Source organism: Pseudomonas sp. GM30 (genome assembly GCF_000282275.2).
Taxonomy (GTDB): domain Bacteria; phylum Pseudomonadota; class Gammaproteobacteria; order Pseudomonadales; family Pseudomonadaceae; genus Aquipseudomonas.
In genome coordinates this window covers 113,399-162,306 of sequence record NZ_AKJP02000006.1, presented here as the reverse complement: position 1 = coordinate 162,306, position 48,908 = coordinate 113,399, and the positions used below count along the sequence as shown (strand labels likewise).

Genomic DNA, 48,908 nt, shown 5'->3' with positions numbered 1-48,908 from the left:
GTGGGAGATTCTATGTTGCTCAGCAACCCTAGAATCTCAAACTGATCGGTATTCGCCCTGATTCTTCATCAGGGTGAATGCCACTCGGCAGAGCTTGCGAGCAAGAGCTACCAATGCCTGTGTTTTCGAGAAGCCTCTGGCCAGGTAAGACTCGTAAAAAGGCTTCCACTTGGTTGAGCGACACGCCGCCATTGCGGCGTTGTAGGCTAATCGACGGATCTCCGGATCTCCTTTTTTGCTCAGGAACCTCGGGCCGTTCTTTTTCCCCGAATCGTCCACCGTCAGATCCATACCCAAAAACGCGATGAACGCGTCGCTGTTGGCAAAGTCACCGCGCATATAGGTCGTTGCCAATCCAGTCGCAGTCAGCTCTCCCACGCCCTCGATTGCTTTGCAGCGGCCAATATTGTCATCAATACCGGCCTCTTTGCTGACTTTGCGCAGCAGGTTTTGAATGACCTTGTCGGATCGCTCGAATGCCTTTTGCTGAGCCGTACGTTCTTTCTTCAGCAAGGGTTCATCGGCCCAGCTCAACATCAGACCCGTATGGTTCTGAATCAGCGTCGCGCGTCTGTGCAGCAAGCTTTTCAGTACGGTGTAGGCTTTAGGAGGCGGGTTCCAAAGCCGCAGTTTGCTTTGTTCATTCGTCAGATAGCGTGCGAGCACGCGTGCATCGCATGGATCATTTTTGGCTCGCTGACCGACACCGCGACGATAGTGGCTGACTCGATAAGCATCCACCACATAGACCTGATGTCCCATCGCATGAGCCAGATCAACAGTCTCCAAATGGTAGATATTGGTGGCTTCGACAGCGATAGCGCTTTGCGCGGGCAGAGTTTTGAGCCAACGTTTGAGGGCGGCACGATCATTCTTGACCGCTTCAATGGTTTCCAGGTCGGCGCGATAGACAACGATTTCGGTCTTGGCGATATCGATACCAACAACCGTCTGCGAAGTAAGGATTGTCATGACGAATCCTCGGAGCTAGGGTTTAAGAGCTTGTTGGGGTCTACCGTTGCGCTGGCTTGTCTCTGTCGTCGGTTTACCGATGAATTCCTTATTGGCGCTTTGGGTAGAAGGGGCGGGACGAGAAGTCTCCCACGGTCTGTACTGGTCAGAGTCAGAATCGAGTCTGTAGTCCCGCCCACCCCTTCAAGTCTAAACATACAAGCGAGCTTGCTCGCGAAGAGGCCGGTACAAGCACCCCATAACTGCGGCACACCGACGCAGATCAATGCGGCCCCCGCCACCCTCGGCGTATAATCGCCCAGCCCTTTCAGCCCTGTGCGCGCCGGAGATGCCCGATGGATCCTGCAGTATTCGAAGAGTGGATGATGACTGGCCTGGTCAGCATCCTGATCATTTTCATGGGTTTCATCGTCTGGGATCTGGCGAAGAAGTCCAAGGCCGGGCGTTTCGGCTCGTTCATTCTATTCTTCGTGCTGGGCCTGGGCGTGGCCGCGTTCATCATCAAGAGTGTGGTGATCGGCCTGATCGAATCCGGCGCTCTATAGCCGCGCCGGCACTTCCTTCCACTGGCCCTGATCCAGCCCTTCGAGCGTCCAGTCGCCAATCCGTACCCGCACCAGCCGCAACGTCGGCAGCCCCACCGCCGCAGTCATCCGCCGTACCTGACGGTTGCGCCCTTCACGAATCACCAGCTCCAGCCAACTGGTCGGCACGCTTTTGCGAAAGCGAACCGGCGGATTGCGCGGCCACAGTTGCGGCTCGTCCAGTTGCCACGCCTCGGCGGGCAGGGTCATGCCGTCATTCAGCTCGACGCCCTCGCGCAGTCGCTGCAATTGTTCAGCACTCGGCTCGCCCTCGACCTGCACCCAGTAAGTCTTCGGCAACTTGTGTTTCGGGTCGGCAATCCGCGCCTGCAACTGGCCGTCGTTGGTGAGCAGCAGCAAACCTTCGCTGTCGCGATCAAGGCGTCCGGCCGGGTAGATACCGGGCACGTCAATGTAATCCTTGAGCGTCGCCCGCCCGCCTTCGTCGCTGAACTGCGTCAGCACATCGAATGGCTTGTTGAACAGGATCAGCTTCGGCTCAGCCGGCGGCGCCTTGGCGACACGACGTGGAGCTGAGGGGGAAGGCTTCGCGCCAGGGCGGCGGGAAGGAGGACGCGGGGGACGGGACATGGCGAAAAGAACATCTAACGGTCAGGGCTGCTAATGCTAGTGCCCTGACCGCCAAATGACCACGACTAACCGTTAGCGGAACGGCGGCTCGTCGAAGCTGCGCAGTTTGCGCGAGTGCAGCGAGTTGAGTTCGGTGCGCAGCAGGTCCACCGCCGCGATGCCGATCTTCAAGTGCTGACTGACCGCACGCTCATAGAACGCGTTGGCCGAGCCCGGCAGCTTGATTTCACTGTGCAGCGGTTTGTCCGAGACGCACAGCAACGTGCCGTACGGCACCCGCAGGCGATACCCCTGGGCGGCGATGGTGCCGCTTTCCATGTCCACCGCCACGGCGCGGGACAGGTTGATCAGCGGACGTTCCTGCGCCCAGCGCAGTTCCCAGTTGCGGTCGTCGTAAGTCAGCACGGTGCCGGTGCGCAGACGCTTTTTCAGCTCTTCGCCCTTCTCGCCAGTGATATTGGCCGCGGCTTGTTGCAGCGCCAGTTGCACTTCGGCCAGCGCCGGGATCGGAATATTCGGCGGCACCACGCGGTCGAGAATCCCGTCGCGACGCATGTAGGCGTGAGCCAGCACGTAGTCGCCGATGGTCTGCGACTGCCGCAGACCGCCACAGTGGCCGATCATCAGCCAGCAATGCGGACGCAGCACTGCCAGGTGGTCGGTGATGTTCTTGGCGTTGGACGGGCCGACACCGATGTTGACCAGGGTCACACCGTGGCCGTCATTGGCGATCAGGTGATAGGCCGGCATTTGGTAGCGGTGCCAGACCACGCCAGCGGCAATCGCCGAGGCTTCGCCGTGATCCATGCCCTTCTCGATGATCACGTTACCCGGCAGGACCATGCGCACGAAACGCGGGTCATTGCGCAGTTGCTCCAGGCCATGAACGATGAACTGGTCGACGTAGCGGTGATAGTTGGTCAGCAGGATCCACGGCTGCACATGGCGCCAGTCGCTGCCGGTGTAATGCACCAGACGACGCAGGGAGAAGTCGACCCGTGCGGCGTCGAACAGCGCCAGTGGCAGCGGGTCGGTGTTTTCCCAATCGTAGAGACCGTCGGCAATGCCATCGGTGGCAGCGGACAGGTCGGTACTCGGGAACACCCGCGCCAGCACCGCAGCGGTAACGCCGGAGCCGGCCAGTTCATCGCCCTGCTCGACCACGTACGGATATGGAATGTTCTGCTGACTGACGCCGACTTCCACGGTCACCGTGAAGTCGTGCATCAACGGCACCAGCTGTTCCAGCAAGTATTTGCGAAACGCCTTGGGATGGGTGACGGTGACGCTGTAGGTGCCCGGCAGTTGCACCTTGGCGTAGGCGCGGGTGGTCTGCGGGACCTCGCCCTGACACAGGTAGGTCAGACGCAGTTCGGGATAACGAAACAGGGCACGCTGTTCGGCGTCAGGCTCGACGCGATCCTTGAGATACCGCTTGAGCGCCGAGTTCAGCGCAGTGGTGGCCCGCTCATGCAGCTCGGCCAGACGATCCACGGCTTGTTCGGCGGTTTGAACGACAATAAACGCTTCGGTCACGATCAGCTTCCTGTGTTCTGACTTGCAGAGCTTCATCTTGCCTGCATCGTGGTCTCACGGGAACAGTGGCATGTTGGCAACCGCACAATATGTCGGTCACTTTCGATCCGTGTAGGAGCTGCCGCAGGCTGCGATCTTTTGATCTTATAAACAGCAAGATCAAAAGATCGCAGCCTTCGGCAGCTCCTACAGGGGATTTGTGTGAAATCAGAAACCCTGGGGGGTTGAGCGGGTGACGATGGCTTCGACGTCCAGGCCGCGCGGCAATGCGCCGTAGACCCGGCCGCCACCGCTCAGACGGCTGGCAATGAACGCATCGCTGACCGCCGAATTACCGGCCTCCAGCAATAGCTTGGCCTGCAAACCGAGCGCGATGTCTTCGGTGAGTTGCCGCGCCCGATACTGAATGTCGCTGGTGTCCTTGAACTGCGCCTGCAACTGCTGGATATGCGCGGCCAGGCGTTTGTCGCCATGGCCGTCGCCCAACTCGCTGAACAACACATCGAGCACGCCCGGCTCTTTCGACAGCGCACGCAACACGTCCAGGCACTGCACGTTGCCCGAGCCTTCCCACGTCGAGTTGACCGGCGCCTCGCGATACAGCCGTGGCAGGATGCTCTCCTCGACATACCCGGCGCCACCCATGCACTCGGCGGCTTCGTTGATCATTCCGGGGGCACGTTTGCAGATCCAGTATTTGCCCACCGCGGTCACCAGCCGGGCGAATTTCGCTTCCTGCGAATCCTGCAGATGATCCAGCGCCTTGCCCATGCGCAAGCTCAGCGCCAGCGCGGCCTCGCTTTCCAGCGCCAGATCGGCCAGCACGTTCTGCATCAACGGTTGCTCGCTGAGCAGCTTGCCGCCGACCGAACGATGCGCGCAGTGATGGCTGGCCTGGGTCAGCGCCTGACGCATCAATGAACTGGAGCCGACCATGCAATCGAAACGGGTCATCGCCACCATCTCGATGATGGTCGGTACACCGCGCCCCTCTTCGCCGACCATCCACGCCAAAGCGCCACGGAACTCCACTTCACTGGAGGCGTTGGACTGGTTGCCGAGTTTGTTTTTCAGGCGCTGAATGTAGAACTGATTGCGCGTGTCGTCCGGGCGGTGGCGCGGCAGCAGGAAGCAGGTCAGGCCCTTGTCGGTCTGCGCCAGGGTCAGAAACGCATCGCACATCGGCGCCGAGCAGAACCACTTGTGCCCGACCAGTTCATAGGCCTGGCCCGGCCCACTGGCGCCGACCGGATAAGCCTTGGTGGTGTTGGCCCGCACATCGGTGCCGCCCTGCTTCTCGGTCATGGCCATGCCGATGGTCACGCCGGCCTTGTGCGCCATGCCGACGTTGCGCGGGTCGTATTCGGTTGCGAGGATTTTCGGCAGCCACTGCTCGGCCAGATCCGGTTGCAAACGCATGGCCGGAACGCTGGCGAAGGTCATGGTCAACGGGCAGCCGCTGCCGGCCTCGGCCTGGCTGTGCAGATAGCTCATCGAGGCGCGGGCAACATGGGCGCCGTCCTGCGGATGCGCCCATGGCAATGAAGTCAGGCCATGTTCAATCGCGGTGCGCATCAGCTCGTGATAGGCCGGATGGAATTCCACCAGATCGATGCGATGACCGTAGCGGTCGTGGCTGTTGAACAGCGGTTTGTTCTGATTGGCAAGGAACCCGGCCTCCATCAACGGCCCGCCGGCCAGCGCACCGTAGGCATCGATCCGCGACTCGGCCCAACCGGCGCCAAAGCGGCGCGACCACTCCTGCAATGGCAGGTCGATGCGGTACAGGTTGGCACCGTCCAGCGACGGTGGCTGGTTGGTGACTTCGTGGGTTTCGGCGAACTGATGCAGGTTCATGACGGGGCTCCTTTGGTCAGCCAAGGGATTCAGTTAAGCACCGGCCCGTGGCTGATCAAAGTGTCATATGCGCCGAACTGTCGGCGCTTTCACCCTGTCAGGCGCTAAGTACCCGACGCTCCAGCGCCGTCTGCAGGTCTTCGAATTTCACCGGTTTGTTCAGGTAATCGATGCGCGTACCCGGCGCGCAGTGCTCGCGATCCGTGCCCAGCGCCAGCATGAACACCGGCAGATTGGCGCAGCCCGGCAGCGCATGGATCTGGCAGCACAAGGACGCCCCTTCGTGAGAGGGCAACTGGCAATCGATCAGCACCGCGTCGAAGGTTTCCCGTTGCAGGCAATCGAGTGCCGCCGCGCCGTTGTCCGCCGTGCGCACGCGGAAACCGAGCTTGAGCAGCATGCCGCGCATCACCAGTTGGTTGACGCTGTTGTCGTCTACCAGCAGCACTGTGCAGTCCTGCGGTGCGCGTGCGCTGTCTCGCGAAGATTCAAGGATTGGCGCAGGCTCGACCGCTGGCAATTCGAACTCGACGTCCAGCTGAAAACGGCTGCCGCGCCCCGGTTCGGAGCGGTGCGTCAGCTTGCCGCCGAGCAGTTCGACCAGTTGCCGACAGATCGCCAGCCCCACGCCCAGGCCGCCGTATTCGCGGGTCATCGAGCCGTCAAGCTGGAAGAAGCGCTGATACATCGTCGCCTCGCCCAGATCGGTGAAGCCGATACCGGTGTCGATCACCGCAAACGACAACGCCAAGCGGTTATCCGCTGCTGGCTTGCCCGTCACCCGCAGCGCCAGACCGCCGACCCGGGTGAACTTGATCGCGTTGTCCAGCAGGCACTCCAGGCACTGCGCCAGTTTGGCGCTGTCGCCGTGCAAGCGATCCGGCAGGGTCGGCAGCACCTCGACCTTGAAGTCCAGCGATTTGCTCGCCGCGTTGCCGTCGAACTGCACGCGCAAGGCCTCGACCACCGCGCGCAGGCTGAAGCTGCCCTGCGTCGCCTTGAGCTTGCCGGCCTGCAATTCGGTAAGGGTGAGGATGCCGTTGACCATGCGCATCATGTCCCGGGCGGAACCGGCGGCGGTTTGCTGGTATTGCTCCAGCTCAGGCTCCAGCTCGACGGTCTGCATCAGCTCCAGCGAACCGATCACCCCGTTCATCGGCGTGCGCAATTCGTGGGTCAGGGTCGCGAGGAATTCATCCTTGAGCTTGTTGCTGTGGGCCAGTTGCTGGTTGAGCACTTCGAGCTTCTGCCCGGCGTCGAACAGGGTTTGCGCCTGCTGCTCGCGCATCGCGTTGATGCGGTCGGCCAGCGCCAGCGACAGCAGCGCGACTTCGATGGCCGAACCGATCTGGCTGGCGTACATGGTCAGGAACACGTTCGGCAGCAGGCCCAACACCATCAGGGTATTGACGATGCCACCGAGCAGGAACGCCGACCAGGCAATGATGAAATAACGCGCCACCCGCAAGCCGCGCCACCAGGCGAGGATCCCGGCAGCGAAAATCACCACGGTAAACACCAGCGCCAACAGGGTCGCCAGGCGCAGCGACAACGCGTAACTGGTCATCAGCGACAGCCCGACCACCAGTGCGCCGAACGCGATCAGGGCAATCAGCAGGTAGTCGAGCCAGCGGCTGTGGGTTCGTGTCTGCAGGAAACTGCGGGCGAACTGGCTGCCGAACAACCCGGCGCAACCGATGAAAAACGGTGTGGCGGCGTTGGCCCACCACGGATTGTCCGGCCAGAAATACTCGACTGCCGCGCCGTTCACCGACAGTTGATAGAGGCCGAACGAGGCGATGTAGAAGATGTAATAGAGGTAGCTGGTATCGCGCACGCTCAGGTAGATGAACAGGTTGTAGACCAGCATCCCCAGCAGCACGCCATAGATGATCCCCAGCACATACAGGCGCACCGGCTGGTCTTCGAGGTACGCGGTGCTCGACCATAACGTCACCGGCGCCTGGATCGAACCCTCACTGGCCAGGCGCAGGAACACGGTTTTTTGCTGGTCAGGGGCGAAGGTCAGGTCGAACAGATAATTGTTCTGGCGGATCTCGCGGCTGGCGAAGGGCAAGGCGTCGCCGGTCTGCCGGATCAGCCGATAGTCACCACTGGCATCGGCCATATAAAGGTCGAGGTGATCGAGCGGCGGATACGCCAGTTCCAGCAGCCAGGTACGTTGCGCGGCCGGGTTGTTCGGACGGTAATGCAGATCGATCTTCAGCCAGAACGCCGAGCGCGAGTAACCGGCATTGAGCGTGGCTTTGTCGTGGGGTTTGAAATTGCCTGCCGCCGCTTGAGCGCGGACGTCGGCGATGTTCGCCTGACCGCTCGGGTCTTCGAACACTTGCAGGGAGCGACCCAGGGGAAGGCTCTGGGTATTTTCGTCGAACTCGACGGCGCTTGCGAGGAGGGGCAAGCAGAACAGCAACATCAGCAAATAGCGCATTGAAGCCCCAGCGTGGCTCGTCCGGTTGTGTCAGGAAGCCCCCCATTCCCTTTGAGTAGACGTAAAACCGGTATTACCTGTTATTGGTTTGGATCCAGACTAGCATAGCCGTTGATGGCCATTAAGCACCATCGAAATTTTTCCCACAAAGGCTCTAGAACGGGCGTTTCAGAGCAAAGCTGCGGGCTAGAGCTGTTGAGTTGGTCAGCTTAATCATTGCGATCCTCTTTTGTGGCGAGGGAGCTTGCTCCCGCTCGGCTGCGCAGCAGTCGTAAAACCTGTAAATGCGTTGTGCCTGAATAAATGCAGGGGGCTGCTTCGCAACCCAGCGGGAGCAAGCTACCTCGCCACAATGGTAGCTGCAGTGTTGTCGGACAATCTGCTCGCAAACACCGTCAGGACTGAACCCCAAAATCAGGTTTGGTGGTAAGCTCGCGCACCATGAATATCTACAGCTCCCGCCCCGTTGTCCTCTGTCTCTCCGGCCACGACCCCAGTGGTGGCGCCGGCTTGCAGGCAGATATCGAAGCCTTGCTCGCGCAGGGTTGCCATGCGGCTCCGGCCGTCACCGCCCTGACCGTGCAAGACACCGTCAACGTCACTGACTTCCGCGTCCTCGACCGTGAGTGGGTACTGGCCCAGGCCAATGCCGTGCTCAACGACTCCGAAGTCGCTGCGGTCAAACTGGGCATGCTCGGTTCGCTGGAAATGGTCGACACCGTTGTCGAACTGCTTTCGGCGCACCCGCACCTGCCAGTGGTCTGCGACCCGGTGCTGCGTGCCGGCGGCGGCGGACGCCTGGGCAAGGACGAAGTCGGTTATGCGATGCGCGAGCGTCTGCTGCCGCTGTCGATCATTGCCACCCCCAACCTGCCCGAAGCGCGGATTCTCGCCGAACTGCCCGAAGGCACTGCGGACGAGTGCGCGGAAAAACTCCTGCCGTTCGTCAAAAACCTGCTGATCACCGGCGGTCATGGCGACGAAACTGAAATCCACAATCGCCTGTACAGCCGTGACGGCCTGCGTGAAACCTTCTATTGCCAGCGTTTGCCGGGCAGTTACCACGGTTCCGGCTGCACCTTGGCCAGCGCCCTCGCCGGTCGGCTGGCCCAGGGTGAAAACCTCGCCAGCGCCGTGCGCACTGCACTGGATTACACCTGGCGCACCCTGCGCGATGCCGAACAACTGGGCAAAGGCCAGTTCGTGCCACGTCGCCTGCCGCTGGATTTTTGCTCGTAACGTCGTGAGGTCTGCCTGATGAAACTCCGTGGCCTGTACGCCATCACCGACAGCCAATTACTGGCGGGCAAGTTTCTGTCGTACGTGGAGGCGGCGCTGGAAGGCGGCGTCACCCTGCTGCAATACCGCGACAAAAGCAGCGACGAGGCCCGCCGCCTGCGCGAGGCCGAAGCCCTGCGTGACCTGTGCGAGCGCTACAAGACGCAGTTGATCATCAATGATGACGCCGAACTGGCCGCGCGCCTCAACGTCGGCGTGCACCTGGGCCAGACCGACGGCCCGCTGTCGCCGACCCGCGCCCTGCTCGGCTCCAAAGCCATCATCGGGTCGACCTGCCATGCGCAGCTCGAACTGGCTGAACAGGCCGCCAAAGAAGGCGCGAGCTATGTCGCCTTCGGTCGCTTCTTCAACTCCAACACCAAACCCGGCGCACCGAGCTGCAGCCTCGATCTGCTCGACGAGGCCAAACGCAAGCTGCACCTGCCGGTCTGCGCGATTGGCGGCATCACCCTCGACAACGCCGCGCCGCTGGTGGCCCATGGGGTCGACCTGCTGGCGGTGGTCCACGGTTTATTCGGTGCCGAAAGCACCGCCGAAGTGACCCGCCGCGCCCGCGCCTTCAACGAACTTCTGAAAATCTGATTTGAGAGCCCGATCATGTCTCGTTCCGAAACCCTGTTTGCCAATGCCCAGAAACACATTCCCGGTGGCGTGAACTCGCCGGTTCGCGCGTTCAAGAGCGTGGGCGGCACACCGCTGTTTTTCAAGCATGCCGAAGGCGCCTACGTCACTGACGAAGACGACAAGCGCTATGTGGATTACGTCGGTTCGTGGGGTCCGATGATCCTCGGCCACAGCCACCCGGACGTGCTCGACGCGGTCCGCAATCAACTGCAACACGGTCTGTCCTACGGCGCGCCGACCGCAATGGAAACCGAGATGGCCGACCTGGTCTGCTCGCTGGTGCCGTCGATGGACATGGTGCGCATGGTCAGCTCCGGCACCGAAGCGACCATGAGCGCGATTCGTCTGGCCCGTGGCTACACCGGTCGTGACAGCATCATCAAGTTCGAAGGCTGTTACCACGGTCATTCCGACAGCCTGCTGGTCAAGGCCGGTTCCGGCGCGCTGACCCAGGGCGTGCCAAGCTCCGCCGGTGTACCGGCAGCATTCGCCAAACACACCCTGACCCTGCCGTTCAACGACATCGACGCGGTGGAGAAGATGCTCGCCGAAGTCGGTCAGGACGTCGCCTGCATCATCGTCGAGCCAGTCGCGGGCAACATGAACTGCGTTCCACCAGCCTCCGGTTTCCTCGAAGGCCTGCGCGCGCTGTGCGACAAGCACGGCGTGGTGCTGATTTTCGACGAAGTGATGACCGGTTTCCGTGTGGCGCTTGGTGGCGCTCAGGCCTACTACGGCGTAACCCCGGACCTGACCACCTTCGGCAAGATCATCGGCGGCGGCATGCCGGTCGGCTGCTTCGGCGGCAAGCGCGAAATCATGGAACGCATCGCGCCGCTGGGCCCGGTGTATCAGGCGGGCACCCTGTCGGGTAACCCGCTGGCGATGGCCGCCGGTCTGACCACCCTGCGTCTGATCAGCCGTCCGGGTTTCCATGCCGAGCTGACCGACTACACCACGCGCCTGCTCGACGGTCTGCAACAACGCGCCGATGCGGCGGGTATTCCGTTCGTGACCACTCAGGCCGGCGGCATGTTCGGTCTGTACTTCAGCGGTGCCGACGACATCGTCACCTTCGAAGACGTGATGGCCAGCGACGCAGCACTGTTTGGTCGCTTCTTCCACCTGATGCTGGAAGGCGGCGTTTATCTGGCGCCGAGTGCATTCGAAGCCGGTTTCACCTCGATCGCCCACGGCGAAGCCGAGCTGAAAATCACCCTGGACGCTGCCGAACGTGCCTTCGCTGCACTGAAGTAATCGCCGTAGCGCTGACGTTGGCCATGGCCAGCGTCAGCTTTCACCTACACCTACGCACTTTTTCCCACGCCTCTGCTAAAAATCCGCCGGAAAGTGGCCGATATATTCCCCGCGCAGCAGAAAAACGAGTAAAGACTTTGTAAGGTTGGCCCTGCTTATTTCATAATGCGCGCTTATTGGATCCCTCGATGGGTCCGCGTGCCCTTCAGAGGTAAGTCGATTCCCATGAACCGCACCGGCCGCACCCTTGCCTTGGGCTGCCTGTTGCTCCTTCAGCCCCTGCTCGCGCATGCACAAGCAGGCGGCAACTCGTTGTTGATCCCGGCGATGGGTCGTTGCACCCTCAACACTCAGCCGCAAGACGTCACGCAGGCACTGGCCGCCTGCCAGAAAGCGGCGGACGAAGGGGATGCGCAAGCGCAATACGAGTTGGGTGAGTTCTACTACGACGGCAAGAATGCGCCACGCGACCTCAATCAAGCCCTGAGCTATTTCGAAAAGGCCTCGCTGCAAGGCCACGCTCAGGCGCAGTTCAAGCTCGGCACCATGTTCTTTCACGGTGAAGGCGTGCAGGCCAACAACATTCAGGCGTACATCGTGCTGAAGATGGCCGCGGTCAACGGCGCCGAAGATGCGCTGGACACCGCTGACGAAGTCTCCGAAAAAATGTCCCGCGAAGACCTCGAAACCGCGACTCAGGTGCTCGGGCAAATTTTCCGTAAATACTTGATGGAACTGCAGAGCGCCGATGGGCGTACGCCGTTTTCGCCTTTGCCATAAGGGCTTTTGTGGCGAGGGGATTTATCCCCGATGGGTTGCGAAGCAGCCCCAAAACCCTGAAATCAAGCTCCTTCTGACATACCTTGCTGAATGGACTTGCGACTGCTTCGCGGTCGATCGGGGATAAATCCCCTCGCCACACATCATTTCAAATCCAGATCAGGGCTTACTTCTCAGGCATCGGCATCGGAAACGGCATCACATTGCCGACCGCGCCGCGGGCTTCGCTGATTTTCGGGGTGCCCAGACGCTCCACCTCGTCGATGCGCACGATCGAATGCATCGGCACAAAGCTGCGCACCACACCTTCGAACTGCGCCTTGAGCTTCTCTTCGCTCGGATCGACCACCACTTGCGTGCGCTCACCAAAGACGAACTCTTCCACTTCCAGAAAGCCCCACAGATCACTTTGATAGATCTGCTTGGCGTACATTTCGAACACCTGGCCCTGGTTGAGGAAAATCACCTTATAGATTGGAGCTTCGCGTTTGGTCATGGCGGGGGGATAACATCGGGGATAAAAATGAGGGCGCAAACTATAGCATAGCCGCCGGACGCACAGCGGTAGGAACCTGAGGGCTTGTTCCCTATAATGCGCGGTTCTTTGAATCAGGTGACGACCTTACTCCATGGCCAAGAAGCTTTACATCGAAACCCACGGTTGCCAGATGAACGAGTACGACAGCTCGCGCATGGTCGATCTGCTGGGCGAACATCAGGCCCTGGAAGTCACCGCCCGCGCCGAAGACGCCGACGTGATTCTGCTCAACACCTGCTCGATCCGCGAACGCGCTCAGGACCGGGTGTACTCGCAGCTCGGCCGCTGGCGCGAACTGAAACTGGCCAACCCGGACATGGTGATCGCCGTCGGCGGTTGCGTGGCCAGCCAGGAAGGCGCGGCGATCCGTGATCGCGCGCCGTACGTCGATGTGGTCTTCGGGCCGCAAACCCTGCACCGCCTGCCGGAAATGATCGACGCCGCACGCAGCAGCAAGCTGCCGCAAGTCGACGTCTCATTCCCGGAAATCGAAAAATTCGACCATTTGCCCGAGCCGCGCATCGATGGCCCGAGCGCCTACGTGTCGGTGATGGAAGGTTGCAGCAAGTACTGCACGTTCTGCGTAGTGCCTTACACCCGTGGCGAAGAAGTCAGCCGGCCGTTCGATGACGTGATCGCCGAGATCATCCACCTCGCCGAGAACGGCGTGCGTGAAGTGACCTTGCTCGGGCAGAACGTCAACGGCTATCGCGGCCTGACCCACGATGGACGTCTGGCCGATCTGGCCGAGCTGATCCGCGTGGTCGCCGCCGTCGATGGCATCGACCGCATCCGCTACACCACTTCGCACCCGCTGGAGTTCTCCGACAGCCTGATCCAGGCCCACGCCGAAGTGCCGGAGCTGGTCAAACACCTGCACTTGCCGGTGCAGTCGGGTTCCGACCGGATCCTCGCGGCGATGAAGCGCAACCACACCGCGCTGGAGTACAAATCCAAGCTGCGTAAACTGCGCGCTGCCGTGCCGGGCATCTGCATCAGTTCGGACTTCATCGTCGGCTTTCCCGGCGAGACCGAGAAAGACTTCGAGCAGACCATGAAGCTGATTGCCGATGTCGGCTTCGACTTCTCCTACTCGTTCGTCTATAGCCAGCGCCCGGGCACCCCGGCGGCCGATCTGGCCGACGACACCCCGGAAGAGCTGAAAAAAGAACGCCTGAACGCCTTGCAGCATCGTTTAAATCAGCAAGGATTCGAGATCAGCCGACAAATGGTCGGTTCGATCCAGCGCATTCTGGTCACCGACTACTCGAAGAAAGACCCGGGCGAGCTGCAAGGGCGCACCGAGAATAATCGTATCGTCAACTTCCGCTGCGATAATCCGACCCTGATCGGCCAGTTCGCTGACGTGCACATCGACGCGGCGCAACCGCATTCGCTGCGCGGCTCGTTGATCCAGTAAACGCAAGGCGTCAGAGTGCCGCTGTGGCGAGGGAGCTTGCTCCCGCTCGGTTGCGAAGCAGCCGCAAACCAGACACCTCGATCATCCTGAATGATCGAGGCTGGAGGATTTGGGAGCGCTTCGCACTCCAGCGGGAGCAAGCTCCCTCGCCACAGTTATCCAGTGAGACTGTTTTAAGAGCTTTCGCACCCACGCCACTGGCGTTATCCTTGATTTCATCTTAATTGCCCCAGGGCGGCTAAATACGACCTTGAACGCACCCATAGAACCACATCGTTTTATCCTCGAGCCCTTTGAGGCTCGCCGCTTCGCCAATCTGTGCGGGCAATTCGACGAGCATCTGCGCTTGATCGAACAGCGCCTGGCCATCGAGATCCGCAACCGCGGAAACCAGTTCGAACTGATCGGCGACCCCAAGCACACCACGTCTGCGGAAAACCTGCTGCGCCGCCTGTACCGGGAAACCAAGGGTACCGAGCTGTCGCCGGACATGGTGCACCTGTTCCTCCAGGAATCGGCCGTCGTCGAACTGGACAACCACGCCCCCGCCGAAGCCTCCGTCGCTCTGCGCACCAAGAAAGGCATGATTCGCCCACGCGGCCTGAATCAGCTGCGCTACGTGAAGGAAATCCTTGGTAACGACATCAACTTCGGCATTGGTCCGGCCGGTACCGGCAAGACCTATCTGGCCGTGGCTTGCGCCGTCGATGCCCTGGAACGCGAGCAGATCCGCCGCATCCTGCTGGTGCGTCCGGCGGTCGAAGCGGGTGAAAAACTCGGCTTCCTGCCCGGCGACCTGAGCCAGAAGATCGATCCGTACCTGCGCCCGCTGTACGACGCCCTCTACGAAATGCTCGGCTTCGAATACGTGGCCAAGCTGATCGAGCGCCAGGTAATCGAAGTCGCGCCGCTGGCCTACATGCGCGGTCGGACGCTGAACAACAGCTTCATCATTCTCGACGAAAGCCAGAACACCACCGTTGAGCAGATGAAGATGTTCCTGACCCGGATCGGCTTCGGCTCCACCGCCGTCATCACTGGCGACATCACCCAGGTCGACCTGCCGCGCGGCACCAAGTCCGGCCTGCATCATGTGATCGAAGTGCTCAAGGACGTTCCGGGTATCAGCTTCACCCATTTCCAGCCCAAAGACGTTGTGCGTCACCCGTTGGTGCAACGGATCGTCGAGGCCTACGAGCGCTTCGAGACCCGTGCCGAAGCTGCCAGGGAAACCTCGCGCGATGCTTGAGCTGGATCTGCAAATCGCTACCGAAGCGAACGCCCCGAGTGAAGTCGACTTCCGCCAATGGTGCGAACTGGCCCTGCGCCAGCGCAGCGCCGACTCGGAAATGACCATTCGCCTGGTCGACGAGGAAGAAGGTCGCGAACTCAATCACACCTGGCGCCACAAGGATTACGCGACCAACGTCCTGTCGTTCCCGGCGGAAGTCCCGGACGAGTTTCTCGACATCCCGCTGCTCGGCGATCTGGTGATCTGCGTCGCGGTGGTCGAGCGCGAAGCTGCCGAACAAGGCAAGGAACTCCAGGCCCATTGGGCACATCTAGTCATTCACGGCTGCTTGCATCTGCTCGGTTACGACCATATAGATGACGACGAAGCCGAGGAAATGGAAGCGCTGGAACGCGAGTTGCTTGCCGAACTGGGCTACCCCGATCCGTACGCGGACGACGAAACCGAAACATCCCCTATCGTTACAACAAAGGATTCAGAGTAATCGCTATGAGCGAAGATCGATCGAGCAACGGGCAGAAGTCATGGCTGGGTAAACTGACCCAGGCTTTTGCCCACGAGCCGAAGAACCGTCAGGAGCTGCTTGAGCTGCTGCGTGATGCACATCAGAACAAACTGCTGGACAGCGAAGCGCTGGCCATCGTCGAAGGCGCCATTCAGGTGGCTGACCTGCAAGTACGCGACATCATGGTGCCGCGTTCGCAGATGATCAGCATCAAGGCGACCCAGACTCCTCGTGAGTTCCTCCCGGCCGTGCTCGACTCGGCCCACTCGCGCTACCCGGTCATCGGCGAAAGCCACGACGACGTGATGGGCGTGCTGCTGGCCAAGGATCTGCTGCCGCTGATCCTCAAGGAGAACGGCGACAGCTTCAACATCAAGGACCTGCTGCGCCCGGCCACGTTCGTGCCGGAGTCCAAGCGTCTGAACGTGTTGCTGCGTGAATTTCGCGCCAACCACAACCACATGGCCATCGTCATCGACGAGTACGGCGGCGTGGCCGGTCTGGTGACGATCGAAGACGTGCTGGAACAGATCGTCGGCGACATCGAAGACGAGCACGACGTCGAAGAAGACAGCTACATCAAGCCGCTGCCCAGCGGTGATTTCCTGATCAAGGCCCTGACGCCGATCGAGAACTTCAACGAGTTTTTCGACAGCGAATTCTCCGACGACGAGTTCGACACCGTCGGCGGTCTGGTGATGAGCGCGTTCGGGCACTTGCCAAAACGCAACGAAATCACTGAAATCGGCGCCTATCGTTTCCGCATCCTGAACGCCGACAGCCGTCGGATTCATTTGCTGCGACTGACGCCAATCGCTCGTTAAATCTAAGGATTGGGGTATGTCATCAGCTATTTCCTGTATCGCGTTGCGCCTGAAAGCGGGCCAGGCAAGGCGCAGTCCGCAGGGAATGGCATTCCCTTTCCAAGGACTGCAACGCAGCATGGCCCGCTTTCAGGCGTAACCCGGAGGGCCGGGCCTGCTGTTACGCAGGGCTGCGTTGCTCGTCGTTCATTTGAAAAACCAAACTTCACTCCTCGCGCCTTGCCCTGCGTAACAGCAGACCCGGCGCGATACAGGAAATAGCTGATGACATACCCCCTGCGCTGGACAACCCGCCCCGGCTGGCCCGGTAACCTGCTGGCCGTGGCGGCCGGTGCAATCACCACCTTCGCCCTCGCCCCGTTCAACATCTGGCCGCTGGCCTTGCTCGCGGTCGGCCTGTTCTACGCCGGCCTGCGCGAGCTGAAACCGCGTCAGGCGCTGGGCCGTGGCTGGTGTTTCGGTTTTGGCCTGTTCGGCGCCGGCACCAGCTGGATCTACTACAGCATCCATCATTTCGGTGGCGCCTCGGTGCTGCTGGCCGGGTTCCTGATGCTGCTGTTTACCGCTGCGATCGCGTTTTTCTTTGCCCTGCCCGCCTGGGTCTGGGCGCGCTGGTTGCGCCGCAATGAAGCACCGCTGGCCGATGCCTTGGCGTTTGCTGCGTTGTGGGTCGGTCAGGAAGCGTTTCGCGGCTGGTTCCTCACCGGTTTCCCGTGGCTCTACTCCGGCTACAGCCAGCTCGACGGCCCATTGGCCGGGCTCGCGCCAGTGGGTGGCATGTGGTTGGTGTCGTTCGTTCTGGCGCTGACTGCGGCACTGATCTATAACGCGCCGCGCCTGCTGCAATCCGGTCGCAAGGGCTTTATCGCGGCCGGTTTGGTGTTACTGGTCGGGCCTTGGGTAGCCGGTATTGCGCTCAAGGGCCACGCCTGGACCAGTCCGTCCGGCCCGGCACTGAGCGTCGCCGCGATTCAGGGCAACGTCGAACAGAGCATGAAGTGGGATCCGGCGCAGCTCAATGTGCAACTGGCGCTGTATCGCGATCTGAGTTTTCGCTCCAAGCCGGTGGATCTGCTGATCTGGCCGGAAACCGCCGTGCCGGTGCTCAAAGAGTCCGCTGAGGGCTACCTGAACATGATGGGCAACTTCGCCGCCGAGCGTAAATCGGCGCTGATCACCGGCGTGCCGATCCGCGAGACGGTCCGCCATGAAAAACGCTTCTTCAACGGCATCACCGTGGTCGGCGAAGGCGATGGCACCTACCTCAAGCAGAAATTGGTGCCGTTCGGTGAGTACGTGCCTTTGCAGGATCTGTTGCGCGGCTTGATCGCGTTCTTTGACTTGCCGATGTCCGACTTCGCTCGTGGGCCGGCGGATCAAGCGTTGCTGCAGGCCAAGGGTTATCAGATCGCGCCGTTCATATGCTACGAAGTGGTGTACCCGGAGTTCGCTGCCAGTCTGTCGGCACGCAGCGATCTTCTGCTGACCATCAGCAACGACACCTGGTTCGGCACCTCGATCGGCCCGTTGCAACACCTGCAAATGGCGCAGATGCGCGCGCTTGAAGCGGGCCGCTGGATGATCCGCGCCACCAACAACGGCGTGACCGGACTGATCAACCCGTTCGGGCAGATCACCGAGCAGATTCCGCAGTTCGAGCAAGGCATCCTGTATGGCGAAGTGGTGCCGATGCACAACCTGACGCCTTATCTTGAATGGCGTTCGTGGCCGCTGATCATCGTTTGCGTGCTGCTGTTTGGCTGGGCGCTGATGGCGAGCCGGATGTCGAAAACCCTTTAAAAGCGATCCATAAACACTGTGGTGAGGGGATTTATCCCCGATCGATGACGCAGTCATCGCAAATCCATTGCACTCGATTACCTGAAAGGCCGAGATGCAGGTTTTGGGGCGGCTTCGCCACCCATCGGGGATAAATCCCCTCGCCACACAAGTCCTCTCAAAACAGTGCTCTTAGCGGTAAAACAACGAATACCCCACCTGCCCCACCGCCTCATTCAGCAACTGCCCGCTCTGCCAGATCGATTTGAATTCCGGCAGCCAGCCACCAAACGGGCGCGCATTGTCGGTCCCGAGAAAACCCACGGGCGCCGGCACCACTTCAAACCCTGCCTGCTCGAAACACCACACGGCACGCGGCATGTGCCAGGCCTGCGTCACCACCACGACGCGCTTGATGCCCTGGGGCAACAAAATGTCGGCGCTGAGTTTGGCGTTTTCCCAGGTGGTACGGCTTTCACCTTCCTGCCAGCGCGTGGCCACGCCGAAATCATCGCGCAGTGAATCAGCCATCAGCTTCGCTTCCGTCGGCGGTGTGCCGTAATGCAAGCCGCCGCTGGTCAGGATCGGCAACCCTGAGGCCTTGGCCAGCCGCGCGGCATAGCGCTGACGCTCCAGCCCCACACCAGTCGGCTGATCCTCGCCCCAGGCCAGATCGCCGCGCTCGCGCCCGGAACCCAGCACCACAATGGCATCGGCGCGCTGCGCCAACATCGACCACGCATCACGGGGCAGCGGAGGCTCACGCTCCAGCGCTTTGGCGCCCCACTGCACCACCACCGGCAGGCTCATCAGCCAGAAACCACCCAGACCGAGGGCGAAACACGCAGCAGCCAGCCTCGGCCGGGAGCGGCGCAGCCACCAGGCGACCAGTATCAGCAGTAAAAGAATGCCAGGCGGCAATAGAAGTTGTTTGATGAAGTAACGCAAAGGCATCGGGGCATCTCCAGAGATGCCCGAAGCCTAAGAGTGTTAATAGAGCGTTACAACCGATAGGGTCGGATCCTGTTGAAAAAGATCCGTTTCTTGCCGCCTTGCGCTTATTTGGCCTGCAAAGAGCGGACCTTGACGGTGTCTTTGCCGGGCGCCTTGTCCTTGAGCCAGATGACCTTGGCCGATTGTGGTGCATCGAGCTGCTTCACTGCCTGTGACAAGCTGCCATGCGACTCACGTTCACTACGATCCAGATAGGCCTTGACCAGTTTGAACTCGGCGGGGCTCAAGCCACGCAATTCCAGTTCCACGGGGCGCTCGTCGCGCAGCCGGCCAGCGGTTTTTGCAGCGTCGAGCGCCATGCCCAGACGATCCATCAACCGTTCGTACAACTCGGGTTTCGTCACGTTTTTCTGCCGTTGCTCCACCATCCCTCACCTCATTGAAGATAAGACTCACTCCCCAATAAGAGCTTAGCTTCGCTGCACAAACCGGCTGAACGCCGCGACCAACGGCCCTCGCCACGGGTTTCCGGGGCCAGACAGCTGTAATCAGGGTTTCCCTAGGCCAAGCGCGGTCATGTATGCTACGGCGCTTCCTGTCATTCCACTTCCAGCTTGTCCGGAGCATCCCCGGAAGGCGCGTTGAAGAGGATTAGGCCACCCCTATCCAGTACAAAAGTAGCCATGCACGAACAATATCAGCCCCGTGAAATCGAAGCCGCCGCCCAGTCGTTCTGGGACGAGCAAAAGTCCTTTGAAGTCAGTGAACAGCCAGGCAAGGAAACCTACTACTGCCTGTCGATGTTCCCTTACCCCAGCGGCAAGCTACACATGGGGCACGTGCGCAACTACACCATCGGCGACGTGATCTCCCGCTACCAGCGCATGCAAGGCAAGAACGTTCTGCAACCGATGGGTTGGGACGCCTTCGGCATGCCGGCGGAAAACGCCGCGATGAAGAACAACGTGGCGCCCGCCAAGTGGACCTACGAAAACATCGCCTACATGAAGTCCCAATTGCGCAGCCTGGGCCTGGCGGTGGACTGGTCCCGTGAAGTGACCACCTGCAAGCCGGACTACTACCGTTGGGAACAATGGCTGTTCACTCGCCTGTTCGAAAAAGGCGTGATCTACCGCAAGAACGGCACCGTGAACTGGGACCCGGTCGACCAGACCGTACTGGCCAACGAACAGGTGATCGACGGTCGCGGCTGGCGTTCCGGCGCGCTGATCGAAAAGCGCGAAATCCCGATGTACTACTTCAAGATCACCGCTTACGCGGATGAGCTGCTGGAGAGCCTCGACGAACTGACTGGCTGGCCGGAACAGGTCAAGACCATGCAGCGCAACTGGATCGGCAAATCCCGCGGCATGGAAGTGCAGTTCCCGTACAACGTCGACTCGATCGGTGAAGCAGGCACCCTCAAGGTTTTCACCACCCGTCCGGACACCCTGATGGGCGCGACCTACGTCGCCGTCGCCGCCGAGCACCCGCTCGCCACCCAGGCAGCGCAGAACAACCCCGAGCTGCAGGCGTTCATCGCCGAATGCAAGGGCGGCAGCGTGGCTGAAGCCGACGTCGCCACTCAAGAGAAAAAAGGCCTGCCGACCGGCCTGTTCGTCGAGCACCCGCTAACCGGTGAAAAACTCCCGGTATGGGTCGCCAACTACGTGCTGATGCACTACGGCGACGGCGCCGTAATGGCGGTCCCGGCGCACGACGAGCGCGATTTCGAATTCGCCCACAAGTACGACCTGCCGGTCAAATCCGTGGTGTGCACCAGCTCCGGTGACACCAATCCGGCCCCGTGGCAGGACGCCTACGGCGAGCACGGCACGCTGATCAATTCCGGCGAATTCGACGGTCTGGACTTCAGCGGCGCCTTCGATGCCATGGAAGTCGCCCTGATCAAGAAAAACCTCGGTGCCTCGCGCACCCAGTTCCGCCTGCGCGACTGGGGCATCAGCCGCCAGCGCTACTGGGGCTGCCCGATCCCGATCATCCACTGCGCCACGTGCGGTGACGTGCCGGTGCCGGAAGATCAACTGCCTGTGGTGCTGCCGGAAGACGTGGTGCCGGACGGCGCCGGTTCGCCGCTGGCGCGCATGCCGGAATTCTACGAGTGCAGCTGCCCGAAATGCGGCCAGCCGGCCAAGCGTGAAACCGACACCATGGACACCTTTGTCGAGTCCTCGTGGTACTACGCCCGTTACGCTTCGCCGCACTTCGAAGGCGGCCTGGTGGAAAAATCCGCGGCCGACCACTGGCTGCCGGTGGATCAGTACATCGGCGGTATCGAACACGCCATTCTTCACCTGCTGTACGCGCGCTTCTTCCACAAACTGATGCGTGACGAAGGCCTGGTCAGCTCCAACGAGCCGTTCAAGAACCTGCTGACCCAGGGCATGGTGATCGCCGAGACTTACTATCGTCGCGAAGCCAATGGTGCCTACACCTGGTTCAACCCGGCGGACGTGGAACTGGAGCGTGACAGCAAGGCCAAGGTCATCAGCGCCAAGTTGAAATCCGACGGCTTGCCGGTGGAGATCGGTGGCACCGAGAAAATGGCCAAGTCCAAGAACAACGGCGTCGACCCACAGTCGATGATCGATCAGTTCGGCGCCGACACTTGCCGCCTGTTCATGATGTTCGCTTCGCCGCCTGACATGAGCGCCGAATGGTCGGACTCCGGCGTTGAAGGCTCGCACCGCTTCCTCAAGCGCGTCTGGCGTCTGGCGCAAGCCCACGTCACCCAGGGCCTGCCGGGCAAGCTGGACATCGCCGGCCTGAACGACGAGCAGAAAGCCGTGCGCCGCGCCATCCACCTGGCCATCAAACAGGCCAGCCACGACGTCGGCCAGAACCACAAATTCAACACCGCCATCGCTCAGGTGATGACGCTGATGAACGTGCTGGAAAAAGCTGCGCAAGGTACCGAACAGGACCGCGCGCTGATTCACGAAGGCCTGGAAGCCGTGACGTTGCTGCTGGCTCCGATCACGCCGCACATCAGCCACGAGCTGTGGAATCAGCTGGGTCACGCTGATCCGGTGATCGATGCCGGCTGGCCTGCAGTCGATGAAAGCGCACTGGTGCAGGACAGCCTGCAACTGGTCATTCAAGTGAATGGCAAGCTGCGTGGCCAGATCGAAATGCCGGCCAGCGCCACCCGCGAAGAAGTCGAAGCAGCTGCCCGTGCCAACGAAAACGTGCTGCGTTTCGTCGACGGTCTGACCATTCGCAAAGTGATCGTTGTACCGGGGAAACTGGTCAACATCGTCGCCAGCTAAATTGGATTGGGCGTCAGGTTCGCCTGACGCCCTGTAAAACCTTTCGGGCCGCAGGGTCGGCCCACCTGGTTTCAAGGGGAGCAACACAATGATCAAACGCAATCTGCTGGTGATGGGCCTCGCCGTTCTGCTGAGCGCCTGCGGTTTCCAGCTGCGTGGCACCGGCACCAACGAACTGTCGATCAAGGAGCTCGATTTGAGCGCCCGTAACGCTTATGGCGAGACCGTCACCCAGCTGCGTCAGGTGCTTGAGTCCAGCGGCGTCAAGGTCTACAGCGGCGCACCGTACAAGCTGTATCTGGCTGACGAGCAGGAAAACCAGCGCATCCTCAGCTACGCCGGTGCCGGTCGTACGGGTGAGTACCAAGTGACCACCGTGCTGAACTACGACATCGTAGGCGAACACAATCTGAACCTGTTGAGCGACAAGCTTGAAGTACAGAAAGTGTTCATTCACGACGGCAACAACCTTGTCGGCTCCGACCAGGAAGCCAACGACGCCCGTCGCGAAACCCGTCGCGAACTGGTTCAGCGCATGATGCTGCGCCTGCAACAGCTGACGCCTGGCCAACTGCAACAATTGCAGCAAGCGGCCAATGACCGTGCCCGGGCTGAAGCCGACGCGCTGAAGGCGGCACAGAAGGCTGAAGCGGAAACCCCGCGCCAGTCGCCGCTCGAACTGCCGCAGCAGTAAGACGTACGGGGCGCTCAGGCGCCCCGTTCGCCCTCTCTTATGAAGCTCGCTCCCGCTCAACTCGGCAAACACCTGCAAGGCGCGCTCGCGCCCGTCTATATTATCAGCGGCGATGACCCGCTGTTGTGCCAGGAAGCCGCCGACGCCATCCGCAGCGCTGCCCGCCAGCAAGGTTTCGACGAGCGCCAGGTGTTCGCCGCCGACGCCAATTTCGATTGGGGTACCTTGTTGCAGGCCGGCGCCAGCATGTCGTTGTTCGCTGAAAAGCGCCTGCTGGAACTGCGGTTGCCTTCTGGCAAACCCGGTGACAAGGGCGCTGCCGCGCTGATCGAATACTGCTCGCGTCCCGCTGAAGACACGGTACTGCTGATCAGCTTGCCCAAGCTCGACGGCAGTGCGCAGAAGACCAAGTGGGGCAAGGCGCTGGTCGAAGGCCAGCAGACCCAGTTCATCCAGATCTGGCCGGTGGATGCCAACCAGCTGCCAAGCTGGATTCGTCAGCGTCTGTCACAGGCCGGGCTGTCGGCCAGCCAGGACGCGGTCGAACTGATCGCCGCACGCGTGGAGGGCAACCTGCTCGCCGCCGCGCAGGAAATCGAAAAGCTCAAGCTGATGGCCGAAGGCGGGCAGATCACCGTCGAAACCGTGCAGGCCGCGGTGGCCGACAGTGCGCGCTTCGACGTGTTCGGCCTGACCGACGCCGTACTCAACGGCGAACCGGCCCACGCCTTGCGCATGCTTGAAGGCCTGCGCGGTGAAGGCGTCGAGCCACCGGTGATTCTCTGGGCACTGGCGCGGGAGTTGCGCCTGCTGGCCAACATCTCGCTGCAGTACAGCCAGGGCACACCGCTGGACAAGTGCTTCAGCCAGGCGAAACCGCCGGTCTGGGACAAGCGCAAACCGCTGATGAGCAAAGCCCTGCAACGTTACTCGGCGCAACGCTGGGCGCAGTTGTTGCTCGAAGCCCAGCGCATCGATGCGCAGATCAAAGGCCAGGCCGCCGGTTCGCCGTGGATGAGCCTGAGCCGATTGGCGTTGTTGATGGCTGGGCAGCGACTGACTCTTCCCGCCGAATAAAAGCAAAAGATCGCAGCGTGCCGCAGCTCCTACTCCGATCCTTGTAGGAGCTGCCGAAGGCTGCGATCTTTTGATCTTTTTTCCCACACATCGCCTCGCCATCTGTCCTATAGACAGACGCCTGACATCGGCAGATTATTGCCCCCGCAACACCCACCCACCGAGAGATCCATCATGAGCAAAAAGCCATCGAAACATGGCCCGAACAAGGCCAAATCCATCATCGCCCAACCCCTGTTCCGCAGCCGCCAGGAACAACCAGCCAAGGGCAAAGGCAGCTATCGCCGCGAAGCCTTCCAGTCTAATAGCTGGGAGGCTTCTTACTTTCTGGCTGCCTGAAGCACAGCACCCCTCGGTCATGTTAAGGTCTGCACCTGATTCGTATTCCCTGGAACTGTGCATGCCCTTCAGTCTTTCCCGTGGTTGGCCCGTTCGCCAACTGATCGCTGCCTCCAGCTTCATTCTGCTTGTCGCCTGCGCGGAAAAACCTACCGCCGCCGATGCACAACCTCTGCAAGCCGCCCCGGCCGCCACGGCCCCTGCGATCATCCCGCCGGTAGTGCCGTCCGCCGATTCTCTCGACTTGCAGCCGACCCAGACCTTCGCCGAATGGCAGGCAGGCTTTCGCAAGGACGCCCTCGCCGCCGGTATTCGTGCAGATGTGTTCGACCGCGCTTTCGCCAATGTCAGCTTCGATGACAGCGTGATCCGCGCTGACCGCAGTCAGCCGGAGTTCTCCCGTCCGGTGTGGGAATACCTCGATGGCGCCCTGTCACCGCTGCGGGTGCGCAAAGGTCAGGCGCTGATCAGTCAGTACGCCGACATCCTGCAAAGCATCGAGCAGCGCTATGGCGTTGATCGTCAGGCGCTGGTGTCGGTGTGGGGCATGGAAAGCAACTTCGGTCAGTTCCAGGGCACCAAGTCGGTGATCAACTCATTGGCGACCCTGGCCTACGAAGGCCGGCGTCCGGGCTTTGCCCATGCGCAATTGATCGCGGCGCTGCAGATCCTGCAACAGGGCGACATCACGCCTGAGAAGATGCTGGGCTCGTGGGCCGGCGCGATGGGCCAGACCCAGTTCATTCCGACCACCTACAACACCCATGCCGTGGATTTCGACGGCGACGGTCGCCGTGACATCTGGGGCAGCCCGGCCGACGCCCTGGCCTCCACCGCGCACTACCTGCAAAGCTCCGGCTGGCAGCGTGGTCAACCGTGGGGCTTTGAAGTGCAGCTGCCGAGCGGCTTCAACTACACCCTGGCCGATGGCGCGATGCGCAAGACCGTTGCCGAATGGCGTCAACTGGGGGTGATTCTGCCGAATGGCGGTCAGGCCCCGGTCGGCTCGGATCAACTGTCCGCCGCCCTGCTGCTGCCGGCCGGCTACCGTGGCCCGGCGTTCCTGATCCTCGATAACTTCCGGGCGATCCTCAAGTACAACAACTCGTCGTCCTATGCACTGGCGGTGAGCCTGTTGTCCGAGCGCTTCAACGGCGCAGGCCTGATCAACGGCACCTGGCCGAAAGACGACCTGCCATTGAGCCGCACCGAGCGTATTGAATTGCAGAACCTGCTGAGCGCGCGTAACTACGATGCGGGCACGGCGGACGGGATTATCGGCGCCAATACGCGCAAGGCGATTCGCAGCGCGCAGCAGGCGCTGGGTTGGCCGGCGGATGGTTATCCGACGCATAAGTTGCTTGAGAGCCTGCGTACTCAATAGAAGATAGCCGCATGGCTGATGCCGCCTTCGCGAGCAAGCTCGCTCCCACATTTGATTTGTGTCTTACACAGAACCAGTGTGGGAGCGGGCTTGCTCGCGAAGACTGACTCACTGGCAACCAAACGTTAGGCTTTGATCACCACATCCTGCTCCAGCATCAATTCCTTCTTCCCCGCATCCAGCCTGACCAGCGCGCCCATCGGCAGCGTCAGGTTCGGGTCGCAATGGCCGCTGCGCCATCCCGACAGCACCGGAATCCGTAACGGCTCGAACGTTTGCTTGAGCAAGCGGTTCAACGCCTCGACATCCACTCCGGCGACATCACCGACCAGTACCCCGCGCAATCGGGCCAGTTTGCCGGCCAGTCGCATCTGCGTAAGCAAGCGGTCGATCCGATACAGCGGCTCGTTGACGTCCTCGATCAGCAGAATCACCCCTTCCACGTCGATTTCATAAGGCGTACCCAGCGTCGAGGCAATCATCGCCAGATTACCGCCGAGCAAGCGTCCATGAGCGATGCCCGGTTCGACCGTGGTCAATGGATAAGCCACCGGATGGCTAAGCACGCTGCCGGCCTTCACCTGACCGCGCAGCATGGCGAAGAATGAGCTGACGGTCGGCGGCTCCTTGTCGCCCAGCAAGTCAGCGTTGAGCAGCGGGCCGTGGAAGGTCACGAACCCGGCGTAGCGACTGATCGCCAGATGCAGTGCGGTGATGTCGCTGTAGCCGACAAACGGCTTGGCGTGGCGGCTGAGCAGATCGTAATTAATCCGGTCCAGCAGGCGCGGAGTACCGTAGCCGCCGCGCAGGCAGATGATCGCGTCGACTTCGGGGTCAGCGAACGCGGCGTGCAGGTCGTTGAGGCGCACGTCATCGCTGCCGGCCAGATAGCCGTCCTTCGCGTAGACACCCGGAAACACTTTCAGCGCATAGCCGCGGGCGCGCATCCACTGCACAGCCTTGTCGGTGTCCAGCGCGCCGGGGCCGGCGGGGGCGATCACGCCGATCAGCCCTTCGGACGGCAGCGCCGGCACGGGTTTATGCGGAAAAAGGCTGTGGGTCGGTCGAACGGTCATCCATGGGTCTCCCTGTGTGAAGTCTTGCAGACACAGTAGTCAGGAACAGCAATAAACAAAAGAGCTGAAACTACCCAATAACCCGTGGCGAGGGAGCTTGCTCCCGCTGGGTTGCGCAGCGACCCCAAGTTTTTTGAGACTGCGTCGCACCCTGGCGGAAGCAATCTCCCTCGCCACAGGTTTTCACAGGCCGAAACAAAAATACCCGCCGAAGCGGGTATTTTTTTGCAGACTGTCAGCCCCGGATCAGGAACCGAGCAATTCAGCCTTGACCAGTTTCGCCTGCTCGTCAGCGTGATACGAAGAACGTACCAGCGGGCCGGAAGCGACGTTCTTGAAGCCCATCTTGTAACCTTCCTCGGCGAACCAGGCGAAGGTGTCCGGATGCACGAAACGCTGCACCGGCAAGTGGCTGCGGGACGGTTGCAGGTACTGGCCGAGGGTCAGCATGTCGATGTCGTGTTCGCGCATGCGCTTCATGACTTCGATGACTTCTTCGTCAGTCTCGCCCAACCCCAGCATCAGGCCGGATTTGGTCGGAATGTGCGGCATCATCTGCTTGAAGCGTTGCAGCAGGGTCAGCGACCACTGGTAGTCCGAACCCGGACGCGCAGCCTTGTACAGGCGCGGCACGGTTTCCAGGTTGTGGTTGAACACATCCGGTGGCTCGGCTGCGGTGATTTCCAGGGCGATGTCCATGCGGCCACGGTAGTCCGGGACCAGGGTTTCCAGCTGCACGTTCGGTGACAGCTTGCGGATCTCGCGGATGCAGTCGGCAAAGTGCTGGGCACCACCGTCACGCAGGTCGTCGCGGTCAACCGAAGTGATCACCACGTACTTGAGCTTGAGGTCGGCAATCGCGATCGCCAGGCTTTCCGGCTCGTTGACGTCCAGTGGTTTCGGACGGCCGTGGCCAACGTCGCAGAACGGGCAACGACGGGTGCAGATGTCGCCCATGATCATGAACGTCGCGGTGCCGCCGGAGAAGCACTCGCCCAGGTTCGGGCAGGACGCTTCTTCGCAGACGCTGTGCAGCTTGTGCTTGCGCAGCAGGCTCTTGATCCGGTCGACTTCCGGCGAAACCGGGATGCGCACGCGAATCCAGTCGGGTTTCTTCGGCAGTTCGGTGGTCGGAATGATCTTCACCGGGATGCGTGCAACCTTCTCGGCGCCGCGCAGCTTGACGCCGGCTTCAACCTTGGGACGCGGGGCCGGGCGCTCGGTCACGTCGAGCGTCGGGATCATGGTTTGCACTGCATCAGTAGTCATATCAGTCGATTCCGCCCGTCAGGGTCGTCTGCTCAGCATAGTCGAGGTGTCTGACGAGCTGCGCGCGCAGCCGGGCACTTACCTCGGCAAATTCAATCGATCCTGCGTGATCGCTCAGCTGGGTCATCGCCAGCCCGGCATAGCCGCAGGGATTAATCCGTCGAAACGGCTCCAGGTTCATATCCACGTTCAGGGCCAGGCCATGAAAGGAACAACCGTGGCGAATCCGCAAACCCAGAGAAGCGATTTTCGCTCCGTCGACGTAGACGCCGGGAGCATCTGGCTTGGCGGCGGCGGTGACGCCGTAGCTGGCCAGCAGTTCGATCAGGCACTGTTCCATGCGCGTGACCAAATCACGTACGCCAAAGCCCAGCTTGCGCACATCCAGCAACAGGTAAGCCACCAATTGGCCGGGGCCATGATAAGTCACCTGCCCGCCGCGATCGACCTGTACCACCGGGATATCCCCCGGCAGCAACAGGTGTTCGGCCTTGCCGGCCTGGCCCTGGGTGAACACCGGAGGGTGCTCGACCAGCCAGATCTCGTCGGCGGCATCGTTGCCGCGTTCGTTGGTGAAGCGTTGCATGGCATGCCAGACCGGCTCGTAAGCCATCTGGCCAAGTTCGCGAAAGCCCAGCGTGCCCGGCATCACAACACCATGTGTACGAAACCGGTCGCCCGCAGTTCGCTGTTGATGTTGTACAGCTGATCCTGATCGGTCGCGACGATGTGCAGCTGGATGGTGGTGTACTTGCCGTTGCTGCTCGAGCGTTCGTCGACACGCTCATCGTTGATGGTCGCGAATTTCTTCACGATCTCGATGATCTTGTCTTTGTGCCCGACGCCCGTATCGCTGATTACCTTAACCGGATAATCAACCTGGGGGAATTCGATCTTTGGCGCCTTTACTTCGGTATCGGTCATGGCGTAACGGCCTCGTAAGCGTAAGCCGTGGTAACGCACATGGCCCCGAACCGGACAGGAACGGGGCCATGCAGGTCAACACTCAATCAGTTGAACAAGCCGTAGAAGAATAGACGGATGCTATCCCACATGCGGCGGAAGATACCACCCTCCTCGACAGCGTCCAGGGCGATCAGGTCAGCGCTGTGCACCACCTTGTCGTCCAGTTTCACTTCGACTTTACCGATCACGTCGCCCTTGGCGATTGGCGCGGTCAGTTGCGGGTTCATGGTCATGCTGGCAGCGAGCTTTTTCAGCTGGCCTTTTGGCAGGGTCATGGTCAGGTCTTCAGCCAGGCCGGCCTTGACTTGGCTGGTGGTGCCTTTCCACACCGGGGCCTGAGCCAGTTCGGTGCCCTTCTGGTAGAAGGTCTGGGTTTCGAAGAAACGGAAACCGTAGGTCAGCAGCTTCTGGGTTTCAGCGGCGCGAGCCACTTCGCTGTTGGTGCCGAACACCACGGCGATCAGACGCTGGCCATCACGTACCGCCGAGGACACCATGCAGTAGCCGGCTTCGTCGGTGTGACCGGTTTTCAGACCGTCAACGGTCTTGTCGCGCCACAGCAGCAGGTTGCGGTTAGGCTGCTTGATGCCGTTCCAGAAGAACTCTTTCTGCGAGTAGATCGCGTAGTGAGCCGGGTCTTCGTGGATGATTGCACGGGCCAGGATCGCCATGTCGTGAGCCGACGAGTAGTGCTCAGGGTTCGGCAGACCGGTCGGGTTCATGAAGTGCGAGTTGGTCATGCCCAGATCGGCGACCGTCTTGTTCATCAGGTCGGCGAACGCGTCTTCGCTGCCGGCGATGTGCTCGGACAGCGCCACGCTGGCGTCGTTGCCGGACTGAATGATGATGCCGTGCAGCAGGTCGCTGACGGTCACTTGCGAGCCGACTTTGATGAACATCCGCGAACCGCCGGTACGCCAGGCGTTTTCGCTGACGGTCACCGGGTCGTTTTCACCGATCTGGCCACGACGGATTTCCAGCGTAGCGATGTACGCAGTCATCAGTTTGGTCAGGCTGGCTGGCGGCAGACGCTGGTCACCGTTGTTCTCCACCAGCACGTTGCCGCTGCTGGCGTCCATGAGCACGTAGGCTTTTGCAGCCAGTTGAGGTGGCGACGGCATCATCTCGGCCGCGAAGGCGGCTGGCGAGAGGAGCAGCGGGACTAGCAGACACAGGCGTTTGGCAAAGGTGGTGATGTTCATCCGTCTCTCGAAATCGCTAATGGAAACTTGCCCGAGGGCAAAACTATTCAGACAGCCTTCTAACGGGCCATCGCGTGTTCAGTTGCTCACTCCAGTCACCCTTGCCGGGCTTTTGTTCTTCGACGAGCCAACAACCTGGTTCACCCCCCAAAACCGCAAGTGAACCGTCAATCAAGTGCTACGTTTCTTACTCGGTGACCACGCTCGGCGAGCCGAGATTGGCCAGGCGCACGCTATTCTGCACCTGGGCGATTTCACCCGGCGAACCGATCGGCCCCAGGCGCACCCGGTGCAGGGTCTGCTGATTGCGCACGATCGAGCTGATGAACACCGGAGCGCTCACCATCCCGCTGAGCTTCGACCTCAGGAGTTCTGCAGCGTCCGGGTTGGCGAACGCGCCCACCTGCAGATACTGGCCAGACGCTGGTGCAGAAGCGTTTTTTTTTGCGCTGATCTGTACAGGGACAGTGTCAGAGGCATGTTGCTGCGGCGGCGGGGTCCACTGCTCGATGGTACCGGCCGACGCCGTGATCACCGGGGCACTATTCTGCGCGACTTGCGGCTCGTTGAGCATCAGCGGCGCCGGACGGCCCTTGGCGGCCCACCATTGCTGCGGATCGATGCCCTCGACCTTGACCCGCGCGGTGCCGATTTCGGCATAACCGAGCTTCTTCGCGGCCGCGTAGGACAGGTCGATGATCCGGTCCGAATAGAACGGCCCGCGATCGTTGACCCGCAGGATCACGCTCTTGTTGTTGTCCAGGTTGGTCACCCGAACGTAACTTGGCAGTGGCAGAGTCTTGTGAGCGGCACTCATGCCGTACAGGTCATACACTTCGCCGTTGGCGGTGTTCTGCCCGTGGAACTTGGTGCCGTACCAGGACGCCGTGCCCGAGGCGACGTAGGTCTTGGATTCCTGCAGCGGGAAATAGGTCTTGCCCAGCACAGTGTACGGGTTGGCCTTGTACGGGCCGGTGTGCAGGGTCGGCGTGGCGTCCGGGATCCGCGAAACGTCGACATCCCACCACGGCGCGCCGTCTTTGTGCGCGCGGTTGATGTCCAGCCCCGGCTGTGCACGCACGGCGGTGGACGAGGTCTTCTGGGTTGGCGCGCGGCTGGTCGAACAGCTGGCGACCAGCACCGCCAACGCAGCGAAAGCCACCAGCTTCAGGGGTTTATTGATAGGCAATGCCCGCATTACTTGACGCCCCGTGCTTTTACCAGCTCTTCAGACAGTTGATGTACAGCCATGGCGTACATCACGCTGCGGTTATAACGCGTGATCGCGTAGAAATTCTTCAGGCCCATCCAGTATTCAGGGCCGTTGTCGCCTTCGAGGCGAAATGCAGTAACCGGCATATCATCGCGCAGCGCATCATGACTTGACCAGCCCAGCGCCCGCAACTCTCCGACCGTTTTCGTCGGCTCGATGCCGGTGGTCAGGCCTTCATCGACCTGCTCGCCGCGCACATCGGCGCGACTGACCACCGGCTCCCCGGCGACCCAGCCATGCCGTTTGAAGTAACTGGCCACGCTGCCGATCGCATCGTCCGGATTGGTCCAGATATTGATGTGACCGTCACCGTCGAAATCCACCGCATAGGCGCGAAAGCTGCTCGGCATGAATTGCGGCAAGCCCATCGCCCCGGCGTACGAGCCTTTGAGGGTCAACGGATCGACCTGTTCTTCACGGGCCAGCAGCAGGAACTCACGCAATTCCTTGCGGAAAAATTCGGCACGGGGAGGATAGTCGAAACCGAGCGTGGACAATGCATCAATCACCCGATAATTGCCGGTATTACGTCCGAAAAAGGTCTCGACGCCGATGATCGACACGATGACTTGCGCCGGTACGCCGTATTCCTGCTCGGCACGGGCCAGCACGGCCTCGTGCTGGCGCCAGAAGTCCACACCACGGGCGATGCGCGCGTCGGTGATGAACATCGGGCGATATTCTTTCCACTGCTTGACCCGCTCGGCGGGTTTGGAGATGGCGTCGAGAATCGCCTGCTTGCGCTGCGCCTCGCGGAACACCGCCATCAGTTGCTCGCCGGCAAAACCGTAGTCGCGGGTCATTTCACCGACGAATTCGGCCACCTGCGGTGAGCCTTCGTAATCGCCGGCCAGCGCTTCCTGCGCGCTGCCAAGGATGCCGACCAGGCCGACCCACGGCGCGTAACGAGTCGCCCAGCTGCGCATGACTTGCATTGAACTCTTCACCTTATTCAAACCTGTGCGATCCACTTGCGATGCGTATGAATCGACATCAAAACCCCAAACGCTGACAGCAGTGTCACCAGCGAAGTTCCTCCGTAGCTAATGAAGGGCAACGGCACCCCCACCACCGGCAACAGGCCACTGACCATACCGATGTTGACGAAAACATAAACAAAAAACGTCATGGTCAGCGCGCCGGCGAGCAGTTTGCCGAACAGCGTCTGCGCCTGGGCGGTAATCACCAGGCCGCGACCGATCAGCAACAGATAGATCAGCAGCAGCGCGCAGATGCCCACCAGGCCGAACTCCTCGCCCAGTACGGCGATGATGAAGTCGGTGTGGCTTTCCGGCAAAAAGTCCAGGTGCGACTGGGTGCCCAGCAGCCAGCCCTTGCCGAACACGCCCCCGGAACCGATCGCGGCTTTCGACTGGATGATGTTCCAGCCGGTGCCGAGCGGATCGCTTTCCGGGTCGAGGAACGTGAGGATCCGCTGCTTCTGGTAGTCGTGCATGATGAAGAACCACATGGCGATCGCCACCGGTACGGCGGCGGCCAGCACGCTGAGGATCCAGCGCCAGCGCAGCCCGCCCATGAACAGCACGAACGCGCCGCCGGCCAGAATCAGCAGTGACGTACCAAGGTCAGGCTGGCGCACGATCAGAATGAACGGCACGCCGATCAGCATCAGGCTGATGCCGACGTGCTTGAGCTGCGGCGGCAGCGTGCGTTTGGACAGATACCAGGCAATCGTCGCCGGCATCAGAATCTTCATGAACTCCGAGGGCTGGAAGCGGATCACCCCGGGGATGTTGATCCAGCGCGTCGCGCCCATGGCGTTGTGGCCCATGATGTCCACCACCATCAGCAGCACCACGCCGACCACATAACCGAGCGGCACCCAACGCGCCATGAACCGTGGTTCGAACTGGGCGATGACAACCATCGACACCAGGCCGATGCCGAACGACGTGGCTTGTTTGCCCAGCAGATCCCAGCTCTTGCCACTGGCCGAATACAGCACGAACAGACTGCCTGCGGCGAGGATCAGCAGCAGGATCAACAGCGGGCCATCGATATGCAGACGTTGCAGCAGCGTCGCCCGGCGACGCATCACATCCTCGCTGGAGAGCATGCGATCAAAATTATTCATCACGGGCCGTAGCCTCCGCACTGATAGGACCGGCGTATTCGGCCTTCAATCGACCATCCTGGTCCAGAAGCCAGGCATCCATGACCTGACGCACCACTGGCGCGGCGACACCGGAGCCGGACTCACCGTTCTCGACCATCACCGAAACCACGATTTTCGGGTTGTCGGCCGGGGCGAAACCGACGAACAAGGCGTGGTCGCGGTGGCGTTCCTGAACCTTGGAACGGTCGTATTTCTCACCTTGCTTGATCGCCACCACCTGAGCGGTACCTGACTTGCCGGCGATGCGGTATTGCGCACCGATTGCTGCCTTGCGCGCAGTACCGCGGGCGCCGTGCATCACCTGCTGCATGCCGTGGTTGACCTTGGTCCAGTCCGACGGATCGCGCAGGACGATGTCCGGCATCGGGTTCTCGTCTACCGGTTTGGCGCCTTCGATGGTCTTAGCCAGATGCGGGCGGTTCCAGATGCCTTTGTTGGCGACCAGCGCCGTGGCCTGCGCCAGTTGCAGCGGTGTGGACTGCATATAACCCTGGCCGATCCCCAGAATCAGGGTTTCACCCGGGAACCAGGCCTGCTTGCGTGTCGCACGCTTCCACTCGCGGGACGGCATCAGGCCGGGGGATTCTTCAAACATGTCCAGCGAGACCTTCTGACCGATGCCGAACTTGTTCATGTAGGCCGACAACCGATCGATGCCCAGCTTGTGCGCCAGGTCATAGAAGTAAGTGTCGTTGGAACGCATGATCGCCGTGTCGAGATCGACGAAGCCGTCACCGGTACGGTTCCAGTTGCGGTACTTGTGATCGTAGTTGGGCAGCATGTAGTAACCGGGGTCGAACACCCGGCTCGACGCCGTCACTACACCAGAATCGAGACCGGCAATCGCCACCGCCGGCTTGATCGTCGAGCCTGGCGGGTACAGGCCGCGCAGCACGCGGTTGAACAGCGGCCGGTCGATGGAATCGCGCAGCTCGGCATAGGCCTTGAAGCTGATGCCGGTGACAAACAGGTTCGGGTCGAAACTCGGCTGGCTGACCATCGCCAGCACTTCGCCAGTCTTCGGATCGAGCGCCACCACCGCGCCGCGACGCCCGCCCAGCGCGGCTTCGGCCGCTTCCTGCAGTTTGATGTCCAGACTCAGGACGATGTCCTTGCCGGGAATCGGATCGGTACGCTTGAGCACGCGCAATACGCGGCCGCGGGCGTTGGTCTCGACTTCCTCGTAACCCACCTGGCCGTGCAGTTCCGGCTCGTAGAAACGCTCGATGCCGGTCTTGCCGATGTGATGGGTGCCGCTGTAGTTGACCGGGTCGAGGCTCTTCAGCTCTTTCTCGTTGATGCGCCCCATGTAACCCACCGAGTGCGCAAAATGCGCGCCCTGCGGGTAATGGCGCACCAGTTGCGCAACCACTTCCACCCCAGGCAGGCGGAACTGGTTCACCGCGATCCGGGCGATTTGCTCTTCGGTCAGCTCGAACAGGATCGGCACCGGCTCGAACGGCCGGCGCCCCTGACGCATGCGCTTCTCGAAGATCACCCGGTCCTCGGGCGTCAGTTGCAGCACTTCGACGATCACGTCGAGCACTTGCTGCCAGTCGCCGGAACGCTCGCGGGTCATGCTCAGGCTGAAGCTCGGACGGTTGTCCGCCACCACCACGCCGTTGCGGTCGAAGATCAAGCCGCGGGTCGGCGGAATCGGCTGCACATGGACGCGGTTGTTTTCCGAGAGTGTCGAGTGGTACTCGTACTGGATCACCTGCAAGTAGTACAGCCGCGCAATCAACACGCAGATCAACAGCATGACCGCAATGGCCCCGAACACGACGCGACTGCGCACCAGGCGGGCGTCCTTTTCGTGGTCCTTGATGCGGATCGGCTGAGACATGAGGGCAGGACTACTTGTGGTAAGGGTGACCGGACAGCACGGTCCAGGCACGGTACAGCTGTTCGCCGATCAGGATCCGCACCAGCGGGTGCGGCAAGGTCAGCGGCGACAACGACCAGCGTTGATCGGCGCGGGCGCAGACTTCCGGCGCCAGCCCTTCGGGGCCGCCGACCATGAAATTGACCGTGCGCGAATCCAGCCGCCAGCGGTCGAGTTCGACCGCCAGCTGCTCGGTGCTCCAGGGTTTGCCGTGGACTTCCAGCGTAACAATCCGCTCGTTCGGCCCGACCTTGGCCAGCATCGCTTCGCCTTCCTGGCGGATGAAACGGGCCACGTCGGCGTTCTTGCCACGGGTATTGAGCGGAATTTCCACCAGTTCCAGCGCCAGCTCGGACGGAAGACGCTTGGCATATTCATGCCAGCCTTCTTCCACCCACTTGGGCATGCGTGAACCGACGGCGATCAGTCGCAGTCGCACAGCGATCCCTTACAGCTGGTCTTTGTTGAGCTTGGTGAAATGCTCGTGGGTGTTTTCCGGGCTGTGGTGCTTGGCGTCCGCCGCACGGCTTTGCTCGGCACCGGCCCACAGGCGCTCCAGGTCATAGAACTGACGTGCCGAGGCAGTCATCATGTGCACGATCACCAGGTCGAGGTCGAGCAGCACCCAGTCGCTGTCGCCCTTGCCTTCTTCGCCCAGCGGCTTGGCGCCCTGCTTTTTGACTTCTTCACGGACCTTGTCCAGCATCGCGTTGATCTGGCGATTGGACGTACCGGTGGCGATGATCATGTAGTCGGTGATGCTCTGCTTGTCGCGAACATCGATGATCTGGATGTCTTGTGCCTTGACGTCTTCCAGGGCTGCCACGGCAACCTTGACCAGCTCGTCGCCCTTCAGCGGCTCGTTGGTGTTGGCGACTTCCGGCAGCGGCGCGCTCTTGAACGTGCCTTTGCGCTTGACTTTGCTTACATCTTTGTCGGTCATATAAAACTCGTTTTGCTCATGTATTCGGCGGCTTGGCGATACGTGGATTCGTATCAGTGAAGCACGCCTTGTTCAGTTCGACGCACGGTACAGACCGTGCGCATCGATGTAGGCCAGGACCGCGTCGGGCACCAGGAAACGTACCGACTTACCGCTGGCCAGCAGTTGACGGATCTGGGTGGCGGAAACCGCGAGCGGTGTCTGCCAGACGAATGCAATCTGTCCGCTCGGCCCTTTCAGGGCCAGCGGGTCGCTCACCGAACGCGCTGCCAGCAGGTTGCGCAAGGCATCCGGCGGTTCGCTGTCGGCGTCCGGGCGCTGTAGCACCAGGATGTGGCAATGCTGGAGCAACTCTTCCCAGCGGTGCCAAGTGGGCAGGCCGCAAAATGCGTCCCAGCCCAAAAGCAGAAAAACCTGGGTCTCGGCGGCCATTTCGGCACGCATCAACTCCAGGGTATCGATGGTCCAGGACGGTTTGTCCCGCTGCAATTCGCGGGCGTCCACCACCAGCGGCGGCACTCCGGCCACCGCGCACTCAACCATTGCCAACCGATCCTGCGCCGACACCTGCGGCGTATCGCGGTGCGGCGGCCGGGCGCTGGGCATCATGCGCAGCTCGTCGAGCAGCAGCGCTTCGGCGACTTCCAGCGCACCGCGCAAATGGCCGATGTGTACCGGGTCGAACGTGCCGCCCAGCACGCCGATGCGTTGCGGGCGAGACTCGCTGCCGGTTTGCGGCGCTGTCAGGTCGAGGTCGGTCAAGTCAGACCGTCGCTTGGCCGCGCAACTGGCCATCACCGACCACGATGTACTTCTCGCAGGTCAGTCCTTCGAGGCCCACCGGACCGCGGGCGTGCAGCTTATCAGTAGAAATGCCGATCTCGGCACCCAATCCGTATTCGAATCCATCGGCGAAGCACGTCGGGGTGTTGATCATCACCGATGCCGAGTCGACTTCCGCGACGAAACGCCGGGTGTCGGCGAGGTTTTCGCTGACGATCGAGTCGGTGTGATGCGAGCCGTAATGGTTGATGTGTTCGATGGCCTGGTCCAGTCCGTCGACCACGCGGATCGACAGGATCGGCGCCAGATACTCGGTGCTCCAGTCGTCTTCGCTGGCCGCCACCGCATCGATGACCGCCCGGGTGCGTTCGCAACCACGCAGCTCGACGCCTTTTTCGCGGAACTGGGCAGCCATCGACGGCAGGAAATCCTTGGCAACACTTTGATCGACGAGCAAGGTCTCCATCGCGCCGCAGATGCCATAACGGTAAGTCTTGGCATTGAAGGCGATGCGCTGGGCTTTCGCCAGATCGGCATGGGCACTGACATACACGTGGCAGATGCCGTCCAGATGTTTGATTACCGGCACCCGGGCATCGCGGCTGATGCGCTCGATCAGGCCACGGCCACCGCGCGGCACGATCACATCGACGTACTCGGGCATGCTGATCATCGCGCCAACGGCAGCGCGGTCGGTGGTTTCGACCACTTGCACCACCGCTGCCGGCAATTCGGCCTCGGCCAGACCGCGCTGGATGCACGCGGCAATCGCCCGGTTGGAATGAATCGCCTCGGAGCCACCGCGCAGGATGGTCGCGTTGCCGGACTTCAGGCACAGGCTGGCGGCATCGATGGTCACATTGGGCCGGGATTCGTAGATGATCCCGATCACGCCCAGCGGTACGCGCATCTTGCCGACCTGAATGCCGGACGGGCGAAAGCTCATGTCACGGATCGCACCGACCGGGTCCGGCAGTGCCGCCACCTGACGCAGGCCGACGATCATGCCGTCGATGCGTGCCGGGGTCAGTTCCAGACGCTCCAGCAGTGCCGGCTCCAGACCGTTGGCGCGACCGGCGGCCAGATCCTGTTCATTGGCTGCGGCCAGCTCGGCGCGCGCAGCGTCCAGCGCATTGGCAGCAGCCTGCAGGGCGCGGTTCTTCTGCGCGGTGCTGGCACGGCCGATGACCCGGGAGGCTTCGCGGGCGTCGCGACCCAATCGGGTCATGTAGGCAAGAACGGACTCAGTCATGGTCTGCTGGGGTCTTGGCAAAGAGGAAAGCGGCAGATTATAGCTGTCGCGTCCCGGGACTAACAGCGGTGACAGGCGGATGGTCGAAATGGACTGCAATTTGCCGACGTTCAGCCGTAATTAAGCCGCGGATTGTTATCATCACGACCTCCTTCGCCTGGATAAACACCGTTTGCCATGTCCAACCTGACCGTTCGCGCCACCGCCGGGCGCCTGCCACTGGGCCTTCCGGACGCATTCTTTGACCGTGACGCGCAAATGCTTGCCCGCGATCTACTGGGCAAAGTCATCCGCCACCGGGTCGGCGATCTGTGGCTCAGCGCCCGGATCATCGAAACCGAAGCCTATTACTGCGCGGAAAAAGGCAGTCATGCCTCCCTCGGCTACACGGAAAAACGTAAGGCTTTGTTTCTGGACGGCGGGCACATCTATATGTATTACGCCCGCGGTGGCGATTCGCTGAACTTCAGCGCTCAGGGGCCCGGCAATGCGGTGCTGATCAAGTCCGCCTACCCGTGGGTCGATGAGGTCAGCGGGCCGGCGAGTCTGGCGCAGATGCTGCTGAACAATCCCGATGCTCGGGGCCGACCGCGCCCTTCGCAAAAGCTTTGCGCCGGGCAGACGCTGCTGTGCAAGGCGCTCGGGCTGAAGGTGCCGATGTGGGACGCCAAGCGTTTCGATCATGAGCTGATGCTGGTGGAAGACACCGGGCCGGCGCCGACCCAGATTATCCAGACCACCCGCCTGGGCATCCCCCATGGCCGCGACGAACACCTGATGTACCGCTTCGTCGACGCCACGTATGCCCAGTGGTGCACGCGCAACCCGCTACGCCGGGGTCAGGTCGAAGGTCGCGATTATTTCCTGCTGCCGGGGTTAGAGGCAGGGCTGAAGTAAAAGTAATTCACTGTAGGAGTGAGCCTGCTCGCGATAGCGGTGCGTCAGTCAACGAAGAAATCGACTGACCAGGCGCCATCGCGAGCAGGCTCACTCCTACAAGGATCAATTTGAAGACTTGATGGAGTTGTGTGTATGGGCCCATGGCTCGATAGCGTGACCGGGTGGCTCGCCGCCAATCCGCAGTGGCTGGCGGCTGCGGTATTTATCGTCGCTTGCGTGGAGTGCCTGGCAATTGCCGGGCTGATCGTGCCCGGCACGGTGTTGCTGTTTGCCGTGGCCGTACTCGCCGGCAGCGGCGCACTGTCGTTGAGTGAAACCCTGCTGCTGGGCTTTCTCGGCGGGATACTCGGCGATGTGATCTCGTACTTCCTCGGCCGCCATTTCCATCAGAACATCCGCCGCCTGCCGGGGCTGCGCCACCATCCGGAATGGATGGCCGGGGCCGAAACCTACTTCCAGCGTTACGGCATCGCCAGCCTGCTGGTCGGCCGCTTCATCGGCCCGCTGCGGCCGATGCTGCCGATGGTCGCCGGCATGTGCGACATGCCTTTCCCGCGTTTCGCCGCCGTCAGCCTGCTGGCCGCTGCCGGCTGGAGCGTCGCCTACCTGCTGCCGGGTTGGGCCACCGGCGCGGCGATCCGTCTGCCGCTGCCGGAAGGTTTTTGGCTGCAGGCCGGCATCGTTGCCGCCAGTATTGCGGTGATGGTCGGCATGAGCGTCAACAGCAGCTTGCGCCAGCATCGCCGGGCGACGATCTGGATCAGCAGCATGAGCCTGTTGATTCTGATCGGCCTGTTTATTGGCTATCCGTATCTGCACGCCCTCGACCAAGGCGTGATGACCCTGGTGCAGGAACATCGGCAGCCGATGCTCGATGAAATCGCAGTGACCTTCACCCTGATCGGTGAATTCCGCAACATGCTGATGTTCAGCGCCCTGCTCACCGGTCTGTTGCTGCTGTGCCGGCAATGGCGTCAGGCGATTTTTGCCGGCGGTACGCTGCTGTGCACCGCGCTGCTCAATACCGTCACCAAACAGTTTTTCGCCCGGGTCCGCCCGGAAGTGCTGACCGATCCGCTGACCAGCTACAGCATGCCCAGCGGCCATGCCTCGGGTTCGTTTGCGCTGTTTCTGGTACTGGCGGTCCTCGCCGGTCGCGGCCAACCGCCGCGAATGCGTCTGACCTGGCTGCTGCTTGGCTGTATTCCGGCGCTGTCGATTGCCCTGTCACGGGTCTATCTGGGCGCGCACTGGCCGACGGATATTCTGGCCGGCGCAATGCTCGCAGCGTGCGTGTGTGCGTCGGGCTTGTGGCTGAGCCAGCGCAAGGCGCCGCTCAATGCCATGCCGTTCAAGGTCTGGTGGCTGATTCTGCCGGCGCTGCTGGTACTGTTCAGCCTGTTCGTTCTGCGGTATCTGCCGGACACGATGTTGCGTTACGCCTACTGACGCTCAGGCGAACAGCTCGCCCTGCAACTCATCGAGCAGCGCCTGGATCGCATCCAGTCGCTGCTGCGGATCGTCGAGTTGCAGCAGGTCGATCTTGTCTTCTTCGGCGAACGGCAGCAGATACGCCAGCTGATTGGCCAGCGACTGCTGCCCCAGCGCTTCGGTGCCCATGTTCAACGCCTCGACCATCGGGTGCTCGGCCAGGGCCTTGAGCAGCGCGACCAGATCGGCGTCTTCGTCCTGCAACGGTTGCTCGGGTTCATCGTCCAGCCACTCGACGTCAGCAAGGATCAACTGATCGCGCTGCACCTCAGTGCGCAGCACCTGAAAGCGCCGCCCGCCCTGCACCCGGATCCCCAACAGACCGTTGTCCTGTTGCTGGAAATCGGTGATCCGCGCCTCGCAACCGACCAAGGCAAAGCCTTCTGGCGCAACGCCGACTTCGTGGCCGTCGAGGATGCACACCACGCCGAAACCGCCGCCCTGTTTCATGCAGCGGCCGATCATGTCCAGGTAGCGCGCCTCAAAGATCTGCAAGTCGAGGTTGCAGCCGGGGAACAGCACTGTGTTGAGCGGGAAAAGCGGCAGACTCATAGACATTTCCTTACACCACCATCGACACCGCCAACGGCAGGAACACCGCCGTGGCCACGCCCATCAGACTCATCGCCAGCGCCGCGAAGGCGCCGCACTCATCGCTTTCCTGAAGCGCCACCGAGGTGCCGACCGCGTGTGCGGTCATGCCCAGCGCCATGCCGCGCGCCTCGGGGCTGTGCACGCCGAGCCGGGTCAACAGCGCCGGGCCGAAGATCGCGCCGATCACCCCGGTGATCAGCACGAAGACCGCCGCCAGCGCCGCCACGCCACCGATCTGCTCGGCCACCAGCATGGCAATCGGCGAGGTCACCGACTTGGGGGCCATGGTCATCAGGATCATGTGTTCGGCACCGAACCACCAGCCCAGCAAAACACCCATGCCCGTGGCGACCACCCCGCCAATCACCAGCGTAGTAAAGATCGGCCAGAACAATTGGCGAATGCGCTTGAGGTTGAGATACAGCGGCACCGCCAGCGCCACCGTCGCCGGCCCCAGCAAAATGCTGAGGATCTCGGTGCTCTTGCGGTACTCGGCGTAAGTCAGGCCGCAGCCGACCAGCACGCCGATCACCAACAGCATGGAGACCAGCACCGGTTGCAGAAAGATCCAGCGGGTTTTCTCGAACGCCGCCAGCACCAGTTGATAGGCGCCAAGGGTGATGCCGATGCCGAACAGCGGATGATGAATGACCGAAGCCCAGGCACCTTGCCAATCGAAGAGCATCAAGCGTCCTCCGAGTTCGGTGCGTGACGCTTGACCAGCCGTTGCATCAACACGCCGGCGAAGGCCATCGACAGAATCAACGACAGCACCAGCGCACCGACAATCGCCCAGAAATCGGCGGCAATGTCGCTCGCATACACCATCACGCCCACGGCCGGCGGCACCAGCAGCAACGGCAGATAACGCAGCAGGCTGCCCGCCGCGAGGTTCAGCGGCTCGCCGACTTCACCGCGAATGATCAGGAACACCAGCAACAGCAGCAGACCGATGATCGGCCCCGGCAGCACCGGCAACAGCAAATGGTTGAGTGCCGTGCCGAGCAATTGGAACAGCACCAGCATGGTCAGGCCGCGTAGCAACATCCGACATCTCCGTCTTACTTTTTCACCCTGCAAGTGGTCGGCATTATAAGCACGGCTGCGCTATGGATCGGCATTCGCCAAAAGCATGGCAGGTTGACCGGAGCAAATCGCCATGTTGATCTACAGTGGTTCGCAGGGCGGTCAAATCCCCCACCTGAAAAACTATAAAACCGATGAACCCAAGGAGAGTCTCAATGCCCTATGTTCCCGTTGCAGAGCTCAAAGATTATGTCGGCAAGGAACTCGGACGTTCCGAATGGCTCACCATCGATCAGGAGCGCATCAACCTGTTCGCCGAAGCCACCGGGGATTATCAATTCATCCATGTCGACCCGGTCAAAGCCGCGCAAACGCCATTTGGCAGCACCATTGCTCACGGCTTCCTGTCGTTGTCGCTGATCCCGAAACTGATGGAAGACATCCTCGTGCTGCCGCAAGGCTTGAAGATGGTGGTCAATTACGGTCTGGACAGCGTGCGTTTCATCCAGCCAGTGAAGGTCAATTCAAAAGTGCGCCTGAAAGTCGATCTGGCCGAAGTGACCGAGAAAAAACCCGGTCAATGGCTGCTCAAGGCCACCGCGACGCTTGAGATAGAAGGCTCGGACAAACCGGCCTATATCGCCGAACCCTTGTCGCTCTGCTTCGTTTAAGTGCCCCGGATGCGAAGCGGCTCACGCTGTTTCGCATTCCCTCTCTATATATGCGACACATAGCTGCGGCATACTCGGTCGCCTAATTGCCCGGATCCCGCTATGCGCCCACTCGCTTCTCTTGCACCCCTTGCCCTGACCCTGATGCTCACCGCGTGCGGCGACGGCGAATCGCTGTTGCCCCCGGATGCACGGCTGCCGGACGGCGGACGCTATCGCGGCGAACTGGTCAACGGCTTGCTGCAAGGCCAGGGCCGGGTCGACTACCCCAACGGCAGTTGGTACGCCGGGCAGTTCGACAAGGGCCAATGGCATGGCCAGGGCGAGTGGCACGGCAGCAACGGCGAGGTCTATCGCGGCCAGTTCCAGCAAGGCCTGTTCGATGGCCAGGGCAGCCTGACCACCAACGCCAGCAGTTACACCGGCGGCTTCAAGCAGGGCCGGCGCGACGGTGAAGGTACGCTGAAAGAAAACGGCATGACGTATCGCGGCGAGTTCAAGGCTGACCAGTATTCCGGGCTGGGCCGCCTGGAAATGGACGACGGCAGCTCCTATCAAGGCCGGTTCGCCCACGGCAAACCCAACGGCGAAGGCCAGCGCGGCGACGCCAGCGGCAATACCTTCAGCGGTCATTTCGTCAACGGCCAGCTCGAAGGCAATGGCACCTTCAACAGTGCCGATGGCGACATCTATGTCGGCGGCTTCAAGAACAGCCAGCTGCACGGCAAGGGCCGCTACGAGAACGCCGACGGCGACGTGTGGCTCGGCCAGTTCAAGGAAGGCGCGCTGACCGGCAAGGGCGAATTGATCGGTGCCGACGGCAGCCACTACATCGGCTTCTTCAACGACTGGCGCTTCAGCGGTCAGGGCCGCTTGAACCTGTCTGACGGCAGCTTCTACATCGGCGGGTTCGACAGCGACAGCTACGCCGGGCGCGGCACCTTGGTACTGACCGACGGCACCGTGCTCAGCGGTACCTGGATCAACGGCCAGCGCGTACGTGATGCCGACGGCAAGCTGCTGCCCGATACCCTCGAACTCGGCTTGCTGGCCCAAGGGCGTCTGCTCGATGACGCACTGGCCGCCGTGCCCGCCTCGACGCCAGCAGTCGAGCTGTACACCCTGACCCTCGGTGGCGACGGCAAACAAAGCGTGTTCCTGCGCGAGTCCGACTACGTCGCCAACATGCTCACCACACGCTTCGGTGCCTTCGGCCAGATTCGTCTGGTCAACCACCGCGACCACCTCGTCGACCGGCCGATGGCCACTCGCGAGAACCTGCGCCGCGCCGCGCAGACTTTGGCCGAACGCAGCGGCCCGGAAGACCTGGTGTTCATCTACCTGACCAGCCACGGCACCGCCGAACACGAACTGGTGCTCGACCAGCCGCGCATGGAGCTGGCCGACCTGCCCGCCGACGAACTCGCCACCGTGCTGGCGCCGCTGAAAAACCGCGACAAGGTGATCGTGATTTCATCCTGCTACTCCGGCGGTTTCATCCCCGCGCTGAAAGATGAGCGCACCCTGATCATGACCGCCTCGCGTGCCGATCGGGTGTCGTTCGGTTGCTCGGAAGAAGCCAACTTCACCTACTTCGGCGATGCCTTGTTCGCTCAGGCACTGAACCAGACCGACGATCTGGAGCAGGCCTTCAAACTGGCCAAGGCCACCGTCGCCGAGCGCGAACTGGCGGACAACTTCGAAGCTTCGGAGCCACAGATCTGGGCACCGAAAACCGTGCTGGCGCACTGGCAACTGCTGCGCAAACAGCAGGCAAGAAAAGCGTTGCAGAGTGCTGCATTGAACGACGGCGCAACAAACAGCAACTAAGCTGAACAGTATCAAGGGAGAAACACTATGTACTTGACGCCTCAGCACGTATTGCTTGCCGGAGCCACCGGACTGACCGGTGAACATCTGCTCGACCGTTTGCTCAACGAGCCGACTATCACCCGCGTGCTCGCCCCGTCCCGCCGGCCGCTGGCGGAACATCCGCACCTGGAAAACCCGGTGGGCGACCCACAGGCGTTTCTGCCGCAGCTCAGTGGTCGCGTCGATATCGCCTACTGCTGCCTCGGCACCACCATCAAACAGGCCGGCTCGGAAGCCGCGTTCCGCGCGGTGGATCTGGACATGGTCGTGGCCTTCGCCAAACGCGCCCGGGAGATGGGCGCACGGCACCTGATCGTGATCAGCGCGCTGGGCGCCGATCCGAAATCGTCGATTTTCTACAACCGGGTCAAAGGCGAGATGGAGCAGGCGTTGCGCGCGCAGGACTGGCCGCAACTGACCATCTGCCGGCCATCGCTGTTGTTGGGTGATCGCACTGAACCGCGCCTGGGCGAACAGCTGGCCGCGCCGTTTTCCAAACTGATTCCCGGCAAATACCGCGGCATCGAAGCCTGCCAACTGGCCCGGGCGATGTGGCGCCTGGCGCTGGAAGAACAGGATGGCGTGCGGATCGTCGAGTCGGATGAGCTGCGCAAGCTCGGCAAGTAAACACCGTACTTTGTGGCGAGGGGATTTATCCCCGATCGGCTGCGCAGCAGTCGTCGTTTTTCAGATTTTGGGGGCGCTGCGCACCCCATCGGGGATAAATCCCCTCGCCACACTCCCCTACAATCCACCCGTTGCCTGAAAACCCACGCCAATCACCGTGAGCAACGACAACGGCAACAACAGCGTATCGAGCAACGCACTCGCCGGCAGATCCACGCCCGGATAACTCGGTGCCTCAGCGCCGAAGCGATCCATCGCACAGCACCCGCCATTCATCGCGTACAAATCCAGGCGCGTCCCGGAATACACCACCGGCGCGCCCGGTTTGGCCGCATCCAGCGTGCGCGCGGTGGCGCAGCCGGCCAGTTGCAGCGCCAGCGCAATCACCAACAGCTTATTCATCGCTGCTCAGATGATGCTCGCCCCAACGCGGCAGCATGTCCTGTGGAATGCCCAACAGATTGAGAATCCGTGCGACGACAAAATCGATCAGGTCGTCGATGGTCTGCGGCTGGTGATAGAAGCCCGGCGAGGCCGGCAGAATGGTCACGCCCATGTTCGACAGCTTGAGCATGTGCTCCAGATGAATGCTCGAATACGGCGCTTCGCGCGGCACCAGGATCAACTGGCGGCGCTCCTTCAAGGTGACGTCCGCCGCGCGCTCGATCAGATTGTTGCAGGCACCGGTGGCAATCGCCGACAAGGTGCCGGTGGAACACGGCACCACCACCATCGCCGCTGGTGCGCCGGAGCCCGAGGCTACCGGCGACATCCAGTCTTCCTTGCCGTACACGCGGATCTGCCCGGCGGCGGCGCCGGTGTATTCGGTGAGGAACGCCTGCATCATCTGCGGCTTGGGCGGCAGCGTGACATCGGTTTCGGTGGCCATCACCAGTTGCGCAGCCTTGGAGATCAGGAAGTGCACTTCGCGATCTTCACGCACCAGGCAATCGAGCAGGCGCAAACCGTACTGCGCGCCGGACGCGCCGGTCATCGCCAGCGTGATGCGTTCCGGGCCGCCGCTCTGGGCAAAAGTGTTCATTGCAGCGCCTCGGCGAGTTTGCCGTGCAGACCGCCGAAGCCGCCGTTGCTCATGATCACCACGTGGGTACCGGGCTGGGCCTGGCTTTTCACGCGTTCGATGATGCCTTCGAGCGAATCGCTGACAATCGATGGCACGCTGCACAGTGCGGCGATGGCGCCCAGATCCCAACCGAGGTTGGCCGGTGCGTACCAGATCACCTGATCGGCATCGACCACGCTGTCGGGCAGGCCATCGCGGTGCGCGCCGAGCTTCATCGAGTTGGAGCGCGGTTCGATGATCGCGATCAGCGGAGCATCGCCGATGCGCTTGCGCAGACCGTCGAGGGTGGTGGCGATGGCGGTCGGGTGGTGGGCGAAGTCGTCGTAGATGGTGATGCCGCGTACTTCGGCGACTTTCTCCATGCGGCGTTTGACGTTCTTGAACGCGCTCAAGCCGGCGATGCCCATCGATGGCACCACACCGACATGCCGCGCCGCTGCCAGCGCAGCCAGGGCGTTGGCGACGTTGTGCTGACCGGTCAACTCCCATTCCACGGTGCCCTGGGACACGCCTTCAAACATCACTTCGAACGCCGAGCCATCGTCCTTGAGCAACTTGACCTGCCACTGACCGCCGACACCGGTGGTTTGCACCGGCGTCCAGCAGCCCATCTCGATCACGCGCTGCAAGGCAGGCTCGGTGGTCGGATGAATCACCAGCCCTTCGCTCGGAATGGTGCGCACCAAGTGGTGGAATTGCCGCTCGATCGCCGGCAGATCGGGGAAGATGTCGGCGTGATCGAACTCAAGGTTGTTGAGGATCGCGGTACGCGGGCGGTAGTGGACGAACTTCGAACGCTTGTCGAAGAACGCGCTGTCGTACTCGTCGGCCTCGATCACGAAAAACGGCGTACCGCCCAGACGTGCGGACACCGAGAAGTTCTGCGGCACACCGCCGATCAGGAACCCCGGGCTCATGCCGGCGTGTTCCAGGACCCAGGCGAGCATGCTGCTGGTGGTGGTCTTGCCGTGCGTACCGGCGACTGCCAGCACCCAGCGCCCTTGCAGCACGTGATCGGCCAGCCATTGCGGGCCGGAAACGTACGGCAGGCCTTTGTTCAGCACATACTCCACCGCCGGGTTGCCACGGGACATGGCGTTGCCGATCACCACCAGATCCGGTGCCGGATCGAGCTGGGCCGGGTCATAACCCTGGGTCAGTTGAATGCCCTGGGCCTCCAGCTGCGTGCTCATCGGCGGATAGACGTTGGCGTCGGAGCCGGTCACGTGATGGCCCAGCTCTTTGGCCAGAACTGCCATCGAGCCCATGAAAGTCCCGCAGATACCCAGAATATGAATGTGCATAGTCGACCTCGTAAAACATGGCCGCAGGTTAGCGCAGGGAGGGGGAAATCGCACTCTTTAGCTGATCACCATCACCCCACGATCACCACCCCGCCTGAAGGAGCTGACGAGTGCAACGAAGCTGCGATCTTTTGATCCTGTAAAGAACAAGATCAAAAGATCGCCGCCTTCGGCAGCTCCTACAGGGGGATTTATGCGGTTCGGGCGATGCCGTGTTTGCGCAGCTTTCTGTAGAGGGTGTTGCGACTCACGCCGAGTTGCTCGGCGGTGTGGGTCATGTGCCAGCGCGTTTGTTCCAGCACATTGAGCAACGCCAGACGTTCGGCATCTTCCAGCGGATGCTCGGATTCAACCGACTTCAGTTCCAGCGTTGGCCGCCCCTGCCGAATCATCGCCGGCAAATCCTCCAGCCCGATTCGCCCTTCATCACACAATGCCGCCAATGTGCGCAGCACATTGCGCAACTGCCGAACGTTGCCCGGCCAGTTGAAGGCCAGCAACGCCTGGCGCGCCGGGTCGTCGATCACGATTGTTTCTCCGCCGGC

The 48,908-nt window shown here is 61.5% G+C and carries 48 protein-coding genes (1 of these 48 cut by a window edge); 20 read left to right on the top strand and 28 right to left on the bottom strand.

Features of this window, described 5'->3' with window-relative positions; translation table 11 throughout:
- Window positions 1–36: 36 nt before the first annotated feature.
- Window positions 37–972, bottom strand: a complete 936-nt coding sequence (locus tag PMI25_RS05395) for an IS110 family transposase (protein WP_024164428.1) — start codon at window positions 970–972, stop codon at window positions 37–39.
- 335 nt (window positions 973–1,307) lie between these two features.
- Here PMI25_RS05395 and PMI25_RS05390 point away from each other — a divergent pair, with 335 nt between their 5' ends.
- Entirely contained in the window at window positions 1,308–1,517 is a 210-nt protein-coding gene (locus PMI25_RS05390; protein WP_003228500.1) for a DUF2788 domain-containing protein, read from the top strand.
- Here the strand turns inward: PMI25_RS05390 and PMI25_RS05385 are convergent.
- The 4 genes from PMI25_RS05385 to PMI25_RS05370 all read right to left on the bottom strand — a co-directional run bounded on the left by PMI25_RS05385 (window position 1,512) and on the right by PMI25_RS05370 (window position 7,992).
- Window positions 1,512–2,147, bottom strand: a complete 636-nt coding sequence (locus PMI25_RS05385) for a pseudouridine synthase (RefSeq protein ID WP_007960544.1) — start codon at window positions 2,145–2,147, stop codon at window positions 1,512–1,514. The two genes, PMI25_RS05390 and PMI25_RS05385, sit on opposite strands and share 6 nt — an antisense overlap.
- Window positions 2,148–2,219: 72 nt before the next feature.
- Complete coding sequence (amn, locus tag PMI25_RS05380; protein ID WP_167734182.1) at window positions 2,220–3,719, bottom strand: AMP nucleosidase; 1,500 nt, start codon at window positions 3,717–3,719, stop codon at window positions 2,220–2,222.
- Window positions 3,720–3,890: 171 nt separating this feature from the next.
- Window positions 3,891–5,540: an acyl-CoA dehydrogenase family protein gene (locus PMI25_RS05375; RefSeq protein WP_007960548.1), complete on the bottom strand. Its 1,650-nt coding sequence runs from the start codon at window positions 5,538–5,540 to the stop codon at window positions 3,891–3,893.
- 97 nt (window positions 5,541–5,637) lie between these two features.
- The gene (locus PMI25_RS05370; protein WP_007960550.1) at window positions 5,638–7,992 is read right to left on the bottom strand and encodes a hybrid sensor histidine kinase/response regulator; all 2,355 of its coding nucleotides are present in this window, start codon (window positions 7,990–7,992) and stop codon (window positions 5,638–5,640) included.
- Between the two features lie 441 nt (window positions 7,993–8,433).
- Between PMI25_RS05370 and PMI25_RS05365 the strand changes: the two genes are divergently transcribed.
- The 4 genes from PMI25_RS05365 (at window position 8,434) to PMI25_RS05350 (ending at window position 11,952) form a co-directional block, all read left to right on the top strand.
- Complete coding sequence (locus PMI25_RS05365; protein WP_007960553.1) at window positions 8,434–9,231, top strand: hydroxymethylpyrimidine/phosphomethylpyrimidine kinase; 798 nt, start codon at window positions 8,434–8,436, stop codon at window positions 9,229–9,231.
- A gap of 18 nt (window positions 9,232–9,249) precedes the next feature.
- Window positions 9,250–9,873, top strand: a complete 624-nt coding sequence (gene thiE, locus PMI25_RS05360) for a thiamine phosphate synthase (protein WP_007960555.1) — start codon at window positions 9,250–9,252, stop codon at window positions 9,871–9,873.
- Window positions 9,874–9,888: 15 nt separating this feature from the next.
- The gene (gene hemL / locus PMI25_RS05355; RefSeq protein WP_007960556.1) at window positions 9,889–11,172 is read left to right on the top strand and encodes a glutamate-1-semialdehyde 2,1-aminomutase; all 1,284 of its coding nucleotides are present in this window, start codon (window positions 9,889–9,891) and stop codon (window positions 11,170–11,172) included.
- Window positions 11,173–11,397: 225 nt separating this feature from the next.
- Complete coding sequence (locus PMI25_RS05350) at window positions 11,398–11,952, top strand: tetratricopeptide repeat protein (protein WP_003228518.1); 555 nt, start codon at window positions 11,398–11,400, stop codon at window positions 11,950–11,952.
- Window positions 11,953–12,118: 166 nt separating this feature from the next.
- Here the strand turns inward: PMI25_RS05350 and PMI25_RS05345 are convergent, their stop codons facing one another.
- Window positions 12,119–12,448 carry a DUF1820 family protein gene (locus tag PMI25_RS05345; protein ID WP_003185742.1) on the bottom strand — a complete coding sequence of 110 codons (330 nt, stop codon included), beginning with the start codon at window positions 12,446–12,448 and terminating at the stop codon, window positions 12,119–12,121.
- A gap of 133 nt (window positions 12,449–12,581) precedes the next feature.
- Here PMI25_RS05345 and miaB point away from each other — a divergent pair, with 133 nt between their 5' ends.
- The 5 genes from miaB (at window position 12,582) to lnt (ending at window position 18,291) form a co-directional block, all read left to right on the top strand.
- Complete coding sequence (gene miaB / locus PMI25_RS05340; protein WP_007960557.1) at window positions 12,582–13,910, top strand: tRNA (N6-isopentenyl adenosine(37)-C2)-methylthiotransferase MiaB; 1,329 nt, start codon at window positions 12,582–12,584, stop codon at window positions 13,908–13,910.
- Window positions 13,911–14,160: 250 nt separating this feature from the next.
- On the top strand, window positions 14,161–15,159 hold the full coding sequence (locus tag PMI25_RS05335; RefSeq protein WP_007960560.1) for a PhoH family protein: 999 nt from the start codon (window positions 14,161–14,163) through the stop codon (window positions 15,157–15,159).
- Window positions 15,152–15,646, top strand: coding sequence for an rRNA maturation RNase YbeY (gene ybeY / locus PMI25_RS05330; RefSeq protein ID WP_007960563.1), 495 nt, complete (start codon window positions 15,152–15,154; stop codon window positions 15,644–15,646). Before PMI25_RS05335 ends, ybeY begins: the two co-directional genes overlap by 8 nt.
- Before the next feature lie 5 nt (window positions 15,647–15,651).
- A complete protein-coding gene (locus PMI25_RS05325) occupies window positions 15,652–16,491 on the top strand; it encodes an HlyC/CorC family transporter (RefSeq protein WP_003228526.1) in 840 nt (279 codons plus the stop codon).
- Window positions 16,492–16,767: 276 nt separating this feature from the next.
- Entirely contained in the window at window positions 16,768–18,291 is a 1,524-nt protein-coding gene (lnt, locus tag PMI25_RS05320; protein WP_045121992.1) for an apolipoprotein N-acyltransferase, read from the top strand.
- A gap of 171 nt (window positions 18,292–18,462) precedes the next feature.
- Here lnt and PMI25_RS05315 read toward each other — a convergent pair whose 3' ends face one another.
- The gene (locus PMI25_RS05315) at window positions 18,463–19,224 is read right to left on the bottom strand and encodes a YdcF family protein (protein ID WP_007960567.1); all 762 of its coding nucleotides are present in this window, start codon (window positions 19,222–19,224) and stop codon (window positions 18,463–18,465) included.
- 104 nt (window positions 19,225–19,328) lie between these two features.
- A complete protein-coding gene (locus PMI25_RS05310) occupies window positions 19,329–19,652 on the bottom strand; it encodes a hypothetical protein (RefSeq protein WP_007960569.1) in 324 nt (107 codons plus the stop codon).
- A 255-nt stretch (window positions 19,653–19,907) separates the two neighbouring features.
- Between PMI25_RS05310 and leuS the strand changes: the two genes are divergently transcribed.
- From leuS to PMI25_RS05285, 5 genes are all read left to right on the top strand, one after another.
- Complete coding sequence (leuS, locus tag PMI25_RS05305) at window positions 19,908–22,514, top strand: leucine--tRNA ligase (protein WP_007960574.1); 2,607 nt, start codon at window positions 19,908–19,910, stop codon at window positions 22,512–22,514.
- Between the two features lie 88 nt (window positions 22,515–22,602).
- A complete protein-coding gene (locus PMI25_RS05300; RefSeq protein WP_007960576.1) occupies window positions 22,603–23,208 on the top strand; it encodes an LPS-assembly lipoprotein LptE in 606 nt (201 codons plus the stop codon).
- 39 nt (window positions 23,209–23,247) lie between these two features.
- Complete coding sequence (gene holA / locus PMI25_RS05295; RefSeq protein ID WP_007960578.1) at window positions 23,248–24,285, top strand: DNA polymerase III subunit delta; 1,038 nt, start codon at window positions 23,248–23,250, stop codon at window positions 24,283–24,285.
- A gap of 174 nt (window positions 24,286–24,459) precedes the next feature.
- Window positions 24,460–24,624, top strand: coding sequence for an alternative ribosome rescue factor ArfA (gene arfA, locus PMI25_RS05290; protein ID WP_007960579.1), 165 nt, complete (start codon window positions 24,460–24,462; stop codon window positions 24,622–24,624).
- A gap of 61 nt (window positions 24,625–24,685) precedes the next feature.
- Window positions 24,686–26,008, top strand: a complete 1,323-nt coding sequence (locus PMI25_RS05285; RefSeq protein WP_007960581.1) for a lytic murein transglycosylase — start codon at window positions 24,686–24,688, stop codon at window positions 26,006–26,008.
- 125 nt (window positions 26,009–26,133) lie between these two features.
- On the opposite strand, the gene PMI25_RS05280 is transcribed toward PMI25_RS05285, so the two are convergent.
- From PMI25_RS05280 to PMI25_RS05220, 13 genes are all read right to left on the bottom strand, one after another.
- Complete coding sequence (locus PMI25_RS05280; protein ID WP_007960582.1) at window positions 26,134–27,084, bottom strand: S66 peptidase family protein; 951 nt, start codon at window positions 27,082–27,084, stop codon at window positions 26,134–26,136.
- Between the two features lie 246 nt (window positions 27,085–27,330).
- Window positions 27,331–28,329, bottom strand: a complete 999-nt coding sequence (gene lipA / locus PMI25_RS05275; RefSeq protein ID WP_160768663.1) for a lipoyl synthase — start codon at window positions 28,327–28,329, stop codon at window positions 27,331–27,333.
- Window positions 28,330–28,354: 25 nt separating this feature from the next.
- Window positions 28,355–29,002 carry a lipoyl(octanoyl) transferase LipB gene (gene lipB, locus PMI25_RS05270; RefSeq protein WP_007960587.1) on the bottom strand — a complete coding sequence of 216 codons (648 nt, stop codon included), beginning with the start codon at window positions 29,000–29,002 and terminating at the stop codon, window positions 28,355–28,357.
- Complete coding sequence (locus PMI25_RS05265; protein WP_003228544.1) at window positions 29,002–29,277, bottom strand: DUF493 domain-containing protein; 276 nt, start codon at window positions 29,275–29,277, stop codon at window positions 29,002–29,004. Before PMI25_RS05265 ends, lipB begins: the two co-directional genes overlap by 1 nt.
- A gap of 86 nt (window positions 29,278–29,363) precedes the next feature.
- Complete coding sequence (locus PMI25_RS05260) at window positions 29,364–30,521, bottom strand: D-alanyl-D-alanine carboxypeptidase family protein (protein ID WP_003228546.1); 1,158 nt, start codon at window positions 30,519–30,521, stop codon at window positions 29,364–29,366.
- Between the two features lie 187 nt (window positions 30,522–30,708).
- Window positions 30,709–31,719: a septal ring lytic transglycosylase RlpA family protein gene (locus PMI25_RS05255; RefSeq protein ID WP_007960588.1), complete on the bottom strand. Its 1,011-nt coding sequence runs from the start codon at window positions 31,717–31,719 to the stop codon at window positions 30,709–30,711.
- Window positions 31,719–32,729: a lytic murein transglycosylase B gene (gene mltB / locus PMI25_RS05250; RefSeq protein ID WP_007960589.1), complete on the bottom strand. Its 1,011-nt coding sequence runs from the start codon at window positions 32,727–32,729 to the stop codon at window positions 31,719–31,721. The genes PMI25_RS05255 and mltB overlap by 1 nt, the downstream gene beginning before the upstream one ends.
- Window positions 32,730–32,746: 17 nt before the next feature.
- Window positions 32,747–33,850 (bottom strand): rod shape-determining protein RodA, encoded by a 1,104-nt coding sequence (rodA, locus tag PMI25_RS05245; RefSeq protein WP_052026367.1) that lies wholly within the window; start codon window positions 33,848–33,850, stop codon window positions 32,747–32,749.
- Window positions 33,851–33,881: 31 nt separating this feature from the next.
- Window positions 33,882–35,777, bottom strand: coding sequence for a penicillin-binding protein 2 (gene mrdA, locus PMI25_RS05240; RefSeq protein WP_007960595.1), 1,896 nt, complete (start codon window positions 35,775–35,777; stop codon window positions 33,882–33,884).
- A gap of 10 nt (window positions 35,778–35,787) precedes the next feature.
- Window positions 35,788–36,255 (bottom strand): 23S rRNA (pseudouridine(1915)-N(3))-methyltransferase RlmH, encoded by a 468-nt coding sequence (rlmH, locus tag PMI25_RS05235; RefSeq protein WP_003185785.1) that lies wholly within the window; start codon window positions 36,253–36,255, stop codon window positions 35,788–35,790.
- 9 nt (window positions 36,256–36,264) lie between these two features.
- Entirely contained in the window at window positions 36,265–36,759 is a 495-nt protein-coding gene (rsfS, locus tag PMI25_RS05230; RefSeq protein ID WP_007960601.1) for a ribosome silencing factor, read from the bottom strand.
- Between the two features lie 72 nt (window positions 36,760–36,831).
- On the bottom strand, window positions 36,832–37,554 hold the full coding sequence (gene nadD / locus PMI25_RS05225) for a nicotinate-nucleotide adenylyltransferase (RefSeq protein WP_007960603.1): 723 nt from the start codon (window positions 37,552–37,554) through the stop codon (window positions 36,832–36,834).
- Complete coding sequence (locus PMI25_RS05220; protein ID WP_007960610.1) at window positions 37,523–38,794, bottom strand: glutamate-5-semialdehyde dehydrogenase; 1,272 nt, start codon at window positions 38,792–38,794, stop codon at window positions 37,523–37,525. The genes nadD and PMI25_RS05220 overlap by 32 nt, the downstream gene beginning before the upstream one ends.
- 177 nt (window positions 38,795–38,971) lie before the next feature.
- Between PMI25_RS05220 and PMI25_RS05215 the strand changes: the two genes are divergently transcribed.
- Together PMI25_RS05215 and PMI25_RS05210 are read left to right on the top strand one after the other, a co-directional pair.
- On the top strand, window positions 38,972–39,691 hold the full coding sequence (locus PMI25_RS05215) for a DNA-3-methyladenine glycosylase (protein WP_007960611.1): 720 nt from the start codon (window positions 38,972–38,974) through the stop codon (window positions 39,689–39,691).
- Between the two features lie 135 nt (window positions 39,692–39,826).
- Window positions 39,827–41,143 (top strand): bifunctional DedA family/phosphatase PAP2 family protein, encoded by a 1,317-nt coding sequence (locus PMI25_RS05210; protein WP_007960612.1) that lies wholly within the window; start codon window positions 39,827–39,829, stop codon window positions 41,141–41,143.
- A 3-nt stretch (window positions 41,144–41,146) separates the two neighbouring features.
- Here PMI25_RS05210 and PMI25_RS05205 read toward each other — a convergent pair whose 3' ends face one another.
- From PMI25_RS05205 to PMI25_RS05195, 3 genes are read right to left on the bottom strand one after another with little or no spacing between them, the layout of a single operon-like run.
- The gene (locus PMI25_RS05205) at window positions 41,147–41,737 is read right to left on the bottom strand and encodes an LON peptidase substrate-binding domain-containing protein (RefSeq protein ID WP_007960613.1); all 591 of its coding nucleotides are present in this window, start codon (window positions 41,735–41,737) and stop codon (window positions 41,147–41,149) included.
- 10 nt (window positions 41,738–41,747) lie between these two features.
- A complete protein-coding gene (locus tag PMI25_RS05200; RefSeq protein ID WP_007960614.1) occupies window positions 41,748–42,464 on the bottom strand; it encodes an LrgB family protein in 717 nt (238 codons plus the stop codon).
- Window positions 42,464–42,826 (bottom strand): CidA/LrgA family protein, encoded by a 363-nt coding sequence (locus tag PMI25_RS05195; protein WP_007960615.1) that lies wholly within the window; start codon window positions 42,824–42,826, stop codon window positions 42,464–42,466. The genes PMI25_RS05200 and PMI25_RS05195 overlap by 1 nt, the downstream gene beginning before the upstream one ends.
- A gap of 194 nt (window positions 42,827–43,020) precedes the next feature.
- Between PMI25_RS05195 and PMI25_RS05190 the strand changes: the two genes are divergently transcribed.
- The 3 genes from PMI25_RS05190 to PMI25_RS05180 all read left to right on the top strand — a co-directional run bounded on the left by PMI25_RS05190 (window position 43,021) and on the right by PMI25_RS05180 (window position 45,975).
- A complete protein-coding gene (locus PMI25_RS05190) occupies window positions 43,021–43,476 on the top strand; it encodes a MaoC family dehydratase (protein ID WP_003228575.1) in 456 nt (151 codons plus the stop codon).
- Between the two features lie 102 nt (window positions 43,477–43,578).
- Complete coding sequence (locus PMI25_RS05185; protein WP_024164427.1) at window positions 43,579–45,306, top strand: C13 family peptidase; 1,728 nt, start codon at window positions 43,579–43,581, stop codon at window positions 45,304–45,306.
- A gap of 27 nt (window positions 45,307–45,333) precedes the next feature.
- Window positions 45,334–45,975 carry an oxidoreductase gene (locus PMI25_RS05180; protein ID WP_007968134.1) on the top strand — a complete coding sequence of 214 codons (642 nt, stop codon included), beginning with the start codon at window positions 45,334–45,336 and terminating at the stop codon, window positions 45,973–45,975.
- 117 nt (window positions 45,976–46,092) lie between these two features.
- On the opposite strand, the gene PMI25_RS05175 is transcribed toward PMI25_RS05180, so the two are convergent.
- The 4 genes from PMI25_RS05175 to PMI25_RS05160 form a co-directional block, all read right to left on the bottom strand.
- Complete coding sequence (locus PMI25_RS05175) at window positions 46,093–46,377, bottom strand: YceK/YidQ family lipoprotein (protein WP_007968135.1); 285 nt, start codon at window positions 46,375–46,377, stop codon at window positions 46,093–46,095.
- Entirely contained in the window at window positions 46,370–47,017 is a 648-nt protein-coding gene (gene ubiX / locus PMI25_RS05170) for a flavin prenyltransferase UbiX (protein WP_007968137.1), read from the bottom strand. The genes PMI25_RS05175 and ubiX overlap by 8 nt, the downstream gene beginning before the upstream one ends.
- Window positions 47,014–48,363, bottom strand: a complete 1,350-nt coding sequence (mpl, locus tag PMI25_RS05165) for a UDP-N-acetylmuramate:L-alanyl-gamma-D-glutamyl-meso-diaminopimelate ligase (RefSeq protein WP_007968139.1) — start codon at window positions 48,361–48,363, stop codon at window positions 47,014–47,016. The genes ubiX and mpl overlap by 4 nt, the downstream gene beginning before the upstream one ends.
- Before the next feature lie 191 nt (window positions 48,364–48,554).
- Window positions 48,555–48,908, bottom strand: partial view of a sigma-54-dependent Fis family transcriptional regulator gene (locus PMI25_RS05160; RefSeq protein ID WP_007968141.1) — the 3' end only. It continues 1,560 nt past the right edge of the window; the window shows 354 of its 1,914 coding nt (coding positions 1,561–1,914); the start codon falls outside the window, past its right edge; the stop codon is at window positions 48,555–48,557.

Coding starts and splice junctions, on each gene's coding strand:
- PMI25_RS05285 (WP_007960581.1), top strand. CDS start 24,686: ATGCCCTTCAGTCTTTCCCGTGGTTGGCCCGTTCGCCAACTGATCGCT.
- PMI25_RS05395 (WP_024164428.1), bottom strand. CDS start 972: ATGACAATCCTTACTTCGCAGACGGTTGTTGGTATCGATATCGCCAAG.
- ybeY (WP_007960563.1), top strand. CDS start 15,152: ATGCTTGAGCTGGATCTGCAAATCGCTACCGAAGCGAACGCCCCGAGT.
- lipB (WP_007960587.1), bottom strand. CDS start 29,002: ATGCCGGGCACGCTGGGCTTTCGCGAACTTGGCCAGATGGCTTACGAG.
- PMI25_RS05265 (WP_003228544.1), bottom strand. CDS start 29,277: ATGACCGATACCGAAGTAAAGGCGCCAAAGATCGAATTCCCCCAGGTT.
- PMI25_RS05185 (WP_024164427.1), top strand. CDS start 43,579: ATGCGCCCACTCGCTTCTCTTGCACCCCTTGCCCTGACCCTGATGCTC.
- PMI25_RS05200 (WP_007960614.1), bottom strand. CDS start 42,464: ATGCTCTTCGATTGGCAAGGTGCCTGGGCTTCGGTCATTCATCATCCG.
- PMI25_RS05325 (WP_003228526.1), top strand. CDS start 15,652: ATGAGCGAAGATCGATCGAGCAACGGGCAGAAGTCATGGCTGGGTAAA.
- mrdA (WP_007960595.1), bottom strand. CDS start 35,777: ATGTCTCAGCCGATCCGCATCAAGGACCACGAAAAGGACGCCCGCCTG.
- PMI25_RS05215 (WP_007960611.1), top strand. CDS start 38,972: ATGTCCAACCTGACCGTTCGCGCCACCGCCGGGCGCCTGCCACTGGGC.
- rsfS (WP_007960601.1), bottom strand. CDS start 36,759: ATGACCGACAAAGATGTAAGCAAAGTCAAGCGCAAAGGCACGTTCAAG.
- amn (WP_167734182.1), bottom strand. CDS start 3,719: ATGAAGCTCTGCAAGTCAGAACACAGGAAGCTGATCGTGACCGAAGCG.
- ubiX (WP_007968137.1), bottom strand. CDS start 47,017: ATGAACACTTTTGCCCAGAGCGGCGGCCCGGAACGCATCACGCTGGCG.
- mpl (WP_007968139.1), bottom strand. CDS start 48,363: ATGCACATTCATATTCTGGGTATCTGCGGGACTTTCATGGGCTCGATG.
- PMI25_RS05210 (WP_007960612.1), top strand. CDS start 39,827: ATGGGCCCATGGCTCGATAGCGTGACCGGGTGGCTCGCCGCCAATCCG.
- nadD (WP_007960603.1), bottom strand. CDS start 37,554: ATGGCCAGTTGCGCGGCCAAGCGACGGTCTGACTTGACCGACCTCGAC.
- PMI25_RS05180 (WP_007968134.1), top strand. CDS start 45,334: ATGTACTTGACGCCTCAGCACGTATTGCTTGCCGGAGCCACCGGACTG.
- PMI25_RS05195 (WP_007960615.1), bottom strand. CDS start 42,826: ATGTTGCTACGCGGCCTGACCATGCTGGTGCTGTTCCAATTGCTCGGC.
- PMI25_RS05370 (WP_007960550.1), bottom strand. CDS start 7,992: ATGCGCTATTTGCTGATGTTGCTGTTCTGCTTGCCCCTCCTCGCAAGC.
- PMI25_RS05175 (WP_007968135.1), bottom strand. CDS start 46,377: ATGAATAAGCTGTTGGTGATTGCGCTGGCGCTGCAACTGGCCGGCTGC.
- holA (WP_007960578.1), top strand. CDS start 23,248: ATGAAGCTCGCTCCCGCTCAACTCGGCAAACACCTGCAAGGCGCGCTC.
- PMI25_RS05190 (WP_003228575.1), top strand. CDS start 43,021: ATGCCCTATGTTCCCGTTGCAGAGCTCAAAGATTATGTCGGCAAGGAA.
- miaB (WP_007960557.1), top strand. CDS start 12,582: ATGGCCAAGAAGCTTTACATCGAAACCCACGGTTGCCAGATGAACGAG.
- PMI25_RS05385 (WP_007960544.1), bottom strand. CDS start 2,147: ATGTCCCGTCCCCCGCGTCCTCCTTCCCGCCGCCCTGGCGCGAAGCCT.
- PMI25_RS05345 (WP_003185742.1), bottom strand. CDS start 12,448: ATGACCAAACGCGAAGCTCCAATCTATAAGGTGATTTTCCTCAACCAG.
- mltB (WP_007960589.1), bottom strand. CDS start 32,729: ATGCAAGTCATGCGCAGCTGGGCGACTCGTTACGCGCCGTGGGTCGGC.
- arfA (WP_007960579.1), top strand. CDS start 24,460: ATGAGCAAAAAGCCATCGAAACATGGCCCGAACAAGGCCAAATCCATC.
- PMI25_RS05350 (WP_003228518.1), top strand. CDS start 11,398: ATGAACCGCACCGGCCGCACCCTTGCCTTGGGCTGCCTGTTGCTCCTT.
- PMI25_RS05300 (WP_007960576.1), top strand. CDS start 22,603: ATGATCAAACGCAATCTGCTGGTGATGGGCCTCGCCGTTCTGCTGAGC.
- PMI25_RS05390 (WP_003228500.1), top strand. CDS start 1,308: ATGGATCCTGCAGTATTCGAAGAGTGGATGATGACTGGCCTGGTCAGC.
- PMI25_RS05260 (WP_003228546.1), bottom strand. CDS start 30,521: ATGAACATCACCACCTTTGCCAAACGCCTGTGTCTGCTAGTCCCGCTG.
- PMI25_RS05310 (WP_007960569.1), bottom strand. CDS start 19,652: ATGGTGGAGCAACGGCAGAAAAACGTGACGAAACCCGAGTTGTACGAA.
- lipA (WP_160768663.1), bottom strand. CDS start 28,329: ATGATCCCGACGCTCGACGTGACCGAGCGCCCGGCCCCGCGTCCCAAG.
- thiE (WP_007960555.1), top strand. CDS start 9,250: ATGAAACTCCGTGGCCTGTACGCCATCACCGACAGCCAATTACTGGCG.
- PMI25_RS05255 (WP_007960588.1), bottom strand. CDS start 31,719: ATGCGGGCATTGCCTATCAATAAACCCCTGAAGCTGGTGGCTTTCGCT.
- PMI25_RS05365 (WP_007960553.1), top strand. CDS start 8,434: ATGAATATCTACAGCTCCCGCCCCGTTGTCCTCTGTCTCTCCGGCCAC.
- PMI25_RS05220 (WP_007960610.1), bottom strand. CDS start 38,794: ATGACTGAGTCCGTTCTTGCCTACATGACCCGATTGGGTCGCGACGCC.
- PMI25_RS05375 (WP_007960548.1), bottom strand. CDS start 5,540: ATGAACCTGCATCAGTTCGCCGAAACCCACGAAGTCACCAACCAGCCA.
- PMI25_RS05280 (WP_007960582.1), bottom strand. CDS start 27,084: ATGACCGTTCGACCGACCCACAGCCTTTTTCCGCATAAACCCGTGCCG.
- rodA (WP_052026367.1), bottom strand. CDS start 33,850: ATGCGTCGCCGGGCGACGCTGCTGCAACGTCTGCATATCGATGGCCCG.
- hemL (WP_007960556.1), top strand. CDS start 9,889: ATGTCTCGTTCCGAAACCCTGTTTGCCAATGCCCAGAAACACATTCCC.
- PMI25_RS05205 (WP_007960613.1), bottom strand. CDS start 41,737: ATGAGTCTGCCGCTTTTCCCGCTCAACACAGTGCTGTTCCCCGGCTGC.
- PMI25_RS05315 (WP_007960567.1), bottom strand. CDS start 19,224: ATGCCTTTGCGTTACTTCATCAAACAACTTCTATTGCCGCCTGGCATT.
- leuS (WP_007960574.1), top strand. CDS start 19,908: ATGCACGAACAATATCAGCCCCGTGAAATCGAAGCCGCCGCCCAGTCG.